This is a genomic window from Streptomyces sp. TAA486, assembly GCF_000426165.1.
The window spans coordinates 114,250-170,846 of the sequence record NZ_AUEV01000002.1 but is presented as its reverse complement, the minus strand read 5'-3'; the positions used below and the strand labels follow the sequence as shown (position 1 = coordinate 170,846).

Sequence of the window (56,597 nt, the reverse complement as noted above, 5' to 3'; positions counted from 1 at the left end):
GCAGCCTCACCCCGAGCGTGCTCGCCGTCCTCGTCCGCCGCGGAGCCGACTTCGCGGCGGCCGAGGACGCCGTGCAGGACGCGCTGGTCGAGGCGGTCCGCGTCTGGCCGGCCGGCCATTCCCCGGGCTCTTCGAGCGGGGGAGGCCCCGTGCGGGATCCGAAGGGCTGGCTGGTCACCGTGGCCTGGCGCCGCTTCCTCGACGCGACCCGGGCGGACACCGCCCGCCGCCGGCGCGAGGACCGCGTCGACGAGGAACCGGCGCCCGGCCCCGCGCCCTCGGCGGACGACACCCTCCAGCTCTACTTCCTGTGCGCCCACCCGTCGTTGACGGCCTCGTCCGCGGTGGCGCTCACGCTGCGCGCCGTCGGCGGGCTGACCACACGCCAGATCGCCCATGCCTACCTGGTGCCCGAGACGACCATGGCGCAGCGCATCAGCCGGGCCAAGCGCACAGTGTCCGGCGTCCGGTTCGACCAGCCCGGCGACGTCGCCACCGTGCTGCGCGTCCTCTACCTGGTCTTCAACGAGGGCTACTCCGGCGACGTCGACCTCTCCGCCGAGGCCATCCGGCTCACCCGGCAGCTCGCGGCCGCCTTCGACCACCCCGAGGTGGCGGGGCTGCTCGCGCTGATGCTGCTCCACCACGCGCGGCGCGCCGCCCGAACCGCGACCGACGGCAGCCTGGTGCCGCTCGCCGAGCAGGACCGCGGCCGGTGGGACACGAAAATGATCGCCGAGGGCGTGGAGATCCTTCAGGCGGCCCTCGCCCGCGACCGGCTGGGCGAGTTCCAGGCACAGGCCGCCATCGCGGCACTCCACGCCGACGCACCCACCGCCGAGGAGACCGACTGGGTGCAGATCGTCGAGTGGTACGACGAGCTCACGCGCCTGACCGACAGCCCGGTCGTCCGGCTCAACCGCGCGGTGGCCGTGGGCGAGGCCGACGGACCGCGGGCCGGCCTGGCGGCGCTCGCGGCGCTGGACGATTCCGCGCCGAGCGGCTCTTCGGGCAGGGGAGACCCGTTGCCCCGCCATGCCGCGGTCGCCGCGTACCTCCACGAGCGCGACGGGGACCTGGCGAAGGCGGCACGGCTGTACGTCGAGGCGGCCGAGAAGGCACCCAACCTCGCCGAGCGCGAACACCTCACGCGCCAGGCCGCCCGGCTCAACGCCCACCCGCGTCGCTGACCCTTCGTCCCCCGGGCGCCGGGTCCTTGCAGGTCAGCAGGCACGCGACACGACGGCGATGCTGCCCGGCTGGTCGTCGCTCCCGGGACCGAGCCGTCCGCGGCAATCAGGCACCGTACGGACACTCCCTGCCCGGCCGGCCTCGCTTCGCCGTCCTCGCCCAGCGTGGCCCTGGGGATGCGCGCCCAACCGGTGCTGGCCTCCGCGGCACCCTCGATCGTGCCCACATCGATCCGCACGGGCACGCCCTTGAGCCTCCAGTCGACCGCGCGCCGGCCGAACGCCGTGTCGGTGCCGTCGTCGACGTGGACGCGCGCACCGGCCGCCTTCAGCTGGGCGCCGATCTCCAGTGCCGCCTCCTCGCCCTTGATCGCGACGACCACTGCCTGGACCGGCGTGACGTACCTGGTGTCCACGACGAGCGATGCCGCACCTGATGTGCGGCTCCGTGGCGCTTGCCCGTTCGGGTCGCGAGTGTTTGCAGGTTCTGGTGTTCCGGGCCCGGGCTCGATGAGCCGCGTGCTTCACATGGACGCTGGTGTCCTTTCCTGGCTGATCGCGTCGAGCAGCAGGTTGGCGGCCACCGCCGCTCCGTCGGTGCGGACCGTGCCGGCCGCGGCGGTTGCCCGTGCGCGGGTCTCGGGAGCCAGGGCCGTCGTGAGCGCAGCCGACAGGGACTCGACGGTCGGAGCCGGGCCCTCGTGTGCGGCGCCGATTCCGAGCTCGGCCACCCGACTCGCCCAATACGGTTGGTCCGTCGCCTGGGGCACCACGACCTGAGGGGCGCCGGCCCGTGCGGCCGTCGTCGTGGTGCCCGCGCCGCCGTGATGCACGACGGCAGCCACCCGGCGAAACAGTGCCTGCTGGTTGACCTCGCCGACGACGAAGCAGTCGTCCCGGTCGTCGACCGGGGCCAGGTCGGCCCAGCCGTGGAGGACGACCGCGCGGCGGCTCTGCGTGCGGACCGCTTCGACGGCCACCCGTGCGACGTCCGTCGAGGTGTGCATGGGCATGCTGCCGAAGCCCACATAGACCGGCGGGGTGCCCGCGTCGAGGAACGCCAACAGCTCGTCCGGGAGGGGGCGTTCGTCCGGCAGGATCCACGCGCCGGTCTGCACGACGCCGAGGTCCGCCGGCTCCAGCCACGGGTCGAGGACCGGATCCGTCGCCAGCCACGGCTGTTCGCCGATGACGTAGTCGCGGACGCCGTCCACCGGCGGCAGGCCGATCGTCGCCCGGTTCGTGTTCAGCGCCTCACCGAACAGCGCGTTGATGCTCTGGGCGTCCAGATCCCATAGCACCCGGTTGTCGGTCACGTCCGGCGGAAACGGCCGGCCCGGGTACGCGAGCGGCGGGTGGTGCGGCGAGGGCAGGGTGAGCTGCTGGAAGGTGACCGACACCGAGCGGATGCCCAGCTTCTCGGCCACCGACAGCGCGCCGGCCGCCGCCGGCATGACGCCCGTCGCCACCAGCGCATCGCAGCCTTCCGCCACCTCGGGGAGCACGCCGAACTGGCTCGCGATCAAATCGGCCGCACGCTGGGGCAGGGATGACGGTGCCGGTGCCGCTTTCGTCAGCGCGCGGGCCGACTGCCCGACGGGCACCAGCGGCACACCGACACCGGCCAGGCGCTCCGCGAAGTCCTCGTCCGGTGGCGCGCACACCCGCACCTCCGCGCCGAGTTCTCTCAAGCGCACCGCGAGCCCCACCAGCGGCTCGACGTCCCCGCGCGACCCGTACGTCGACAACACCACACGCATGTCGCACCCCCATTTCCGCCCGTTTTTCTGGCTTCAGCGGGTGATTGTGCGGCACACCCCGGGTCTTGCCGCAAGGCCCCCTGTGCGCTATACGTTGAGAGTGGCAAGGAGCGCATGACCTCCTTGCCTTTCGCTTTGTCGCACCACAGCGGACGGACAACCTCTCCGCGAAGCGGCGGCACGTCGCGCACGGCGGGAGACGCCCGGCATGCACAGAGAAAGCCGAAAGCCCGCCGGCTTGGAGATTCGCTCTCAGCCGGCGGGCTTTGACGTGATTTCGGGACGGTGGATTCCGAGAGAGTTCCGGTACGAGCGAGCGGGCGAACCGCCTACTTTTCTTGCTGTCGGCGCACGATCTCGGTGATCCAGATGGGCGCGAACGGAGACGTGCAACCCCGCGGTGTCGGGTAGTCCTTGAGCACTTCCAGGCGCTCACCGATGTCCATCGCACGAGTGCGGTGCTCGACGTGGTCGATCCCGATCTGGGCCAGGCAGTGATTCATGGCCCACTGCAGGCGGTCCGGGGCGTCTTTCATGTCCGTCTCGATGACGTGGAGCAGTCCCGTGAGGTCGAGGACGTCGGGCTTCTTCGCCACACGTTCGGTGGTCAGTGCCCAGCCGGCACTCGCCACCACCGGATCCGGATCGGCGTACCAGATCAGACGCAGCTCTTCGGAGTGCGGGTTCTTCTTCACCACGTAGTTGACGAGCCAGTCGTGCACCTTGGGTCTGCGCGCCTCGCGCAGCATGACGTCCAGCTCGTCCCGCTCGAACGCCTTCGGGCGGCAGATCAGGATCGCCACCAGTCTCGCCGCGGTGTCACCCGTCTCCCAGAGCCGGCACGCGAGTTCCTGCTGCGTCTTCAGCCGCTTCGCGAGCGCGCGGAGCTTGCTGAGGTTCACACCGTGATCGTCACCGTGTTTCTCGTTCACCTCGCGTGTCTTCGGGTCCTCGAGTTCGGCCAGCTCGGCCATCACCTCGGCCACCGTCGTCTCGGTCAGCGTTTTCTCGGCCACCTCAGCCTCCCGTCCGTCACGCGCGAGTTTCAGCCTACGGCGGAGATCGGCTGATTCGTACAGGCCGGTGACGTGTGCGTGGAGAGGGGAGGGGTCCAGGGGCAGCGCCGCATACCTGCTGGACGCGCCGCTCGACCGCGCGCTGCTGCCGCTGAGTGACGAAGCGGAGCTTCCGGTCCCATTGCGACATTCCGTCCAACTCGCGCCCCATGAACTGCAGTTGAGATGCGTCCAGCAATTTGCTCCGAAGGGGAAGAGTTCAACCTTCCGTCGTGCGCGGAGTACTGACGAGTAGACCGCGCTGCGCTGAAATACCCCGCATGACGACACACGACCACGAGCACCACCACGACCATGAGCACCCCCACGACCATGAGCACCCCCACACGCACAGCAGACGGGCAATGCTCGCCGGTGCGAGCGGCCTCCTCATCCTCGCCTCGGCACCGGGTACCGCGAGTGCGGCCAGCACCCGGACCGCCAGATCGTCCGACATCCCGGTCAAACGCACCGGAGCCGCGAGGGCATCCCGCCTCACCCAGGGCACCACGCTCGTCCACGCCGACATGCACAACCACACCGCCATGTCCGACGGCGACGGGAACCCCGAACTCGCCTTCGCCTCGCTGCGCGACGCGGGGCTGGACGTCGCCGCCCTCACCGACCACGCCACGCTGTTTTCGATCGAGGGCCTCAGCTCCGAGGAATGGGACCGCACGGGTCAGCTCGCCGAGGCCGCCAACGACCCCGGGGCCTACACCGCCATCCGCGGCTTCGAGTGGTCCCACCCGCTGCAGGGCCACGCCAACGTCTGGTTCACCGACGACTGGGTCGACCTCGGCGGCGCCGGCAGCCCGGACTCGCTCTACAGCTGGCTGCAGAGCCGAGATGCCGTCGCCAGCTTCAACCACCCGGGGCGCGAGGCCCAGATGTTCGACAACTTCAGCTTCTCGGCAGGGGTGTTGGAGAAGATGGTCGGCCTGGAGATGTTCAACCGGGGCGACGACTACCTCTTCGACGGCTGGTCCGACAAGGGCCGCTCACCCCTCGTCGCCTGCCTCAACGCCGGCTGGCGCACGGGCCTGACGGGGGTCACCGACGAGCACGGCACCAACTGGGGCTTCCCCGAGGGCAAGGGCCGCAGCGGGCTGTGGGTCACCGAGAACACCCGCGCGGGCGTCTTCGAGGCGATGCGGGCCCGGCGGTTCTTCGCAACGCGCGTATCCGGCCTGCGACTTGACGCGGTGGCCAACGGCGTCCAGATGGGCGGCACCCTCGGGCTGGCCTCGGGCGACGTCCAGTTCACCGTCGACCTCGACCGCGGCCCCGAGTGGGAGGGCAAGCCCCTCAACGTCCAGGTCCTGCGCCCGGGTTCGGACGCGCCGGTCGTCGCGGACGTCATCGAGACCCAGTCCAACCAGCTGACGAAGTTCACCGTCCCCCTCGATGCGGCCGACGGGAACTGGATCGTCCTGCGCATCTCCGACCCGAGCCAACCCAACCCCTCGCCGGGCCCCGCCGACCACCCCTGCAACGACTGGGGCGTGGCGTACTCCAGCCCGTGGTGGCTTCAGGCGTAGCCCGCACGACGGGTGGTTGGCCTCTGACCGGGCCAACCACCCTGGGGAGGCGGGGAGGCTTTCACGACTTCCCCCCTGCGATAGCTTGCGGGGATGGAGATCCGAGTGGGCCAGGTGGTGGTCCATTACGTGGAGTACGGGACCGGTCGACCCGTGCTGGTACTCCACGGCGCCGGCGTCGACCACCGGGAGGCCGAGGCCTGCTTCGAGTCGGTTTTCGACGGCGTCGCGGGGCTGCGGCGGATCTATCCCGACCTACCCGGAATGGGCCGGACCAGCGCCCCCGAGACGATGCGCAGCGCAGACGACGTCCTCGAAACGCTGCTCGCTTTCGCCGACGAGGTCACGGGCGGAACGGCTCATCTCCTCGCCGGGCACTCGGCAGGGGCGTACTTCGCGCAGGCGATGGCCGAGAGGCGTCCGGCGCAGGTCGCTGGTCTGGCGCTCGTCTGTCCGTTGCTTCCAGAACTGCGCGACGTCCCGGACCACCGAGTCGTCGCCGGAGCGGGTGACATCGGTGACGACGTCTTCCGGAGCTACTTCGTCATCCAGACCCCGGAGATGCTCGAACGGTACGAACGTCACGTCGCTCCAGCCGCCGCGCTCGTCGATGAGGCGGCGCTCGAGCGGATCGGCGAACAGTGGGCGCTCACTCATGACCACGCGCCGGCCTACGCGGGTCCGACAGCGCTCGTGGCGGGGCGGTTGGACTCGACGGTCGGGTATGCCGCCGCTGCCGACCTCGTCGACCACTACCCGCACGCCTCGCTCGCCGTGGTCGACGACGCGGGACACGCGCTGCCTCACGAGCAACCGGAACTCCTGCGCGCCCTCCTCACTGAGTGGCTCGCGCGCGTCGGGCGCACGAGCTGACCCCGCACCGGCGACAGTGCGGTCCTGCACGAAGGCATGGACCGCGAATGGGCAGCGTCCACGTCGCCCTCGCGCCGCCGGACAGTTGGGCCCGGGCCGGATCCGGTCAGGATGCCCCGGGCGCCCCGGGTGCGCCGGTCACCGGCCCTCTGGGAACAGCTCTTCCTGCACCATGCCGTCGTCGCTCCTGTCGCCGTCCTCGAACGGCGGCAGGAGCGGCTGCTCTCCGCCCGGTGGCGCGTCGCGGAGGCTGCCCGTGCACGAGACGAGAAATGCGCGGACGCCACCGCGGTCCGGGGGGTCGTGCCGGGCGAACTTCCCGGCCGGCGTCGAGATGAGGCGGCGGCAGACCGGACACGGCCGTCTCGGATGCGTGTAGGTCATGACCTCAGCATGCCCAGAGGCACCGACAGGACCTCTTGCGGCACCGTGTGCTGCTGTCCCGGGACCCGCCGCCCTCGACATCAGCGCCGGCGGCGGCCCGTACGCACCGGGGGAGTCGCGGTGCAGGATGCCCCTCCCGCCGAAGGCCGATGGTCGGCGCATCCGCACACTGCCGGGCCTCCGTTGTGTCCTGGCCGAGGGTGACGGCACGCGGCCTTCAGGGCACGTTTGCAGGGCGGGCGAACCGCTCCCCGCCTCCCGGTGAGGGAGTGCAGACGTCCGTACCGGCAAGCCGTCGCGACGCGTACCGAGGCTGTTGCTCCCTCGTCGGCGTTCCGGGCCGTGATGCGGAACCAGGCGAAGAGGAGGAGAGGGTAGATGACGTAACCGCTTCTGGTCGCCGGTGCGAGCATCATGGCCAGCGTCAGGCCCAGCGCGATCCGGTCGGCGGCAGCCGGTGCGCTGCGAGGCGGGCGCAGAACGAGCGATGCGGCCATCAGGGCGGCACAGATGGCCAGAGCCGTCAGCGTGACGGCGTTGCCGTGCGGGACGTGAGTCGCCAGCAGGTGCCCCGGGAGCGGACTCGCGGCCGACGACGGTACATCCGCGAGTCCCAGCGGATAGAGCACGACGTGCTGGACGCACACCCGCGCACCGGTCACCAGCACCGGTACACAGACCAGAGCGAGAACGCCGACCGCGGACACCGCGCACCGCAGTACGGCCTTGCCGCGGCCCCGGGTCATCAGCAGGGCGAGGACCACGGGCAGAGCCGGCCATGCCGTCCACTTCAACGCGGCCGCAAGCCCCAGGGCCACGCCGGCGCGACCCCCGTCCCCCCGGCCCGCGTAGGCCAGCCCCAGACACATCAGCCCCACGACCGGCGGGTCCACGCCACCGATCGCCAGTGGCAGAGCGACAGCCGGGAAGGCGGCCACCAGCGCCACCGCCGGACGGGTCCGCCGGCCGGCTCCCGTCACACGGGCGGCCGCAACCATCGTCGCGAGGAAGCAGGCGGCGAGCCACCAGCGCGGGCCGGCGACGAGTCCGGCGCCCGGCACATCGCCGAACAGCGCGCTCGGCAGCCCGAACAGCGCCATGCCGGGCAGATAGGGGTTGAAGTCGCTGACCCGGCTGGGGTCCTCGACATACGGATTGCCCGTGGACAGGAGCAGGTCGCCCGCCCTCTCGATGACGCCGACTTCCATCTGCACCTTCCCCAGCACGACCAGGACGACGAACGGCAACGCGACGGCCCCGGCGGTGGCGATGACGGCGGTGGAGGGTGCCCAGCGTGCGCGTGCTCTCACCGCTGCCAGCGCGGCGGCCGTGTAGGCGAACGCGGCGCAGAAGCCCCATATCTGCTGCGGAACCAACGGGGGAGAGGAGAGGGCAAGAGCAAGGGCCATCGCCCCGCACAGAGCCAGGCCCAGCGGCTCCCACACGCGGGCGTCCCGCCTCCAACGGGCTTTTCCGGCCGCAGGCACGGCGCGGTCCGTCAGCTTCGTCGCTGTCATGGTCCCCTCGTTCGGTCGTGGTGTGTTCGGGCCCGCGTGGGCGGGCGGGCGCGGTGAGGCCGGTGGTCGGTCGCGGCGCTCGACGGGAGCGCGGGCCTCACCGCGCCCGGGCATGCCGGACTCAGCCGCCGTCCCGGAAACTCGGGCGGCGGCGAGGTGGCGCCGGGATCAGGGCGTGCGGCGGCGCAGCAGCCAGAAGGCAGCTGCCGCGGCGAGGGCGGCGAGCAGTAGAACGAAACCGGTCTCGGCGAGCTGGACCGGCCAGTACAGGGAGGCCGGCTTCGCGCCCATGCAGGCGTCGACCGAGTACTTGTGGTCGGCCTGGTCGTACTGGCAGGCCCGCGCCGCGAAGCCGAAGGGACCCCCGCCCTTCTCGGTGTGGGTGACGCTCGGCCAGATCTGGGTGCGCCACGGGCTGATCAACCAGGAGACGGTCCAGGTGACGAGGCCGCCGATGGCCAGGGCGGGAAGTACCGCCCGGGTCAGGAAGCCCATGAGGACGCCGATGGCGAGTCCGAGCAGGACGTAGGCGACGAGGGACGGGCCGAACCCGAAGTAGTAGTCCTGGATCTGGTAACCCGCTCTGTGCAGATTGTGGGCGTCGGCCCAATTCAGGAGCGTGCGGAAGTGGATGACGAGCAGGGAGGTGCCGACCGTGAGGAACACGGCGGGAACCGCCAGCTTCTCCATGAGCCAGCGGGTGGGGGTGATGGACTGCGTCCACGCCAACTCCGCCGTCCCGTTCTCCAGTTCGCGTGCGACGAGTGCCGCGCCCGCCCAGCCCGCGACGACCGGGGCGACGTATTCGCGAAGCAGCGAGGCGATGTTGTCGAGCCAGGACCAGACGCTGAAGATGTCGTACGCCTTGAACGGGATCGAGTAACAGTCCCGATGACCGGGTGTGCCGCAGCCCGCCTGGATCTCCGCCGCGCCCGTCCCGTAGGGGCCGTACCGCAGCCAGAGCATGGCCACCGTCGTGATCACCACGAACGCGATCCAGATCCACACCGCCGACCGGTGGAGCCGCAGCACCGCCCAGAGTCTGTGGTGACCAGTGGCTATGGGGCCGGGGGTGTCCTTTGCCGGCCGGGTGGTCGTGCTGCTCATGCGGCGTTCTCCTGCGATCGGGCGCTCTGTGCGCGCTGGACGGATTCGGGTGTGGCGTCGCCGGTGAGCAGCGGCGGAGCCTCGGTGTTGCTGAGGTGGGCGAGGAGGACTTCCTCGACCGTGGGGCGCTCGGCCAGCCACTCGCCGACGGGTTCGCCGTGCGACCTCACCAGCGCGGTGCGGCCACGGCCCGCGGGACGCTGCTCGATCACGGTCTGCCGGGAGGTGTCGAGAGCGGCGGTGCCGGTGAGCAGCGTGTGCGCCGACATCACTTCCTCGATCTCACCGCCGAGCCGCAGACGCCCGCCCGCGACCAGGAAGAGGAAGTCGCAGGTGCCCTCCAGTTCGGCGATGACGTGCGAGGACATCACGATGGTGGTGCCCTGGTCGGTCGCGGCGGACATCAGCGCGCCGGTCAACTGTTTGCGTGCCAGCGGGTCCAGGTCCGCCATGGGCTCGTCGAGGAGCATCAACTCGGCCCGCTTGCCGAAGGCCAGCGCGAGTGCCACCCGCGTTCGCTGCCCTCCGGAGAGGGTCCGGATCTTCGCGCCGGGGTCGAGGCCCTCGTCCCCGTACGCGATCCGTTCGGCGGCAGGCTGGTCCCAGCGGCCGGTCGAGCGGTTGAGCACGGCCGCGTAGCGGAGTGTGTCGGCGACGGACAGGTGCGGGTGCAGCGGTTTCGACTGGGCGACGTAGGCCACGCTTTCGCGGGCCTGTGCAGGAGTCCGCCCGAGCACGTTCAGAGTGCCGCGCGTCGGCCGGAGCAGACCGGCGGCGAGACGGAGGAGGGTCGATTTGCCGGCGCCGTTCGGGCCGACGAGCGCACATATGTGTCCTTGAGGGAGCCGGAAGGAGCAGTCCTCGAGGACGGCTGACTTCCGGCGCGAGTAGGACATGCCCAGTCCGGTCGCTTCCAGCGCGGCCGCGGCGTAACTCATGAAGTCTCCTGCGGGAAATGTTCGTTGAGGACGGAGTCGAAGAGGGCGGTCAAGTCCTCCCTGGCCAGGCCGTCCTCGTGGGCCCTGGCCATCCATTCCGCCAAGCCGTCGCGGTGGGGTGAGTCGAGACCCGCGGTGGCGCCGAGCGATGCCCGGACGAACGTGCCCACACCCCGGCGGGCCTCGACGAGCCCCTCGCGTTCGAGTTCGCGGTAGGCCTTGAGAACGGTGTTCGGGTTGATGGCGGTGGCCTCGACGACCTCACGCGCGGTCGGCAACTTGTCGCCCGGCTGCAGCAGTCCGAGCCGCAGCGCCTGCTTGGTCTGCTGGACGATCTGCCAGTAGGTGGCCACGCCGCTGCGGCGGTCGATTCGGAACTGGATGGCTCCTGCTGCGGTCACGCACAGAACCCTTTCACTAATTGATTAGTGAAAGGGTGGACGGGGTGGGGTCAGGATGTCAAGCGGCATCACGAGGCTTCGTGCACCCGGCTTCGCTCGCCGCGACGGCGGCGCGGATACTGTCCGCGTGATCACCAGCTCTCATGACCGCCGGCCCCTCCCCGCCGAGCTGCGTGCCTACCTGGACCAACTCGTCGAGCACACACGCTCGGTGTGCGGCACTCACCTGGCGAGTGTCATCGCGGTCGGTTCTCTCGCGCTGGACGACTACCGGCACGGGCGCAGCGACGTCGACGTGACGGTCGTGGCGGACGATTCACTGCCGGCGTCCGCGGTGCACGACCTGGCCGAGGTCCTCGCTCACCCTCGTCTGCCCTGTCCTGCACCCGGGCTGGAACTGGTCGTCTACGGGCGGGAGTTCGCGGGCCGTCCCTCCGGCGAAGGGGGTTATCTGCTGGATCTCAACACCGGCCCGCTGCTGCCGGAGAAGACCAGTTTCGACGCGGCGGGGTCGCCGGCGTTCTGGTACGTCATTGATCGCTCCGTCGCCCATCAGGCCGGGCTCACGCTGTTCGGGCATCCCGCACGAGAGGTGATCGCCGAACCGGAACGCCCAGAGCTGTATGCGGCGTTGCGTGCTTCGGTCCGCGAACACAGCGAAGGCGAGGGCCACCTCGCGGACAACCGCGTGCTCAACGGCTGCCGCTCGGTGGCGTTCTGCCGAACGGGGCGCTGGATGGCCAAGCGCCGGGCAGCGCAGGAAGTCGCCTCGTACGAGGAGGACTTCAGGCCGCTCGTCGAGGCCGCGGTCCGCAGCTTCGAGCGCCCCCGCTCGTCCTCTGCCACGCTGCCCACCGACGAGGTGCGGGCGTTCCTGGCCCGTGTGCGCGACCGGGTCGAGGAGAGTGCCGGGCAGGGGACCGATCCGGATCGTCCCGTCGGTTGACGGGGAACATCAGCGAGCACCAGCGCTGATGGGGCGCGGCAGTTGAGGCGAGACACACGCCGGCGGCCTCACCGCTTGTTCGGCGGCTTGAGCACTCCACGCCGCCCGGCCGTCGAACCGTCAGGGGCGGGAGCGCCGTAGCGGACGTCCACGCCCGACTCGGCCGCACCCTCCACGATGTGGCGACTGGCCCGTTCGGCGAGTGCGGCGATGGTCAGCGACGGATTGACGCACAGCGACGTGGGGACCGCTGCTCCGTCGGTCACGAACAGCCCCGGGTGGCCCCGTAGTTCGTTGCGGTCATCGAGCGCCGAGGTGGCCGGATCGTCGCCCATGCGGCAGGAGGAGAGGGGATGGGCGCTGAGCGAACCGACCACCTCGCTCCACGGGCGCACCCGGGCCAGGCCGTCCCGCTCGAGCACGGCGCGTGCCTCCTCGTCCGCCGCCTTCCAGCCGCGCAGCGTGTTGGCGGTCGGATGGTAGCGCAGCGTGGACAGGCCGACCGACGAGGCGACCCGTGTGAAGCTGCCCGTCGCCGGTGGCAGGCCGAACCTGCCCTCGTTGTCGTCCTCGGTCATCGCCAGGACCGAAAGCCACGACCTCCAGCGCGAGCGCAGTTCCTTCTTCGCCACACCGAACCAGCTGGACTCCGGTCTGTCGGTGGCCTGGGCGAGGATGTTGGTGATGCCGGGGAAGTAGATCTGCTGGAGGGAGAAGCGGGTGAACTCCTCGGCATCCGCATCGAGCCGGTCGTAGGACATCGATCCGATCGGTTTGCCCACGGGGAAGCCCTCGTACGGCGTGCCAGGAGAGCTTTCGAGCCCCAGCAGCTCGCCGACCTTCGATTCGTCTACGTCGGCGATCGAGACCCTGTCCCCGTTGCCGGAGAAGTAGCGGCCGACGGCGCGCGGTATCCCGCCGAGCAGCGCGGCCGACCGCTGGAGCAGTACCGGAGTACCCATCGCGCCACCGGCGAGGACCACCACCTTGGCCTCGATGGCCCCCGCGCCCTGGGAGAGCCGGTAGTCGTCCGGGTCGAGAACGGTGTACGCGACCCGGTAGCGGTAGCCGGGAGTGGTGGCGGGCGCGATGGTCTGCACCTCGTGCAGTGCCCGTACCTCGGCACCGGCCGCGGTGGCGGCGGGCAGATAGTTCAGCAGCATCGAGCGCTTGGCGTCGAAGTGGCAGCCGTTCAGCATCCAGTTGCAGTTGGTGCAGCGTTCCAGGTCGACGGTGACCGGCACGGGGTTGCACGTACGGCCGGCGCGTTCGCATGCCGCAGCGAACAGGCCACCCGGATACGGCACTTGGTCCCATCGCTGCTGGGCCACCGGCAGGGTCTCCTCGACCCTGTCGTACCAGGGGTCCAGCGCCGAACGGGTCAGCGCCTTGGGCCACAGGCGGTGACCCAGGCTCCCTTCGCGCTCGAAGACGAAGCTGGGCGCCCGCAGGGAGGCCGCGAAGTAGACCACGCTGGAGCCGCCGACGCAGTTTCCCGCGACGACGGTGATGCCGTCACCCTGCACCAGGTCGACGATCCGGGTGTAGCTGCCGATGCGCTGATCGTGCGCGAAGTCGCGCGCCCGCAGGTCGGGGCCGCGTTCGAGGACGACGACACGGGCGCCGCCCGCCGCCAGATGATAGGCGGGTATGGAGCCGCCGAACCCACTGCCGACGACCAGGACGTCGGTGCGTTCCGTGACGCTCATGAGGGGTGGCCTCCGGCGGTGGTGTGCGGATGCTCATGCGCGAGCCGTTTGCCGTACGAGTACGCCGGATAGCGCCAGAAGCCGTCCGCGTCGGGCTCGGGGAAGCCCAGCCACGTCAACCCGGGGTGCCTCTTGTCCAACGCGTCGGTGGTGTGCAGATGGGCGGCTGTGTCGAACGCCGCCGCGCTGAACAGTGCCAGCAGTACGTAGACCTTCTGGTGCAGCCCGGCGCTGCTCAGCAGCTCGCCCGCGAGGAGGGTCCGGTCCTCGAAGTCCAGCGCGACGAACGGGGGTTGGGTAGGCAGCAGCACATGGCCTCGGGCCAGTGCCCAAGCGGTGGCCTCCGTGTTCAGCAGTGCGGCGAGCTCCGGAAGGAGCACTCCGACGCCGAGTTCCGGGAGTTGCAGGAGCGTGACTGCTCCGGCCTGGACGGCGCCGGGGCCCGGCGCAGCCCCCGCGACGGCCCGGTCGTGCCCGTGCCGTTTCTCGCCCGGGACCATGGTGTCGGCGAAGGCCTCCAGCGTGGCGACGGTGTCGAGAGGGCCCAGCGCCGGGCCGCCCGGGGCTCCGGTGGGCGCGGCGGCCGCCGAAGAGGCGGTGATCGCCCCGCTGCCGACCGCGACCAACGCGCCCGTCAGCGCCGCGACGAGTTGCCGCCGCGACGGCCGCGGGCTCATGTGCCGATCCCCAAGCAGGGGAGAGAAGCGGGAAGTTGGGCCGAGATGCCGCTGGCAGCCTCCTCGAGTGCGTCGGCCAGCCGCGCATCGTACGGGCGCAGCGCGGAAGCGGCCTCCTCGGAGGTCGCGGGCTGCCCCGCAACGGTGAGGTTGCGAACCGACGCTCCCGCGGTGCCGGCCGACTTGTCGAACCAGTAACTGCCGTCCCAGCCCACCAGGGTGGGATCGCCGGGCTGCACCTGCACGCTCCAGTGGTCCAACTGCCAGTAGCGGCAGGCCGGAACGGCGATCGCGAAGCGGGTGGGCTCGGCCAGCAGGAACCCCACGGCACCACCGTTGGAAACGGTGATGTCCCGCTTGGCGTACTCGACGCACAGCGGTTCCGACCCGATCATGCTCAGTGGAGGCGTCTCGCCCTCGCCGAAGTGGTGGAAGGTGCAATCCGCGGCGAAGTCCGGGTCGGTGTAGCCGCCGACGCCGGGAGTGTCGGCCTCGGCCGGTGCCGCACCGAGCGCGGAGAGGAACAGAACGGCCAGGCCCGTGACAGCGGCGCGGCGAATCGACGGCATGGCAGGACCTTCTTCCGGTTCCAGCCCCGGGCGGGGCTCGGTTACTGGTGGGTCACTAGCGAGGGGAATCCTGATTCCCTGCCACACCGCAGCGCAAGACCCCTGCACACGCTGCTTCGAATCGTCTGGCCGGAGTGTCCCGTCTCGGAACTTCGGGCAGTCGCAGCTACTCCGCTTGCTCGGGTCCCGCGTTCAGCCGGGGGCTTCCGGCGCCCGCCGAGGGGAAGTGGTGACGCGCAACGTCGGGAGCCTCGTCGAGCCGCTGCCGGGCGGCCGCCGGGGAGGCTGTGGGGGAGAGGTGGCAGACGAGCGAGTACGTCTCACCAACCGGAAGGTGCGGGGCGGGAAGGCCCCGCTGGAGTCGGCGGACCCTGCGAGCGCGTCGGAGATCGCCGGCTGGAGAAGTGTGACGCTTTCCTCGTTCGCACCCACTCCCCACAGGCGGGCACCCGAAATAATGTCGACTTAACGCCAAAGCTGTTCAGTCGGCTCACGATGAGCCGGCGAAGCCCCAGGTGTCGAATCCGGTTCCTGGCCGCCGGCGGCGTACCCCGCCGCCACATGTCCCGAGCAGGCAGGTTCACTTCGGTTTGATCTTGACGGCACGAAGGGGTGCCCTATGGCGAGGAACACGCAGCAGCTTCATTCCTGCAGATCCGGTGGACCGCGCGAGTCTGCTGACGAGCGGTGGCAACGCATGTGGAGCCACCGTGAGCAGCTCCTCAAGGTGGCCCGAAGGCGATCCATGAGCGCCGAGGATGCCGAGGACGCCGTGCACGAGGCGATGCTCCGAGCCGTGGAGAACCCGGACATAGACGACGAGCGGCTGCCCGCGTGGTTGACGACGGTGACGATGCGGCTGTGCGTCGACCGGTACCGGCAGCTCAACAGGGAAGCCGAGGTGAGCAGCCGCTCCGCGATGGCCGCCCCCGCGCCCGTGCCGGTCGAGGAAGTGGTGTGCGACCGTGCGGAGGCGCAGTGGCTGGCACAGCGGAGCGAGTCGCTGCCCGCCCGGCAGGCCGAGGCGCTCCAGCTCAAATCGCAGGACCTGGACGTCGCTGACGTCGCCGCGCAGATGGGGCTGAGCTACGAGGCCGCTGAGTCACTGCTCGCGCGGGCCCGGCGGGCGATGCGCAACTCGCTGGCCGGCACGCTGGCCGTTGCCGCTTGGCTGTGGCGCGGCCGGCCGGAGACCCTGGGCCCGCCGGTGGCCGTGGCGGCGGTCGCGTCCACGGCGGTGACGCTGGCCGTGCTGGGGATCCCCGTGCCCGATTCCCACGACGGTGGCAGGCCGCGCGCCCCTGAGGTCTCCAGAGTGGAGAAGACCGACGAGCCGGGTCGCGAGCATGCCGAGGAAAAGCAGGCACCGAAGCCCCGTTCGACCGTCCGGCCGGACTCCGGCCCCACCTCGCTGACGGGGGGCCTCGGGAATGCGGTCACGGATGTGACTTCCCTGTTGCCGAAGCTGCCAACTTCCCTGGAAATCCCCGCCGTTCCCAAGGTGCCGTCCTTGCCGCCCGAGGTAGGACTTCCGAGCGTCCCGGCCGTTCCGAGCGCCGTGCCGACACCCTCCGACACTTCCGCGCCGACGAACTTGGAACTTCCCCGTACCGGCCTTCCTGGCAGCGATGTTCTGCCCTCTGAAATCGGGCAGTCACTGGACTGATCCCGTCCCTTTCCCGCCCGGTGGACACGGCTGGGAAACGCGCGCGAAAAAAATCTTCCTTTCTGAGCGACGGACCGGCCGCCCGCCCCCGTAGAGCAGACAAGAACCTGCTCCACGGTCGAGAGCACCGCAGGGTGAGATGGGAAGGAGAGACGCCACCCGGTATCTCGATTTCGGGCGCTGACCGGACTATTCCTGCTGCCGCTGACGCGGCGGTCCGGGAGCGCTGCCCACATTTCATCGGCCAGTGACCGCGCCGCGTCCAGCTGCGCATGCCCAGAACCCGGTGAACTGCAGCCGGGTGAGCCGGTATTCCTCCTTCTCCCGCTCGCCCGGCTCCGGCCCTTGTTCACGTCGCCTCTTATCAGTGTCCGTACGGCTCGAATCCTCGTTGTTGGTGTTGATGGCTGAAAGGTATCTACATGGGTGTCGAGATCTGCGTGGAAGGACTGACGAAGTCCTTCGGTCACCAGATCATCTGGCAGGACGTGTCGTTGACGCTGCCCGCCAGACAGATATCAGTCATGCTCGGGCCTTCGGGCACGGGCAAGTCGGTATTCCTCAAGACGCTCGTCGGACTGCTGAAGCCCGAGCAGGGCTCGATCCTGATCGACGGACGGGACATCACGCGTCTGCGTGAAAGCGACCTGTACGAAGTGCGGAAGCTGTTCGGTGTCCTCTTCCAGGACGGTGCGCTGTTCGGCTCGATGAATCTCTACGACAACATCGCCTTCCCGCTGCGTGAGCACACCCGTAAGCGTGAGAGCGAGATCAAGCAGATCGTGCTCGAGAAGATGGACATGGTCGGCCTGGTCGGCGCCGAGGAGAAGCTGCCCGGAGAGATATCCGGGGGTATGCGCAAAAGAGCCGGACTCGCACGGGCGCTGGTTCTCGATCCGGAGATCATTCTCTTCGACGAGCCGGACTCGGGCCTCGATCCCGTGCGAGTGGCCTACCTCAACCAGTTGATCGTCGACCTGAACGCGCAGATCGACGCGACCTTCCTGATCGTCACCCACGACATCGCCTCGGCCAGGCTGGTGCCGGACAACATCGGCCTGCTCTTCCGCCGTGAGCTGGTGATGTTCGGGCCGCGTGAAGACCTGCTCGCCAGCGACGAGCCGGTCGTGCGGCAGTTCCTCAACGGCCGGATGCAGGGCCCGATCGGGATGGCGGAGGAGAAGGATGCCGCCCAGGTCGAGCAGGAACTGGCCGAGCTCGACGCCGGCGACCACCGCGGCCCGGCGGGGGGCAAAGGCGCTACCGGTCCCGGCGTCACACCGCGACTGCTGCCCAGCCCCGGTATCGACCGCCCACTGCGCTGGAAGCTGATCGCCGCCCGCGAGGAAGCATCGTCCGGGCAGGCGGTGACGGGCACATGAGCCTCTCACCCAGCGGTGCGCTCAGACACTCCGGCAGCCTGTTCGCGATGGCCCTCGACGTGCTGCGCGCCCTGCCCCGACGGCCGTTCCAGGCAAGGGAGTTCATCCAGCAGGCATGGTTCATCGCCAGTGTCACGATCCTGCCGACCGCGCTCGTCTCCATTCCGTTCGGTGCCGTCATCGCGCTGCAGATCGGCAGCCTCACCCGGCAACTGGGCGCCCAGTCGTTCTCCGGAGCCGCCTCCGTCCTGGCGGTTCTGAGGGAGGCCTCGCCGATCGTGACCGCGTTGCTGATCGCCGGGGCCGGCGGCACGGCGATCTGCGCGGACCTCGGCGCGCGCAAGATCCGCGAGGAGATCGATGCCATGGAAGTGCTCGGCATCGACCCGATCCACCGCCTGGTCGTCCCCCGGGTACTGGCCTCGATGCTCGTCGCGGTGCTGCTCAACGGCCTCGTCTCGGTCGTCGGTGTGGCCGGCGGCTACTTCTTCACCGTGATCCTGCAGAACGGAACCCCCGGCGCGTATCTGGCCTCCTTCACCACGCTCGCCCAGTTGCCCGACCTCTACGCGGGGGAGCTGAAGGCGCTGGTCTTCGGCGCGATCGCGGGGGTCGTCGCCTCGTACAAGGGACTGAACGCGAAGGGCGGCCCGAAAGGTGTCGGTGACGCGGTCAACCAGTCCGTGGTCATCACGTTCATGCTGCTCTTCGTCGTGAACTTCGTGATGACGGCGATCTACTTCCAAGTCGTTCCGCAGAGGGGGTAGTCGATGACTCTGCCGGATCGTCTCATCAAGCGCCCGCTGGGCTCCCTCGAGGAGCTCGGCACCCAACTGTCGTTCTATGGACGCTCGCTCGCCTGGACCGGCCGCACGCTGCGCCGCTACAAGAAAGAGGTGCTGCGCCTGCTGGCCGAGGTGAGCTTCGGCCGCGGAGCGCTCGCGGTCGTCGGCGGCACCGTCGGCGTCATCGCCTTCCTCACCTTCTTCACGGGCACCGAGGTGGGCCTTCAGGGGTACGCGGCGCTCAACCAGCTGGGCACCTCCAACTTCGTGGCGTTCCTGTCGGCCTACTTCAACACCCGTGAGATCGCCCCGCTCGTCTCCGGCCTCGCCCTGTCCGCGACGGTCGGCGCCGGCTTCACCGCTCAACTCGGCGCGATGCGGATCAGCGAGGAGATCGACGCCCTCCAGGTGATGGGGATACCTTCGCTGCCCTTCCTGGTCACCACGCGGATGATCGCCGGGTTCGTCGCGGTGATCCCCCTCTACGTGGTCGGGCTGCTCTCCTCCTACCTCGCCGCCCGGACCATCACCACCGGCTACTACGGGCAGTCGGCGGGCACTTACGACCACTACTTCCAGCAGTACCTGCCGCCGGTCGACGTCCTGTGGTCGTTCGGCAAGGTCATCTGCTTCGCCGTCGTGATCATCCTGGTCCACTGCTACTACGGCTACTACGCGAAGGGCGGCCCCGCGGGCGTCGGCGTCGCGGTCGGCCGTGCGGTACGCACGTCGATCGTCGCCATCAACATCCTCGACTTCTTCCTCAGCCTCGCCGTCTGGGGCGCCACCACGACCGTGAGGATCGCGGGGTAGCCCATGTCTGTCTCCATGAACCCGAGGACCGGGCGGCTCGCTCCCAGCACCAGACTGCGGCTGACCGGCGTCGTCTTCCTCGTCGTCCTCGGACTGATGCTCGCGCTGACCGTCGCCGTCTACCGGCAGGTGTTCACCCCCGTCGTGCGGATCACGCTGGAGGCGGACACCGTCGGAAACCAGCTGGATCCCTCCGCCGACGTCAAGCTGCGCGGGCTCATCGTCGGCCAGGTACGCGAGGTACGGGCCGACGGTGAGAAGGCGACGCTCGACATCGCACTCCAGCCGGAACGCACCGCGCTCATCCCCGCCGACGTCACCGCCAGGCTGCTGCCCAAGACGCTGTTCGGCGAGAAGTTCGTGGACCTCGTCGTCGCCGACGGGTCGTCGGCGCGCCCCATACGGGCCGGAGATGTGATCACCCAGGACCGCACCAGGGCCGGCATCGAGCTGCAGAAGCTGATGAACGACCTGCTGCCGCTGCTGCGCACGGTCCAGCCGGCGAAGCTGAACGCCACGCTCTCCGCCTTCTCCGTGGCGCTCGAGGGCCGAGGCGAGGCGATCGGCGCCAACCTCACGCGGCTGGAGCGCTATCTGCGCCGGCTCAACCCCCACATGCCCGCACTGCACAAGGACATCTCCCGGCTTGCCGATGTCGCGGAGACCTACGGTGACGCCGCTCCCGACCTGCTTCGGGTCCTGCGCAACTCCGTGACCACGAGCCGGACGGTGGTGCACAAGAAGGAAGCGCTGAAGTCGGTACTGACCGGAACCACGACCTTCGCGGACACCGGTGAGCGGTTCCTCGATGACAATGCCGACCGGCTCATCACACTGAACAAGGTCTCCCGGCCGACCCTCGCCCTCCTCGCGCGCTACTCGCCCGAATACCCCTGCCTGCTCGAAGGCCTGGCGAAGTCGGAACCGCTCGCCGAGCAGATGTTCGCGGGCGGCAAGATGCACATCACCCTCGAGCTCACCCTTCCCCGCCCCGCGTACCGCCCGGGCGAGGAACCGCGCTATGCCGACCGCTCCGGCCCTCACTGCTTCGGCCTGCCCGACCCGCCCAAGCCCGCGCCGCCGCTCAAGCTGAACGACGGTACGTCGAGCTCCGGTTCCGGCGGTACGCCCCTGACCTCCGGAAACGCGGTGTCGGGTACGCCCGCCGAGCAGCATCTCGTCAACTCGCTGGTGGCTCCCGTGATGGGCGTCCCGGCTGACGAGGTGCCCGGGGTGGCGACCCTGCTCTTCGGGCCCATGGCCCGCGGAACGGCGGTGAGCGTCGCATGAGAGCGAGGGAGACGACCGCGCCGCTGGTCAAGTTCAGCATCTTCGCCGTGGTGACGGTGCTCGCGACCACGCTGCTCGCCGCCACCATTGTCAAGATCCGGTTCACCCCCACGGACACGTACACGGCCATATTCAGCGACGTCACGAGTCTGGAGGTGGGTGACGACATCCGGGTGGCCGGCGTACGGGTGGGCGAGGTCGAGGAGATCCGGATCAAGGACCGGACGCTGGCCGAGGTCACCTTCACCGCATCCCGGGACCGGCCGCTCCTGACCGGCACCGGCGCGGTCATCCGCTACCGCAGCCTGGTCGGGCAGCGCTACATCGCCCTCACCGAGGGCGCGGGCGACGGATCACGACTGCCGGCGGGCGGGCAGATCCCGCTCTCCCGTACGCAGCCCGCACTCGACCTGAACGCTCTGCTCAACGGGTTCAAGCCGCTGTTCGCCGCGTTGTCCCCGAAGGACGTGAACCAGCTCGCAACGGAGATCATCAGGACGTTCCAGGGCGAGGGCGGCACGGTCAACAGCCTGCTCGCCCACACAGCTTCACTGACCACGACCCTTGCCGACCGCGACAAGCTGATCGGCTCCGTCATCGGCAATCTCAACACCGTGCTCGGGTCCCTGGACAAGCGCAGCGCCCGCTTCTCCGGGCTCCTGACGCAGCTGCAGCGGGTGATCTCCGGTCTGTCCGCGGACCGCAAGTCGATCGGCGACTCGCTCGCCGGCATGAACGACCTGACGGGCGCCACAGCGGGACTGCTGAAGGACAGCCGCCCGGCACTGAAGTCCGACATCGCCGGGCTGTCGGAGCTCTCCGGAACGCTCAACGACAACGAGAAGACTGTTGAGGGTGTCCTGAAGCGGCTGCCGCGCAAGCTCAACAAGCTGACCGGGACGGCCTCCTACGGCTCCTGGTTCAACTTCTACCTCTGTGACTTCGACGGGCGGGTCGTACTGCCGAAGACCGGCAAGATCCTCACCCCGGAGATGCACGTCGCCAAGGCGAGGTGCGGCCGGTGATCTCCTTCCGTGAGCGCAACCCCGTGGTGATCGGCGCGGCCGGACTCACCACCATCGCCCTGTTGATGGCCGCGGCGTTCAACGCGCAGGACCTTCCGCTGATCGGCGGCGGCGACGAGTACTCCGCGGCGTTCTCCGAGGCGGGCGGCCTCAAGTCCGGTGACGAGGTCCGGATCGCCGGGGTGAAGGTCGGCAAGGTCGACGAGGTCGGGCTGGCCGGCGACCACGTCAAGGTGACCTTCCGGGTCAAGGGCGATCCGCGATTCGGCACCCGGTCGGGGGCCTCGATCCGGGTCAAGACGATCCTCGGTGCCAAGTACCTCTCCCTGGAGCCGGAAGGGCCGGGGCAGTTGGAGGCCGGCAGTGAGATCCCGCTGAAGCGCACGGTCGCCGCCTACGACGTGGTGCAGGCGTTCAGTGACCTCACCACGACCTCGGAAAAGATCGACACGAAGCGGCTGGCCAGAGCGATGGACACCGTTTCGAGGACGTTCAAGGACTCCCCGGCCGAGGTCAAGGCGTCGATCAGCGGCCTGTCCCGGCTCTCGAGGACCGTGGCGAAGCGCGATCAGGAACTGCGGCAGTTGCTCAGCCATGCCAACGGCGTGACCGGTGTGCTCTCCGACCGGTCGAGCACTCTGATCAAGCTGATCAAGGACGGCGACAAGCTGTTCAAGGAGATCAACAACCGGCGGGTCATCATCCGGTCTCTGCTGAAGAACGCGGCCGCGCTCGGCGTTCAGCTCTCCGGCCTGGTCGATGACAACCGCAAGCAGATCGGACCGGCGCTCAAGCGACTCAACAAGGTGGTCGACCTCCTGGAGCGCAACGAGGGGAGCCTCAACCGCAGCGTCGAACTCCTCGCCCCGTTCTCCCGGGTCTTCACCAACACCCTCGGCAACGGCCGGTGGTTCGACAGCTACATCCAGAACCTGGTCGCCCCCGTGCCCGCGGTCCCCCGAGTCTCGGGATCCGCGAAGACACCTTCGGAGGTGGCCCGATGATCAGGCGACACGCCCGTTGGGCCGCGCTCGTTGTCGCGCTGGTGCTCGTCGCCGGACTCACCGTCCTGCTCTGGCCACGGTCACGGCCTGTTCAGGTCACCGCGTACTTCCCCCGCAGCGTCGGCGTCTACCCCGGATCGGACGTACGTGTGCTGGGCGTGAGGATCGGCGAGGTCAAGAAGGTCGTCCCGCAGGGCCGGCGGGTCCGTGTGGAGCTGGAGTACGAGGCGGACCGCAAGGTCCCAGCCGATGCCAGGGCCGCGATCGTCAACTCCTCGGTGGTCAGCGACCGTTACCTCCAGCTGCTGCCCGTCTATCGCGAGGGCCCGGCGATGCAGAACGGCGCCGTCATCCCGCAGAGCCGGACGGCGGCCCCCGTCGAGCTGGACCGGATCTTCGACAGTCTCCACACCACGTCAGAGGCGCTCGGCCCTCGCGGGGCGAACAAGGACGGCTCGCTGTCCAGGCTGCTCGGCGTCAGCGCGGACAACCTGGACGGCCAGGGCAGGAGACTGCACACCACCGTCAAGGACCTGTCCACGGCGGTCACGACCCTCTCCGACGGCAGGCGGGACCTGTTCGGGACGGTACGGAACCTGCAGGTGTTCACGGCCGCGCTCGCCGCGGACGACGACAACGTGAGGTCGTTCAACGACAGCCTCGCCAAGGTCGCCGAGCAACTCGCGGGAGAACGAAGGGACCTCGCGGCGGCGACGAAGCACCTGTCCATCGCGCTCACGGACGTGTCCGGCTTCGTGCACCAGAACAAGAACTCCCTCACCTCCAATGTGAAGGGCCTCAGCAGGACGACCCGCGTGCTGGTCAAACAGCGTGCCGCACTGGAGGAGTTGCTCGACGTGGCACCGGCCGGACTGGGAAACCTGCAGAACGCCTACAACCCGGAATCCGGCACGCTGGACACCCGCAACAACGCCGAACAGCTGCAGGACCCCGGGTCCGTGCTGTGCTCCGTGCTCAGGACGGCCGACGAGAAGACCGACTGCGACAAGCTGCGGAAAGCCTTCAAGTCGCTGCCCGAACTGCCGGAGGCCGACGCGCTCACCGGGGCCGTGGGACCGGCCGGCGGCGCCCCGTCCATGGACCGGACCCTCGGCGGAATTCTGGGGGCGCGGGCATGAACTCCTCCGGCACCATCTCTTCCCGACGCGGCAGAACCGGGGCGCTCCGCGGTCGGCTGATCCTGTGGGCAGCCGTCTCATCAGTGCTGCTGTCCGGCTGTGAATTCGGCGGGCTGCAGGACGTCCAACTGCCGGGCGGCGCCGCCTCGGACGGCAAGGCATACCACGTCACCGTCGAGTTCGACGATGTCCTCGACCTGGTGCCGCAGTCGGCCGTCAAGGTCAACAACGTCACCGTGGGGGCCGTCGAGAAGGTGGAACTGCAGGGCTGGCGCGCCCGGGTGCGGCTGCGTGTCGCCGACTCGGCGAAGCTGCCGGCCAACGCCGTGGCCGACCTTCGCCAGACGAGCATCCTCGGCGAGAAGTACGTCTCGCTCGCCAAGCCGACGGATGTCCGCCCGGCGGGGACACTCGTGGACGGCGACAGGATTCCGCTGTCCCGCAGCAACCGCAACGCGGAGATCGAAGAGGTGCTCTCCGCGTTGTCGGCCCTGCTCAACGGCGGCGGAGTGGCTCAGCTCCACACGATCACCGAGGAGCTCAACCACACGCTCAAGGGCCGCGAGTCCCGGGTGAAGGCGCTGCTGTCGCGGCTGGACACCTTCATCGGGGGTCTCGACAAGCAGCGCTCCGAGATCGTCCGGGCGATGAAGGGGATCGACCGGCTCAGCGCGAGACTCGCCAAGCAGCGCAAACACGTCGAGGACGCGGTCGACACCATGCCGCCCGCCCTGAAGGTCCTCGCCGACCAGCGCCGCAATCTCGCAGCGATGCTGAAGTCGCTGTCGAAGCTCGGCAAGGTCGGCAGCAGGGTCATCAAGGCATCGCGGGACGACGTCGTCGCCAACCTGAAGCACCTCACGCCGATTCTCAGCCGGCTGAACGAGGCCGGTGACGACCTGCCCAACGCGCTGGAATTGATGACCACTTACCCCTTCCCGCGCAATGTCGTCGATGCCATCAAGGGCGACTACGTCAATCTGAAGGTCACCGCGGACCTGGACCCGGGCAGCCTCTACCGCAACGTCGCCCCCGGAGGACCCAAGAGTCCCGGGAAGCCCGGCCCCAGCCTCCCCGATGTCCCCGACATCCCCGGGGTGCCGGACCTCGATGTGCCGGGCGCACCCGACCTCCCGGACACGGGGGAGCCGTGCGTACCGGGCCTCAACTGCGCTGATGAACCGGAAGAAGGCGGCTCGTCCGGAGAATCGGGAGGGTCCGGAGGATCCGGTGGCGGTGGCGCACTCTGCCCGCCCCTGTGCACCAGCAGCTACGCGTCGTACGGCGGCGGAAGCAGTGGCAGCGGCGGCTCGACCCAGCGCCACGGCGTCGACGTCGCTCTCGCCGAGCTCATGACGAGGGGGGTGGGGCCGTGATCGCCCGGTCGGTCAAGGTTCAGCTGATGGCCTTCGGCGTCGTCACCGCGTTCGGTGTGTCCTACGTCGCTGTCCAGTACACCGGTCTGGCGGATCGCATCCTGGACCGTGGATATACCGTGCAGGCCCAATTCACCGACTCCGGCGGCATCTTCTCCGGTGCCGAGGTGACGTACCGCGGGGTGCCGGTGGGCCGAGTCGGCGACCTGCGACTCACCAGCGGTGGCGTTTCGGCGGCGCTGGACATCAAGGACGGTGGACGCATCCCGTCCGACACGCTGGCCGTTGTGGCGACACGCTCAGCGGTGGGAGAGCAGTACGTGGACCTTCAGCCCCGTACAGGCAGCGGCCCCTACCTGCGGGACGGCAGCACGATCGCGCGCCGCGACACCCGCACGCCGCTGCCGACGACGAAGCTCATATCCAGCCTCGACCGGCTGGTCGGTTCCGTCGGCAAGAAGGATCTGAAGACGACCGTCGACGAACTGGGCGACGCGTTCGCCGGCACCGGCCCGCAGCTGACCAGGCTGGTCGACTCGGGTAACGCCCTGGTGAACTCGGCGAGCGACTCACTTCCGCAGACCATCTCCTTGATCGACGACTCCCAGAAGGTCCTCAAGACGCAGGCGGACAAGGGTTCGGCGATCAAGTCGTTCTCCCGCGACCTGTCGGCACTCACCGGGCAACTCAAGAAGAGCGACGGCGACATCCGCCGGCTCATCGACGGCGGGGCTTCCGCCGCCCCCGAGTTGGACGGACTGCTGAAGGCCAATCGCTCCGCTGTGCCTCTCCTGTTGGGGAATCTGATCAGCGGGGGCCAGATCACCGAGGCCCGTCTTCCAGGTGTGGAACAGGCGCTGGTCACCTTCCCCGCCGCCGTCGCCGGCAGTTTCACCGTGCTGCCGGGAGATGGCACCGCCCACTTCGGCCTGGTGGTCAACGCCGATGATCCGCCGCCGTGCCGCCAGGGCTACGACACCCAGCGGCGTGCACCCGAGGACACCCGCGATCGGGAGGCGAACACCGACGCCCGCTGCACGGCTCCGCGGGGCAGCAAGACCTCGGTCCGGGGTGCGCAGAACGCTCCCCGGGGGGAGCGGACCGCGGCACCGGGCGTTGCCGGCGGAGCCGCGTACCTCTCTCCCTACGACCCGGCCACCGGCATCGCCGACGGCCCTGGCGGGACGCCCGTCGAGATCGGCTCGACGGGCGGCGAACAGACCGTGTTCGGAAAGGAGTCGTGGCGATGGCTGCTGGTTGGACCCATGGCATGACCGTTCTCTCCCGGGTCCTCGCCCGGGTTGCCGGTGCGTCGCGTCGCCTCTGGCGAGCGGTGAGCTCACCGACCCATGGCAAGGCGCTGACCGGGGGACTCGCAGTCGCGGTCGTCCTGCTGTTGGCCTCTTCCGGCTACCTCGCCGTGCAGACCTACCAGCGGGGTCAGGAAGAACAGCGCCGCCAGGACATCCTGGCCTCGGCCCGGCAGACGGCGCTCAACTTCACGTCTCTCGACTACCGGCACTACGACCGGGACAGCGAGAACGTACTGAAGGGCGCCACCGGCGAATTCAAGCGTCAATTCAGAGCACAGACGAAGGAATTGACGAAACTGGTCGCCGCCAACCAGTCGGTCTCCCAGGGACGAGTGATCGAGGCGGGGATCGCCAGGGCCGACAGGCGGTCCGCCCGGGTGCTGATCGTGGCCGACAGCAAGGTGACCAACACCGCTGTCAAACAGGGCCAGGCCCGCAACTACCGGCTGCAGCTCGACCTCGTGCTCGAGGACGGGCGATGGAAGACCTCCGATGTCGAATTCGTCGGCTGATCTCCGCACATCCGAGTGCGCTCGGCACGCAACCCGCAACGCAAGTCAGGGAGACTCATGGTGGTGAATCCGACGGTTCGAACACGTGGGGGCGCAGGCACCGCGTCCCGGCCGCGCTCCGTGGCGGTGGCCGCACGCGCCGCAGCCAAGCGGGCTGAGAAGGCGCAGGGGCCGGATTCGGCCGGACCCGAGAAGGCCGGGGGATCCGGGTTCGACGGGGAGAAGAGGCCGACGGCGCCAGAGGGGAAGGGCACCGGCAAGGAGCCGGTGGGAACCGCCGTCAGGCGGCGGCCGAAGCGGTCCCAAGTCGTCGGTGCCGTGCTCTCGTTCCTCGTCCTGGTGGGCTTGGTCGCCACCTCCCTGCTGGTGCCCGAGTACTACGGTGCGGAACGGACCCGGCAGGCGCGAACCGATGCCTTGGCCACGGCTCAGAAGTCGGCACCGGTGATCCTCTCGTACGACTACCGGCGCCTGGACCGGGACTTCGCGGCAGCGAGCGCCCGTCTCACGGGTTCGTTCCGCGAGAAGTACCGGAAGACGACCTCGACGGTGGTCATGCCAACGGCCAAGAAATACCGGGCAGTTGTCAAAGCCGCGGTGGCGAAGCCCCCGTCCGGAAAGGCTCCGGCGGCATCAGTGGTGTCCGCGTCACCGGACCGCGTCGTCGTGCTCCTGTTCATGAACCAGGTTTCCAACAGCACCCGGGTCTCGGGCCCGCGGCTCGATCTCAACCGGGTGCGGATGACGCTCGTCCGGGTGTCGGACGGCTGGAAGGTGAGTGCCGTCGACGCGCTGTAGCGGGTTGCCCCGCTGAGACGTCGCCTCTCCGGCGCTGAGACGTGAGGACCGCGGATCTCCTGATCTCAGTACCGGATCGCAATCCGACGCCTGTGACGGTCGAGTTGTGGCGGGTCGGGCGAAGCGACCGCCCGTCCCTGGGCGATGCGATGCGCGCTCCACGCCGCGGCCGCCGCATCCAGGACGTCGTCGGGTGATGCTTGACCGGCCTCGCCCAGGTCGTCGGGGAGGACGGCACCGCCCGTCCGGAGCAGGGCGCGCCGGGTCATCTGGCCGGCCCAGCTTGTCTTCCTGTGGGGAAGCGGCGTCTTCCCGTTCAGCGCCCTGGACCTCCCATGTCCCCAATTCGGTGGACTTGCCAAGCTGTTGACGCCCCGGCCGCCCCGGCCGCCCCGGCCGACCCGGTCTCTATGTGCGCACGGGCGCGTCCGCCTCTTCCGGCCGCTGCGTGCCGGAGAGGGTGCGGTAAGAGCGGCGGATCTCGGCGGTCGCGTCGCGGTCCGTCTTGTCGGAGAGGACGAAGTAATCCATCTGGACGCGCTCGGCGTCGACGTCGAGGACTCCGTATCCGTGGGAGTCCGTGTCGAGCCAGCGCACATGGGGGTTGCTCCGTCGGATCGCGGTCGTCGCCTTCAAGGAGACCTCGACGGAAGGGGCAAGCGAGATGTCGTCGAGGTTCGGGGAGGTGACAGACGCGACGACGAACTCCGTCGCCACCGGCGCCGCCCGCGAGGACAAGGCAGCCTGCACCTGCACGTTGTTGACGAAGGCCATGTGGATGTCGCCGGAGAGAAACACCGTGTTGGCGATCCGGTTGTCGCGGAGGTGGGTCAGCAGTTCCCGGCGGTCGTCCGTGTAGCCGTCCCACTGGTCAAGAGTGAGTGCCAAGCCCAGCAGCCTTGCCAGGGACCTGCGCGTATCGGCGGGCACGGCGTCGAAGACGAACGGCGCGATCATGACCGAGGTGCCGACCATCCGCCACCGGGCCGTGGACCTGGACAGTCCGGCCTTCAGCCAGTCCAGTTGCGCGCGTCCCGTGATGGTGCGGTCGGGGTCCTCGCTGACGTGGCGGCCAAAGGTGCGAGGCGGCTGATGGTCGCGGAAGGAACGCAGGTCGAGCAGGTGCAGGTCGGCGAGTTGGCCGAACCGGAAACTGCGGTACGTGGTGCCTTCGGTGGAGGGACGCACCGGCATCCACTCGAAGTACGCCTGTTTCGCGGCCCGTACGCGTCCCGCCCAGTCTCCTTCTTCCCCTGGGCCTGCCGACCCGGGAGGTGCCCCCACCGCGGACGTGTGGTTCTCGGCGCCTCCGGACCAGGCGTTGTTGGCGAACTCGTGGTCGTCCCACATGGCGACCACGGGGTGGGCGGCGTGTATGGCCTGAAGATCGGGATCGAGCTTGTAGTGGGCGTGCCGGACGCGGTAGTCGGCGAGGCTGACGGCCTCGTGCTCGGGCTGGACCTTGCGGACGATCCTTCCCGCCGCGGGGTACTCGCCTGATGCGGACTCGTAGATGTAGTCGCCGAGATGAAGCACCGCGTGCAAGTCCGTACGGTCGGCCAGGTGCCGGTAAGCGGCGAAGTAGCCGGCCTCGTAGTGCGAGCACGAGACCACGCCGAAACGGAGGTGGCCGACCACGGCGTTCTTGGCGCTGGTCGTACGCGTGCGGCCGGCGGGGGAGCGCACCGGGCCGGCGCTGAAGCGGAACCAGTAGGCCGTGTCGGGGCGCAGTCCGCGTACGTCGGCCTTGACGGTGTGGTCGGCGGCGGCATGGGTCTTTGCCGTACCCCGGGCGACGACGGTGGTGAACTCCTCGTCCTCCGCGACTTCCCAGGTCACCTCGACCGGTGCCCCCTTGCCGGAACCGGGTACCGCCTCGCGGGAGGGAGTGACTCGGGTCCACAGCAGGACGCCTTCGGGAAGGGGGTCACCGGAGGCGACGCCGTGCAGGAAGGCGGGACCTTCGCTGGATTGTGCGCTGAGCAGACCGCCGCTGAGCGGCAGCAGAACCGCGGATGCAGCGGTACCCACAGCGACGGTGCGGCGCCCGAGGTGGCGAGCGGGTCTGCTTTCGGGAGCGGGGTCCTGGGGTGTGGCCCGGCCATTGGTCACGGCACTGGACATTACCCTCGTGAAGCCGTGAATCCGGCACCATCCGACGCCGATTTGCCCGCACGGGAATCCGAGGTTGCCTCGAATTCCAGAACGGCCGATCGGACGTATCCTCGCGACCGACCTGCGCGTCGTTCAGTTGCCCCAGGCAGGTCAGGGTCCGGCTGAACTACCCCGCCGAGTGTCGTGCCGAATCGCGACGGAAAGTCATTCGGAAATGTGAAACCCAGCATCACTGGCCGCAGCGGCACAGGCGGCGCGGGTCACGGGGTACCGGGGCGCATCCATGAATTCCGCGCGGCCGGGGCCCCGGTGCGTTATTCAAGACAAGGGGCCCAGCGGTCGGGGCGCTTATTCGCCTCGTTCCGCCTGCTGCTTCGCCCTGTTCCTCTCCTTGATGCGCGCCCCTTCCTTCCGGACCTCGGCCTGGGTGGCGCGTTCCTGCGTCAGCCACTCGGGGAGTTCCTTCTTCAGCGCGTCGATCTGCTCGGTGGTGAGGGGTTCGGTGACTCCACCACGCGCGAGACCTGAGATGGAGACGCCCAGCTTCGCCGCTACGACCGGGCGGGGGTGCGGCCCGTTGCGGCGAAGTTCCACCAGCCACTCCGGCGGATCGGCTAGCAGCGCGTTCAGCTCGCTGCGCGAGACGACGCCCTCCTGGAACTCGGGGGGCGTGGCCTCGAGGTACACACCCAGTTTCTTCGCCGCGGTCGCTGGCTTCATGGTCTGGGTGTTCTGGCGGGACGTCATGATGTCCAGGGTATCGAGTGCGTGTCGGGCCTCGGACCACGGCCGGTACGCTGGCCGCGTGACCAGCTCCGACGCATCCCCTTCGTTCCGGGTCGCTTACGTACCGGGCGTGACGCCGACCAAGTGGGTGCGCATCTGGAACGAGCGGCTGCCCGACATTCCGCTGACCCTCGTAGCGGTGAGCGCCGCCGAAGCATCGGACGTGCTGCGGGACGGCAGCGCTGACGCGGGCTTCGTGCGGCTGCCGGTCGACCGTACGTACTTCAGCGCAATCCCCCTCTACACCGAGACGACGGTGGTCGTTGTCCCGAAGGACCACGACGTGACGGTGGCCGATGAGCTGACGATCGAGGATCTGGCCGACGACATCGTGCTGCATCCCCTTGACGACACCCTCGAGTGGGAGCGTCTGCCGGGTCGGCCGGCGCTCGAGCGGCCCGCCACGACAGCGGATGCGGTCGAACTGGTGGCGGCCGGAGTGGGCCTGCTCGTCGTCCCGCAGTCGCTCGCCCGATTGCATCACCGCAGGGACCTCACCTACCGGCCGCTCACGGACGCCCCGCAGTCACGCGTCGCCCTGTCGTGGCCGGAGGAAATGACCACCGACATGGTGGAGGACTTCATCGGGATCGTCCGGGGGCGGACCGTCAACAGCACCCGGGGGCGCGCAGCCACCCCGGCGCAGCCCAAGCGCGCCTCCACAGGAGGAGCACGGGGCACGTCCGCGGGAAGGAACCCACGCCGCCAGGGAAGCGGAAGCCCTCGGGGCGGCAAGCGCCGCGGGCCTCGCCGCCGGTCATAGCCTCGGCGCTGTGCGCCTGGATCTCGTAGCCGGGCGCGTGGTCAGCCGCTGCGGCACCACCGGTCGAACAGCTGGCGGTAGACCTCCACGGAGGCCTCGACCTTGGACGCCGAGCACCACTCGTCGACAACGTGGCACTGGTCGGGCTCGCCCGGCCCGAGCACGACGGTCGGAACCGGGGAGCCGTCCTCCGACGGTGACAGCAGCCGCGCCAGCACCGACGCGTCCGTGAAGTACCGGGCGGGGGACTGGGGTTCGTCCTCTTCGCCGGCGGCAGCCAAAGCCTCACGCACGAGTCCGACGAACGGATCGTTCACACCGGTGTCGACGACGGGCAGCACCACGTGGTCCTCGACGCCTACGCCGTCACCGCCCAGCGCCGCGACGACGGAGCGCACGTCGTCGCCCTCCACACCCGGGACGGTGCGGACGTCGAGGAGCATCTCCGCGAAGTCGGGCACGACGTTGGGCTGGACGCCGCCGCGCAGCAGGCCCACATTCGCGGTTACCGGGCCGAACGTCGCATGGGACGGCCAGGCATCGTGGTCGTGCAGCGCGCTGGCCGCACGGGCCAGCCGCACGACGGCGTTGTCGCCGAGATGGGGCGCGGACCCGTGCGCCGCGCGCCCCTTGGCGGTCAGACGCATCCAGTGCGCGCCCTTGTGACCGAGGGTGAGGCGGTTGGCCGTCGGCTCGGCCACGAGCAACGGACCCCCGGGCGCGACCGACGACCGCCGGAGACTGAGGGCCCCGGTGCAGCCGGTCTCCTCTCCCGCGGTCAGAACCAGTTGCAGGCCGTGGCACTGATGCGGCTGCGCGGCGTGGTCGACGGCCGCGACGACGGCGGCGGCCACCCCCGCTTTCATGTCGCTGGTGCCGCGCCCGACGACGCGGTCCCCGTCCCGTTCCGCGGCCCACGGGTCGACGGTCCACTGCGCCGGGTCCGCCGGCACCGTGTCGAGGTGCCCGGTCACCGTCAGCGGGGCGGAGCCCGATCCGGTGCGGGCGACGAGTTGCTCGCGCCCCTCCTCCCAACCCGGCGTGGACACCTCGAAGCCGTTATCGCGCAACGAGTCGGCGCACAGCGCTGCCAGTACGCCTTCGCCGGACGCCACCGTCCGCCCCCGCACCAGCTCCGTGAGGAGGTCCAGGACAGGGGTCACTTGAGCTCCTCGTGCGCGGTCTCGCGCAGTGTGAAGATCGTCAGGAACGCGATGACCGCGCCGACCGTGACGTAGACGAAGAACAGGTCGGGGTGGCCTGCGTTGGCCATGGAGGTGATCACCAGGGGTGCCGTTCCGCCGAATATCGCGACCGTGATGTTGTACCAGGCTCCGATGCCCACGCCGCGCAGTTCGGTCGGGAACAGCTCGCTCATGATGGCCGGAGCGATGGAGGACATCAGTGCGTACAGGCCGAGGCCCGTGCAGAAGACCACCAGCAGCTGCGGCAGCCCGGCCTCGGGGGTGATGAGCTTGGACAGCGGGATCATGAGGGCGGCGAGCGCCGCGGACCAGAACAGCAGCTGCGGCCTGCGTCCGAACCGGTCCGACAGCTTGCCGCACGGATACTGCAGCGCGATGAAGAGCGCCGTTCCGACCGAGAGTGCGATGAACACGTCGTTGTCGTCGACCTTTTGGGACTCCACGGCGTACGGAGTGAGCGCGCTGAAGAACACGTAGTAGTTGAGCGTGTTCAGCAGCGTGATGCCGACGAGCTGTCCCACCGCCTTGGGATGCCGCGTGATCGTGGTGAGCAGGGGCCGCTTCGTGCGCACGGCCTTGCCCTTGTTCTGCTCGAACTGCTCTGTCTCCGAGATGGTGCGCCGCAGGTACAGGCCGACGACGGCGAGAAGGCCGCCCACGATGAACGGGATGCGCCATCCGTAGTCGCGTAGCTGGTCGTCGGTGAGCGCGGACGAGAGGAAGGCTCCCAGCAGCGAGGCGAGAAGCAGCGCCGAGCCGGTCGAGATGTAGAAGAAGGACGAGTACCGGCCTCGGCGGCCCCGGGGGGCGATCTCGGCCAGGTACGCGGAGGCGTTGGAGACCTCACCGCCGAGCGACATGCCCTGGGATATGCGGGCCAGCAGGAGCAGGATCGGAGCCAGCCAGCCGACCTGCTCGTAGGTGGGCAGCAGTCCGATCGCGAGCGAGCCGCCGGCCATCATGACGATGGTCAAGATCATGGCTGCCTTGCGGCCGCGCACGTCGGCCAAGCGTCCCAGCAGCCACCCGCCGACGGGGCGGAAGAAGAAGGCGACGGCGTACGTCGCCGTCGTGTTCACCAGAGCGAGCTCGGGGTTGTCGGAGGGGAAGAACTGCGTCGCGAAGTAGATGAGGAATGTCGCATAAATGGTCCAGTCGTACCACTCGATGGCATTGCCGATACTGGCCGCGACGAGAGTCCTGACCGGCAGCTTGTGAGGGGCCGAGGTGTCGGCGGTGGTCGCCGCCGCGTCCTGCCTGTTGTCGCTCATTGGCGCTCCGTATGTGTGAGAGCCCCCGATAGATTGGACGAATGGCTGAGCCAAAGTAGCAGCGTCTGCACGTCCCGACCAGGGTGGAATCCCACTGTGGTGCTGTTCCAGGACCACATCTCTCAGGAGGGAGCCCTCAAGGGGCGTGGACGGGCCCGGCCTGCGGCTTCCAGGTAGGAAGCCAGGACTGCTGGAGCGTCCGGAACCGTCCGACGACAGCGAGCGGGACAACGAGGGCGCGGCAACAACGAGCCCCGCTCGCGTCCGTTGCCCTACCGTCATTCGTCGTCGTACACGTTCAGCTTGTCCTGCTTGGCGAAGAGGCCGGGAAGGTCCGTCGGACGGCCGCGAAGCTCGGCGTCGAGGAAGCCGATCGTCAACTCGCTGATGATCCGGTTGCCTTCGATACGCCCGAGGGTGCCGACCAGCGACGGCACCGGCGGCATCCACAGGGGCGCGTCGGTGAAGGCGACAACTCGCCTCCCTGCGCAAGCTGGTGTTCCACGTCGCCGGCCGGCGGCGTGTATGCATCGACCCAGGAGGCGGCACTGACCTGCTGCTTGACCCTCGTGACGTCACCTACCTGTGGGAAACCGCTGACGCGGCCCCGCGGGATTCGCGGAGACCGGGACCCGCTCACTCGCCGGGGGCGCGGAAGGGGACCTGCAATTGGGCCACGCGATGCGGACTGTGCCGGCCCACCCCTGGCGTCCGGGCTCACCTCGTGCTCCCGGACGTCGTCGGGAGCGTCGTCGTCGTCGCTGTCCCGCCGGGCGAGGGGCGCCCGGCGGGACAGCGACACGGGGGTCAGGCGGACCGGTCGACGTCGACCGATCGTGCCGGTGCCCATCAGCGGCGACAGGGGTCGCGCCGATCAACCTGACGGATCCTGCGACCCGTTCATCGGTACGTCGGCTGCGTCTGCACGTTGAGCTCGTCCACGCGCACGCGCTTGGCTCCGTTCGTCCGGGGGTCGTCGATGCGCAGCACGTCGAAGCCCTTCTCGATGTCGTTCGAGAAGATGTGGCCGTTGTAGTAGTACGCCGACCACGACCCGGCGACCTGGAGTGCGTCCGTGGAGAGCGGGCCGCGCTCGAAGTAGCCGATCTCCTTGGGTTTCCGGGAGTTGGTGAAGTCCCAGATGGAGACGCCACCCTGGTACCACGCCTGGACCATGATGTCGCGGCCCGGGGCGGGGATGAGCGAACCGTTGTGTGCGACGCAGTTCTCCGTGTCGGCCTGGTGCCGCGGAATCTTGAAGTAACTGCGGAACGCGAGCTGCCTCTTGTCGCCCTTGCCGACGATCTCGTAGATGCCGTCCGCGCCGCGGTTCGGGCCGATCGCCTCGTTGCAGGTCGGCGCACCGCCGCCGCCCAACTCGTCGGTGAAGACGACCTTGTTGCCGCGCTTGTTGAACGTCGCGGAGTGCCAGAAGGCAAAGTTGACGTTGTCCTGCACCTGGTCGATGACCCTTGGTTTCACCGGATCCGAGATGTCCATCAGGATGCCGTCACCCATGCAGGCACCCGCGGCCAGCTTCAGCTTCGGGTATGCGGTGATGTCGTGGCAGCCCGAGGTCGTGGACACGCCGGGGTTGGTCGGCCCGCCCGGATTCCCACCGTCCGGGAAGAGCGCCGGGAAGTTCACCACCGCAGCAGTCTCAGGCGCCGAGCGCGGCACCTTGATGACCGAGATCCCGTCGTGTGGCGGCCGGCAGTCCGGGAAGGCCTCACTCGGCGAGTAGGACGACACGTAGAGGTAGACGTTGCGCTTCTCCGGCACGAGGGTGTGCGTGTGAGAGCCGCAGGCGGTCTCGACGGCAGAGACATACTTCGGGTTCTTCTTGTCGCTGATGTCGAAGATCTTCATGCCCTCCCACGACGACTTCTCACTCGCGGGCTGGGTGGTGCTGTTGCAGGAGTTGTCGCTGCGCGAGGAGTCGGTGGACAGGAAGAGCAGGTCGCCGGAGACGGAGATGTCGTTCTGCGAGCCGGGGCAGAGCACCTGACTCACCGTTTTCGGGTCCGCCGGGTCGCTGATGTCGAAGATCCGGAAGCCGTCGTAGTTGCCGGCGAAGGCGTACCTGCCTTGGAAGGCGAGGTCCGAGTTGAGGCCCTTGAGCGCGTCCTTGGGAACGTTGGCCAGCTTCCTCACGTTCGCGCTGTGGGCTTCTTCGTCCACGCCCGGTATGGCGCCGTCCTTGATGGCTGCCTTGGCCTCGGCCTCCTCGCTCTTGCTCACCCGCGATTCGGCAGGTGAGCCCCCGGGGTCGGGTATCGCAGCCGCAGGCCCGGCCGCGAGGAACGAAGCGATCAGCCCGGATACGGCCGCTGCAACGATGAGACGTCTGCGTCGCTTGCGGACTTTGTGGAATGACGTCACGACCTACTCCTCTGTTCAGTTTCGGGGTGAACGGTTGGATCGCGCTCAGTATGACCACACTATGGGCGCAGTAGAAGATGAAACGACTTTGTAACGGGGAGTCACGCTGACAGGGCTGGCTGGTGTCGGCGCGTGACAGGTTCTTGTCGGTTCCAGGGCCCAGGAGGTCTCGTGCTCGACTGCAGTGCCACACCGCGTACACCCGCCTTCATGACCGCGACCAGGACCGTGATCGCAGCCGCGGCGGTCCTCGCTCTCGCGGGGTGCAGCTCCGACCCGGCGGCTGAGTCGGCCTCCGACAGAGCCTCGGTGGTGGCTCCGGGCAAGCCAGGGGAGGCGGCCAAGAGGCTGTCGGCTGAGGAGGCCCGGAAGTCCGTCGGGGACGACAGCCCCAACTCGGCGGACTTCGGCTACGTCCAGGGCATGATCAAGCATCACGGGCAGGCTCTGGTGATGACCTCACTCGCGCCGAAGCAGGGGGGCTCCGTCAAGGTGAAGCGGATCGCCGGCCGCATCGCTGCGGCGCAAGGGCCCGAAATCAAGACCATGCGCGCCTGGTTGAAGAAGCAGGGCGGCGATCAGAAGTCCGGCTCTCATGGCGGGCACGAGCACGGCAGCGCGCATGACCACGGGACGATGCCCGGCATGGCGACCGAACGGCAGCTCGATGAGCTGCGTGACGCCCGGGGCGAGGACTTCGACCGGCTCTTCCTGAAGTTGATGATCACCCATCACCAAGGAGCGGTCACCATGGCCACGGACGTCTCCATGGAGGGCCGCAACACTCTCGTCGGGGAGATGGCGAACGACGTGATCGCGCAGCAGACGAGCGAGATACATCGCATGCGGGGAATGCTGTAGCGATGGGGCAGTGGGTCACCCGCAGTGGCGCCCACCGCCGCCACCCGACCCCCCCCACGCCGTCGCCCAGCGCAAGGGGCTGGGCGATCGGACGGGCACGTCGCGGCCACCACACCCAGCTGCGTACTGGGAGAACTTTCTCTGCGTGTACGCAGAAGTGCGAGAGTCCGGTTCCGCTTTACCTTCCCGGTATCTGCTGCGCTGCAGGCGGCAGTGCGGGCAACTGAACCAGACTCATCCATGGAGCAATGGCCACAGGAAGGCCTCCGCGTCAGGATGCCCTTGTGCACCCGGCTGGTTGCTCCGCATCGACCCTCAAGGACACCGTGATGGCCGGCACTCTTCACGTACGCGCAGTCGACCGGTTCCCGCTCCAGCTCGGCACCCACCTGCCCGGCAGAGCCCACGGTGCGATGCTCTTCGGCAAGGACAACCGCGTTCCTGGTCGCGCTCTCGCCCGCGATGCGATGGGCGCCGATATCTGCAACTCCAGGCCCGAGACGGCACTCAGGACTGATGGGACGCGCCAGCTGTTGGATCCGTCCCGGTCCGTCGCTTCCCTGCTCACTCCCGTGCTGCAGCGCATCCATGATGACGACGATGCGCATGGCTGATCCCGGGATTCGCGCCGTGGCTTCTTTCCCTGATGCTCAACGACCGGCACAGCGCCGTGAGGCAGCCGCTGTGACCTTTCAGGCGGCGTTCCAGCTGCCGGCCCTCCACATTTTCGTCTCCGAGGCACGGCGGTGTGTCGTGGCGCGGTTGCGCGAGTGGGGTGCTCATGAAGACGTGTGCAGGGACGCGGAGTTAGTGATCTCCGAGCTCTTCACCAATGCCGTGCTCCACACCGACAGCGTGGAGATCGACTACGGACTGCGCGTGACGGGGATGCACCTGCGTGTCCAGGTCGCAGACGAAGGTTGCCGGTCGAAGGAACAGCGCCTGCGGTCTGCCGAGTCCGAAGAGGAGAACGGGCGCGGGCTGCTACTGGTCAAGGCCCTCTCGGAAACATGGGGAGTCCGAGCCTGTGAGGAGGGTCAAGGTAGCGTGACCTGGGCCGACCTCCCATACCGACCTGTGCCCGGACGGATCCCACAGCCCCAGACGGACCGTCACGCCAGATGAGGAAGCCGATCCCCCTGGCAAAGGAGCCACGTTCGGGTTGCTGAACTTCACCGCGCGGTGTCGCCGACAACGATGAAGCCTGCTTCGAGCTGGGGCAATCGTCGGCTGCGGTACGACGCCCCGACACACAAGGATCCTCAACAGCTGCCCGGTTGGTCATAGTTGCCTCTGTACGCAGCGTCCCCGCCAGGCCGGCTCCTTGCCTGGGCGAGACCTCGCGGCTCTCTCTGAAGGGAAGCCGGGCAGTGCGCAACTTGCTGTTCGAGCCCATGCACGGCCTTTCGGAGCCACTTCCGTGGGATTCGGCGGACACAAACGGAACGCAGCACTACGCTGCGGCTGTGTTTCGTGTCACGGCCCGCCAACCGGGCGCTGTGGCGAACACCCCTTCCATCACGAGGTCAACGGCAGTGAGGGAGCGATGAAGGGTGTTTGAGGGGACCCGAGGGACCTATGTGGTCAATTCGTCGTCGATCAGGGATGTGGCGCCCCGTGAGCGCGCCGACTTCTGGACCGATCACGTCTCGTCCGTCCACTGTCGGATGGACCTGAGATTCCCGCACGGCGACTCCTTCCGTGCCGGGACGATCCGCCAGCAAACGGATACCTATCAGCTCGCGAAGTGTTGGTCGGACAAGCTCGGATACCTCCGGACCCCGCAGCAGGTGCGTCAGCACCCGGACGAGGACTACCGGTTCGTGGTCATGCTCTCCGGAAGGGCTGTGCACCGTCAGGACGGCGAGGAAGCAGAGATGGTGCCCGGGACCGCGGGCCTGATCCCGGTGAACGGGTCGTACCAGACCATCTACGATCACTACGAGGGACTCAGCATGACCATCCCTGCTCACGAGGTGGACAGTCGGCTGAACCGGAAATCTCCGGTGACCGCGGGGCTGGACCTGGCATCGGGCCTGGGCCGCGTGGTGGGGGACATGGTGACCAGCCTGCACGAGGTACGGGACACTCTCACCACCAGCCAGTTCGATGCGGTGTCCGACCGGATCGTCGAGCTGTTGTGCATGCTGGTCGCGGGCGATGACCGCCCGGATGCGCCGGAACATCTGGCCGAGGTGGAGGCGATGGTGCGCCGCCATGTGCGTGAGCACGCCGGCGACCCGGGGCTCAACGGCGAGGTGATGGCACGCGCGTTGGGATGGTCACTGCGGCAGATCCAGCTGGCACTGCAGCGTGCCGGGACCACGCCCCGCGAGCTGATACGCGAAGAGCGCCTGAGGCTGATACGGGAACGCCTGCAGAACCCCGCCTATCAGCACGTGACCATCACGGACCTGGCGTACGCGTCGGGCTTCTCCTCTCCGAGCGCACTCAGCACCGCGTTCCGGAAGCGCTTCGGGATAAGCCCACGCGAAATGCGGCATGACGGGGACGCTGACACCGCAGACGCTCAAGGGCCGGGAGGATCGGGCTAGACGTGGGTCCTTCCTGGTGCGAAGTGGGCCGCGATTCACGGTGATCACGGAGTTTCGAGGCTGCTCTGTGATCACCGGGGGCAACGGCTCGATCAGTGACCACAGTTCGTCCGAGACGGTCCACGGACGAGTGTCGCGCGCTTCCCGCAGCCGGACCAACGAGCATCGAACAGGTCAGGCAGACAGCCAGTCCCGCCAGCGCGGTGCGATCAGAGCGGTGATCTCGTCGTAGCCGCCGGCACCGGGATGGGCGCCGTCGCCGATGTGTACTTCTCTCGTCCATACAGCACTCTCGCGCAGGCGCTGATGGACGGATACGTAGGGGACGGAGGCTTCGCGGCAGACAATTGCGAACCGTTCGTCGAGCAGCGCAGTGCGTGCGTTGTGCTCATCGTCATCGACAGGCGGCGGGGAGACCACGAGGGCGAGCCATCCTTGGGCGGCGGACTGGCCCAGTATCTGAGCCAGATTGGCTGACGATTCCTCGGGCGTCAGGCGCGGGCGGCCTCCTTCCATCGTGGTGTCGTTGACACCGAAGGACAGGACGACCCGCTGATCGGTGCCGCCTCGTAGTCGCTGCACGCACTCGTACTGCCAGCGAGCGAGGATGTCGGAGGAAGTCTGCCGCCGCACGCCAAGGTTGTAGCTGGTCAGCGGTTGTCCATCGGCGTAGCTGCGTGCAGCTAGCCGCCCCGCCCAGCCGAGGCACAGCTGGTCGCCAACGCCGGCGACAAAGGAGTCACCGACGAAACAGATACGCAGGTCACGGCTCACGCGAGGATCATCGCACTGCTCCCAGGAGAGACAACCTCCGCCCACTGAGGCGTGATCGGCAGTAGCGCCGTAGGTCGCCGGGCAACGCATCCAAGCGGGCAAGGCCTTTCGCCCGCCGGATCGTCACCGCCCACCTGGACGAGGACGTCATCCGCGTTGGCGCCCTTGCCTTGTTCGCGTTGAAACGCCGACGCCTGGAAGGCCGAGCGGCCGCGCCGGGAACAGCCGCTCCGGTCGGCACGGTTACATCGACCGACGGGCCGGCGCCGCACGGGCGGGGAACACGGAGACCACAAGGTCCTCCGCCCCGTCAGGACCCGGTTCCCAGAATCGCGGTGCGCCCACCGCTCAATTCGGACAAGACGCATTTCTGCAGGAGGACGTTTCATGACTGGCCGGCCCTTGACGCTCATGGCAGTACACGCCCACCCGGACGATGAGGCCACCGGAACCGGAGGGGTACTCGCGCGGTACGCGGCCGAGGGCATCCGCACGGTTCTCGTGACGTGTACCGACGGCGGTTGCGGTGACGGACCGGGGGGTGTGAAGCCGGGCGACCCCGCGCACGATCCGGCGGCCGTCGCCGCGATGCGCCGTCAAGAGCTCAAGGCGAGCTGTGACGTCCTGAAGGTCAGCGATCTGGAGATGCTGGACTATGCCGACTCCGGGATGACGGGCTGGCCGAGCAACGACGCCCCCGGATCCTTCTGGCAGACCCCCGTGGAGGAAGGGGCCGCCCGACTTGCGGAACTCATGCGGCACTACCGACCCGATGTGGTCGTCACCTACGACGAGAACGGCTTCTACGGCCACCCCGACCACATCCAGGCCCACCGCATCACGATGGCGGCGCTGGAGATGACCTCGCTGACGCCGAAGACGTACTGGACGACGATGCCCCGCTCGATGATGCAGCGGTTCGGGGAGACCCTCCGCGAGTTCGGTGAGGACATGCCGGAGCCGGATCCTGCCGAGGCCGCCGCGATGGCCGAGATCGGCCTTCCCGACGATGAGGTCACCACGTGGGTGGACACCCTCGCATTCAGCAGTCAGAAGTTCGATGCGCTGGCCGCGCACGCCAGCCAGGGCGAGAACATCTTCTTCCTCAAGATGGGCAAGGAGAGGTTCGGCGAGTTGATGGGCATGGAGACCTTCGTACGCGTCAAGGACGCCACCGGCGCGGCCGTACCGGAGAACGATCTCTTCGCCGGACTGCGCTGATCCGCCCGTCCGACCGGGACCCGGGAATCAATTCAGCGGTGCGGGCCTCCCTCGCCGGCATCCCCGCTGCATGTGCTCAGAAAGATCGCCGGACATGGCTCCCGCAGCACGAAACAGCGCTACCTCCACCCCGAGATGCGCGCCGTCGACCTCGCGTATGCAGCGCTGAGCGATCACCTCGCAAAGGGGCGAAGGGACGGCGGTGGTCCCCATCTGGTCCCAGCAGTTGCCGCTGAAAGCCGCAGTCGTCCAGCTTCGTCGACCTTCTGCGAGCCACTTCTTGGAGCGCACCCGGGCGTTGGACCGTCCCCGGTGAACGGACGAGGGGCCGGGCACGTGCTTCACCTGCCCGACCCCCTGTCCGCGTCCCTGGCGACTCACTCGTCCTTGCAGTACTTGCCTTCCTTGCCGATGGACCGGTACATGCAGTCGGCGTTCTCGATCAACTGCAGCACCGCGTCCCGGTTGCGGCTCGTCTCGCGCTCGATGACCTCGTCGGGCGGGTAGAAGCCGCCGCCGCCGACGTCCGTCGGATACATCTCGAAGGTGTAGGCGAAGACCTTCTGGTCACCCCACAGCCAGTCGTCGATCGACCCGTCCGTGACGTAGAGGTCGCTGGACTGCTCGGCGGTGTATTTGTTGCTCTTGCCCATCTTCTTGCCCACGGCCTCGAACGCGTCGTGGTCGTCCTGGGTAAGGCCCTCGGCGGTGTCGTCGGTGGTCCATCCGTAGGGCCAGAGCACCAGTTCGCTGTAGGTGTGGAAGTCGATGGCCGCCTTGAGTTGCTGCTTGCCTCCGACCACACGGGAGCGTGCGAAGTCGGCGACCACCTTCACCTCCGGTGCGGACTCGCCGGACTTGCCTCGATAGGTCTCGTCGCCGGGATCGTCAGAGGAGCCGCCGCAGCAGCCGAACTTGAAGTCCCAGTTGCGATTCAGGTCCGTGCCCACTTGATCGGAGCCGGAGTTGGGCTGCCGGTTCTTGCGCCAGCTCTCATAGGAACCGGACTTGATGTCGTACTCGCCGCCGTCCGGATTGAGGTCGGGGACGATCCAGATCTCGCGGCCGTCCACGGCCTTCTTTATTCGGTCGTCCGAGTCGTAGTCCCCGCCGAACTCACCCATCAGGTAGAGCGCCATCTCGACGGTGAGGTGCTCGCGGGCGTGCTGGTGGTGGGTGAAGAGGACTTCGGGCTCGTCCTCGTCCTTCTTGACGTTGTCACTGATCTTGACGGCGATGATGTCCCGGTCCTCGTGGGACTTGCCGATGACCTTTTTGCTCATGATCTTGGGGTTCTGCTCGATGCGCTTGTCGATCGCTTTCATCGCTTCGGCGTAGGTGTGATAGCCGGAGTCGTCGGGCGGGAAGTCGCCGGGCTTGCGGGCCTGTCCGCCTGTACGGGCAGGGGGCCCGCTCAGCTTCTTCATCTTGTGCCCGAGCTTGCGCAACTTGGCGGCCTGGGCCGAGTCGGCGCTGACGACCACGGAGTGATCGTGGACTTCGTCCAGCGAGACACCGGTGGCGGCGAGCGCCGTGCGGTCGGCGACGCTGGAGGGCCCATGGATCTCGTACTGCCTGATGTCCTCTTCCGCGGCCGTGTTGGACGGCCGGTCCGGGGGAGAGGCGGTGGCGTTCGCGGTGGCTATGAGCGCCCCCGTGAGAATCATCGCCAGCAGGGCGATGAGGGCGTTGGTCGGTTTTCGGAATAGGCGAAGTCGCATTGCAACTCCCGTATCGGGTGTGGGGGGTGCCGCGAAGCGCGCGGATGGCGTCCGCGTGCTTCGGGTCTGGCGATGCGTGTCGTGCGTAGATCCTGACTCAGAACAAGCTGTCGAGCAGCTTGTTCGGGGAACCGGTTGACGGTGCCTTCCACCGGGCCGGGGTTCCAGTGGGTGGTCAGCCTGGCGGTGACAGTGAGCTGTTTCCAACCTGCTTGAGCACGATGGCAGTTGACGGTGGGGGTGGTGTCCAGACGCACGGAAGCTCCTGGTAGACGGGCCGTCGGCCAAGACCACCTGTCCGCCCAGGAGCTTCCGCGTGCTTGTCCACCCATCCGGCGTCGACCTGTCCAGCTCCCCCCCCCGCTTCCTCACCGCCCGGCTGCGTGAGTGGCGGCGCGAACGCCGCACTCGGTAACGTCGGCTGACCTGCGGACGCCAGGACTTGCTGGTGCTGGCCCAACTGCGCTGCGGGGACACCTAGGCTCAGCTCGCGGCTGGTTTCGGTGTCGACCGGGCCGTAAACGTCTCCCACGCCGGCCACAGCGCGCTCTCGCCCTCCGCTGGCACGGCGACAGCCGCCACGACCACGCGGACCGGGGAATCGTTGACATGCCGTGACTGAATAATATGAGGCGAGGCTGCAAGTACATGCCTTCACTCGGGAACCGGAGCACTCCGCCATGAAGTACACCGTCTCCATCGAGATCGCCCTGCCGCGGGAGAGGGTGGTACAGCTGCTCGCCGACCCGGCACACATGTCGAAGTGGCTGCGGGGTCTGGTACTGCACGAGCCGCTGAGTGGGGTGCACGGGCAGGTCGGCACGACATCGCGGGTCGTGATGCAGATGGGGAAGCAGAAGATCGAGTGCACTGAAACCATCACGCGCCGGGAACCGGCAGACCTGCGCGGGATCCCGAAAGGGGACGTCGTTCACTTCGACCGCGAGATCGTCGGCGAGGGCATGTGGAGCGCCGTGCGCGAGCGGCTGACCGAAGCCGGCCCGGAGACGACGCTCTGGGTGAGCGAGAGCGAATACCGGTTCAGCGGTTCGCTGATGCGGCTGGTGGGGCTCCTGATGCCCGGCGCCTTCCGCAAGCAGTCGCAACAGCACATGCGGGACTTCAAGGCCTTCGCCGAGCAGGGAAAGGACGTCCGCGAAGCGAAGGACTGATCTACCATCAGCGTTCGTCTCCCGAAGAGTGGTGAGCAGCCGACGTGGCGGCGGGCCGACCACCAGTGTCGAAGTCACCGTCGAGGTGGGCGGCGAAAGTGCTGATGCCGGGCAGGCGGTTGCCGTCGAGTGTGGTCAGCATCCCGGCGAACGAGCTGGTCAGCGCCGCGGAGGGAATCACTGCCCGCTCCGACACCTCCGCGCCATCGGTGCTCTCGCGGGCATCTGGGTGGAGGACCCCGATCCGGACGACCCTGTCGGCATCAAGGACATCGGTGAGATCGGCGCAGTGAGCGCCGCGGCTGCGGGCGCCAACGCGGTGGGCCGCGGACGGGTGTGCGGCATCGAAACCTGCCGATCCGGCGTGATCGTGTCCTGCTGGCCGAAGAGGGAGCGGGATCGCAGCGCGTCGCTTGAGCTTGCCGAGTGGCCCGACCGCTCTCCCCGGTGCACGGGGAGCTGCTCGGGTGCGACCGCCTGCCGAAGCCCCTGCGCCACGCCCCTCGCCCGACCGGCACGAGGACAGACCGAGAGGCAGACCTACGAAGTTCTACCGGTGTGAACCAGCGGAAATATTCTGTCCTGAGCGACACGTTATGATGTCTGTGCAGACACTAAAGTTCGCGAGTTGACCGACGTAGGGACGTGACATGAGGACTTGGTTCATCACTGGCGGGACGCCTGGCGGGTTCGGGCTTACATTTGCGGACGCCGTGCTAGCGCGCGGAGACCGGGTGGCGATCACATCACGGCGTCCCGCGGAGCTGTCCGACTGGGCGGCGCCGCACGGCGAGAGCGTTCTCGTACTGAAGCTCGACGTCACCGATACTGATCAGATCCGCGCGGCCGTAGCGGCGGCCGAGAAGTGCTTCGGCGGTATCGATGTCCTGGTCAACAACGCCGGCCGTGGCTGGTACGGGTCGATTGAGGGGATGCCGCTGGAGGACGTTCGCCGCCAGCTGGACCTGAACTTCTACGCCGTGCTCGAAGTGACTCGCGCAGTGCTGCCTGGCCTCCGCGCCCGGGGTGACGGCTGGATCGTGAACATGTCCTCGGTTGCCGGTCTGGTGGGCGTCCCCGGGTTTGGCTTCTATTCGGCGTCGAAGTTCGCGGTCGAGGGGATCACGGAGGTGCTGCGTCACGAGGTCGCCGAGTTCGGCATCAAGGTGCTGGCCGTCGAGCCTGGCGCTTTCCGGACCAGCGCCTACGCGAGCTTTGCGCACGAACCTGTGAAGGAAACTGTCGAGGCTTACCTTCCGCAGTTGGAAGCCGTGCGGGAGTCGATGATCGAGCAGGACGCCAAACAGCCCGGTGACCCGGCACGTGGAGTGCAGGCTGTGCTTCAGGGGATGGAGCAGGAGGTACCGCCCCATCGCCTCGTGCTCGGTGGTCAGGGCTTCGATGCGGCAACCGGCGCCCTGCAGGCGGCCCTAGCCGATCTTCGCGCCAGCGAATCCCTCTCTCGCAGTGCGGACTTCCCCGAGTGACTGCCCGGGTTTCCCGCTCATCGAGCTGCGTTGACAGAAAGCGCTCTCCGCGCGCTCAGTCCTTGAGCGGGAGCGGGGTAGGGGGTGCGCGCTCACTCCGGTCGGCGCTTGAGGCCGTGCCGGCGCATGTCCTCGGCGGCACTGATCGCATCTGCAGTGAAGCGTTTCGTAAGCTCGGTGTAGCGGGCGATGTCACGCGAGGACCACTTGGCCAATACCTGGGCGATCATGTCGTCGCCGAGGTTGTAGATGTGCCGCGCGGCTTCCGTCCCCTCCGGGGTCAGTGTGATCAACGTCGACCGGGTGTCGTCTGGAGCGGGATCGCGTGAGACGAGCCCTTCGCCCTCAAGTCGCTTGAGTATCTTGCTGACGTTTGACGCCCCGGTGCCCATGGCCTGGGCGAGGTCGCTGGGACGCATCGGTTGGCCTGCGGCCAGATGACGCAGCGCCTGATGGGCGGGCTGATCGATCGGCTCGCCACTTGAGGTGAGAATTTCGCTCTGCAGTCCCGGCGACTCCCACAGCAGGATCAGTGCGCTCAGGCTGGCCAGCAACTCAGATCGATACGGGAAGTCACGGGCCTCGCGCAGCCTCCGGGGTGGGGTCTCGACGGGTTCGACCATGCGGACAGCCTATCGAAGCGAGCTGCAGTAGTTGGGAATGTATTGTCCTTCAAGACACGTTATGCTGTCTGCACGGACAGTAAATTGGTTACTGTGTGGCTCTCGAGCCCTGCAGAGCCAGTGCCGTCTCCGCGGGCGGCATCCGCGAGCAGGTGGCCGGGCATCGCCACTCTCGTTCCTCGTCCCGCCCACCCCGTCGCTAGCTCCATCCCTTGCTCAGTAGAGAGGCAACACTATGACCACGGTTGTGAACGACCCCACCGTCGCCTCGTTCATCGAGGGCACGAACGGTTGCGACGCCGACGCTCTCGCCGGCCTCTTCAGCCCTGATGCAGTCGTGATCGACGACGCCACCGAGTACCGCGGCACCGAACAGATCCAGTGCTGGATACGGGAGCACATGATCGCCCCGAAGATCACACTCTCCGTCATCGACTTCAACGGCACGGCCTCCGTATTGACTGCGAACGCAGAAGGCGACTTCCCGGGCGGGCCGTTGCCGTTCCAGTTCCGCTTCTCGCTGGGGAACAACAGCATCGAACGGCTTGAGGTGACCCCCGCCAGCTGAGGCCGTGACCGCGGCCCGGGGGAGTGCGCATCCTGGGTCGCTCCGGGCAACCCCGGATCGAAGTAGCGAGGGGGGCATGGAAGTTCGCGTCAGCCATCGGCCCGGTCGGGGGCTGCGCCGTACGCCGGGGTTGTGCTCCCAGGCCGATCGGGGGGGCGAAAGGCGCTCTCCTCCCGCGATCCCCCGGCCGCATGTCATCCCCATTACCTTCTTTGTGGCCCCGCAATGGGGCTCCCGGCCTCTGGAGCTGGCATGACTGAGTCCCCCTGTCGAGTGCATGGCCTGGGGGGTGGTGTCACCAGCTCCGGAGGCACTGACAGACCGCTGCTTAGGGACATGACCACCGGCTTCTTCGCAGGTCGGGAGGCTCTTCGTAATGTGGATGTGGCGATCGGTGCCGTGGGACGGCCGGGCGGGTACGACCGGAGAGTGCACGTGATCGACACCAGTGACATCGGCGTCTTCCTCGGCCTGGATGTCGGCAAAGGCGAACATCACGCCACCGCCGTCACCCCCGCCGGGAAGAAGGCCTTCGACAAGCGGCTTCCCAACAGTGAGCCCAAACTCCGCGAGGTCTTCGCCAAGTTGAAGACCAAGCACAACACCGTCCTGGTCGTGGTCGATCAGCCCGCCTCGATCGGCGCCCTGTCACTGGCCGTGGCCCGGGACATGGGCTGCGAGGTCGCCTATCTGCCCGGCCTGACGATGCGGCGGATCGCCGACCTCTACCCCGGCGAGGCGAAGACCGACGCCCGCGACGCGTTCGTGATCGCGGACGCGGCCCGCTCGATGCCGCATACCCTGCGGTCGATCGAGCTCGAGACGAGACCATCGCCGAGCTGGAGATGAACGTCGGGTTCGACGACGACCTCGCCGGCGAGGCCACCCGCATCAGCAACCGGCTGCGGGGACTGCTGACACAGATCCACCCGTCCCTGGAACGGGTGTTGGGCCCGCGAGTGCAGCACCCGGCCGTCCTGAGACTGCTGAACCAGTTCGGTTCCCCGGCCCAGATCCGCAAGGCCGGACGCCGACAACTGATCAGCCTGATACGGCCGAAGGCACCGCGGATGGCCGGGCGCCTGGTCGAGGACATCTTCACCGCGCTCGACGAGCAGACCGTCATCGTTCCCGGCACCGACGCTGCCGCGCTGATCGTCCCCAGCCTGGCCAGCTCGCTGCAATCCGTGCTCGACCAGCGCAAACTCCTCGCGGCCAGGATCGAGGAACTGCTGGAGGCCCACCCTCTTTCCCAGGTCCTGACGTCCAGGCCCGGCATCGGCGTCAGGACCGGAGCCCGCATTCTCATCGACGTCGGCGACGGATCGAATTTCCCGTCCGCCGCCCACCTCGCGGCCTACGCAGGCCTCGCACCCGCAACACGCACCTCGGGCTCCTCGATCCGCGGCGAACACCCTCCCGACGCGGAAACAAGCAGCTCAAGCGAGCGTTCTTCCTCTCCGCGTTCGCAGCCCTGGCCGAACCGGCCTCCAGGGCCTACTACGACAAGAAGATCGCCCAGGGAAAACACCACACCCAAGCCCTCCTCTGCCTCGCAAGACGACGAGCCGACGTGCTCTTTGCGATGCTCCGCGACGGCACCTTCTACAACCCCCAACCCACCCCCACAGGTTGACGAAACCCATAGGGACACCCCCCGTCGGACTTTTCGCCCCAACTCGCCTGTACCGCTGAGTGACTTTGGGCGCACCCGCTTCATTCACAGCCACCGAACGAACGAAGAGCCCAGGAGGGCCGATGTTCTCCGTATTCGCCCGGCGTTCCGATTACGACGACCCGGTATCCGCTGTCGCCATCGGTGATCAGCCTGAACCGGAGGTCCCCGACGGTTGGACCACAGTCTCGATCAGGGCCGCAGGGCTCAACTGGCATGACCTGTGGACCCTGCGGGGTATCGGCACGTGGCCCGTCACGCCGCCGGCCGTCCTCGGCGTCGAAGGCGCGGGGTGCCTCGAGGACGGCACAGACGTCGTGCTGTAGCCGTTGCTGAATGACTCCGCCTGGCGCGGCGATGAGACGCTGGATCCCGATCGCCACACGCTGAGCGAGAAGTTGGGGAATGTCCCCCGGGGACACCATGCTCGTCCAGGGGTCGTCAGGCGGAGTTGCCACCGCATTGATTCAGATGGGTAGCGCTGCCGGCATGCAGGTCTGGGCGACTGGCCGCAGCAATGAGAAGCGAGAGTTGGCCGAACGCATTGGCGCACACCGAGGCGTCCCTGGGATGCGTGACGGGCCATGCCGCCACGGTCTCCCGTAGTTGTTCTCGACCGGCTGCCCCGGGCCGGTTAGCAACCACTTCGGGAGACGGCTTTCCGAGATCTTCTCCCGGGTTTCTCCCAACGGGGATCAGAAAGCCGCCAGGGCCGGTTTCCCAAACTTGGGAAACCGGCCCTGACGTGCGTTTTTGTGTGTCGGGACGGCGGGATTTGAACCCACGACCCCTTGACCCCCAGTCAAGTGCGCTACCAAACTGCGCCACGTCCCGGTGCCCGACCCGGCCCGGGATCTGCGCCCCGCGCCGCTCGCGCACGAAGAACAATACATGACGTGCCGAGGTGCTCGCGCACCCATATGGGGCCGGGAGAGGGCGGTGGCCTGGGTTTGGGCCGGGGGGCCGAGGGAACTGCGGGCAGGGTCCGCGAAGGTACCCGAGGTCTGGAGCACCCACCAGTGGGCCGGTCCCGCATAGTCATCGTCGGAGCTGGATTCGCCGGATACCAGGCAGCGAGGCGGCTCTCACGTAAGTTCCGCGGGGCTGCGGAGATCGTTCTCGTCAACCCGAACGACTACTTCCTCTACCTGCCCATGCTTCCGGAGGTCTCCGCCGGCGTGCTGGAGCCCCGTCGGGTGTCGGTGTCGCTGGCGGGCACGCTGCGCGGGGTGCGGCTGGTGCTCGGTGAGGTGGACGGGGTCGACCTGACCTCCAGGAAGATCACGTACGTGGATCCCGAGGGCAACGGGGGAGAGCTGCGCTACGACCGGCTCGTACTGACCGTGGGCAGTGTGAACAAGCTGCTGCCCATTCCCGGGGTCGCCGAGTACGCCCATGGCTTTCGGGGCATGCCGGAGGCGCTGTATCTGCGTGATCACATCACGCGGCAGATCGCGATGGCCACTTCGGCCGAGGACCCCGCCGAGAGCGACGCGCGCTGCACCTTCGTGGTCGTCGGCGCCGGCTACACCGGTACGGAAGTCGCCGCCCACGGCAAGCTGTTCACCGATTCGCTCGCCAAGCAGCACCGCAAGGCGGGCAACGGGCTGCGCGGTGACCGCCTACCTCGCTGGATGCTGCTCGACATCGCTCCGCGTGTGCTGCCGGAGCTGGACGGTCGTCTGTCGAAGACGGCGCACCGTGTGCTGACCAAGCGGGGCGTGGAGGTCCGGACAGGTACGTCGGTGAAGGAGGCGACCAAGGAGGGAATCCTCCTGGACGACGGCGAGTTCGTCCGCACGCGTTCACTGATCTGGTGCGTCGGCGTGCGGCCCGACCCGTTGGTGGAAGAGATGGGGCTGCCCACGGAGAAGGGCCGGTTGTGCGTCGATGAGTATCTGCAGGTGCCGGGTCATCCGGAGGTCTTCTCGTGCGGTGACGCTGCCGCGGTTCCGGATCTGACGCGGCCGGGCGAGTACACGCCGATGACCGGGCAGCACGCCGTGCGGCAGGGGAAGACGGTCGCGGACAACGTCGCCGCTTCCTACGGCTACGGTCAGCGCCGCCCGTACAAGCACAACGACTTGGGGTTCACCGTGGACCTGGGCGGGGTGCAGGCGGCGGCAAATCCGCTGGGGGTGCCGCTGTCGGGACCGCTCGCCAACGCCGTGACGCGCGCTTATCACTTGGCTGCGCTACCCGGGAACCGGGTGCGTGTGGCAGCCGACTGGCTGCTGGACGCGCTGCTGCCGCGGCAGGCTGCCCAGCTGGGCCTGGTGAGGTCCTGGTCGGTGCCGCTGGAGTCGTCCTCTCCGGAGTTGGCGCACTCTCCGAAGCGCGCCGCGGGCTCCGCGGCTCGTCGGACAGACAACCGTGACGCTGGTGGCAGTTCCACTCAGGGGTGAGCGCGGTATCCACATCCCGCGCGTTGCCCACAGAAAGTAGTGACCCAAAACTGTAAGTGACCGTTGCGGGCTAGCTTGTCTTCCGTGCCCGGCGAGAGGCGCCGGGTCATGCGAGAAGAGGAGGGGCCCATGCACGGGGGGCTGCCGTTCATCGGTGTCAGCGTGCTGGTGTACGGGGTGGTCGGAGCGGTCGTGATAGCGGGCAAGTCCCTGCGGCGCTGCCGACGGGCACGTCCTGCAGCAACCGCGGCGGCGCAGGGGGTGAGCGCGTGGTCCGCAGCGTCACGGTGATCATCCCGGCGCACGACGAAGAAAAGGGCCTGCCCGCCACCTTGGAGTCGGTGCTCAGCCAGTCGGTGCCACCGGAGCAAGTCATCGTCGTCGACGATGCCTCGCGAGACCGGACCGGAGACGTGGCGCGCAGCTACGGGGTGTCTGTGCTGCGCCCGCCGCAGAATCTGGGCAGCAAGGCACGGGCGCAGAACTACGCACTGCCGCACTGTTCAGGGGAGTTGGTGCTGGCGGTCGACGCCGACACGGTATTGGCGGGGGACTACATCGAGCGGATCCTTCCCGCGTTCGACGACCCTGAGGTTGTCGTCGCTGCGGGCAATGTGCAGACGCGATTCGCGCGGACGGTGTGGGAGCGCGGCCGCTCGGTGGAATACCTCTTCGGCTTCCACTGGCACCGGCCCATCCAGCAGTGCGCCAACAGCCCCATGGTCTGCTCCGGTTGCTGCTCGGTCTTCCGCAGAGACGTGCTGGTGGACTTCGGCGGCTTCCCCGAGCGGACGATCGTCGAGGACATGGACTTCACCTGGTCACAGCAGATCGCGGGACGCCGTGCGCGCTACGTCGGTGATGCGGTCGCCTGGGCCGCTGACCCGGAGACGCTGCTCTACATGCGCAAGCAGGTGTGGCGGTGGATGGCCGGCTTCTGCCAGAACGTGCGCCTGCACACAGGGCAGTTGCTGCGTAGGAAGCCGATACTCGCAGTGTGGGTGCTGCTGGCGATACTGGAGATCCTCACCGCGCCTCTCTGGTGGAGCGCACCGTTCGTCCTCACACTCGGCATAGGGCGTCCTGCTCTGCCCACGGTGCTGTGGTGGCTGGGCGCGGAGCTGGCCTTCACGCTGCCGCCTCTGGTGTACGCCGCACGAAAACGCCGACTCCCGCTGGGGCGTGTGCTGTTGAACATCCCCTGCGTCTATCCGGCCAAGATCGTGAATCTGCTCTATGCGTGGAAGGCCGTCGCGGTGGAGCTGGTGCTCGTTCCGTTGCGCCTCTCACGCGGCTTGACTGTCTACGAGAAGGGGCGGGGATCGGCGGTGGCGTGAACCGGTGCCATCGGCGGCACGGCCGCCCGAATCAAAGAAGGGCCTATTCGACTAGGGCAAGTCCCGCGTAGTTCTCGGCGAGTTCGGTGGCGGCGGCGCGTGAGGAGGCGATGCGGTCGAGCTGAGAGAGCTGGAGACGGGTGTCGAAGGGGGACTGATCGGGGGAGGTGTGCAGCGTGGTGGTCATGAAGTAGGAGAAGTGCTCGGCTCGCCAGACCCGTCGAAGACGGTCGTCGGAATAGCTGTCGAGTGCGGCGGTGTCACCGGAGGTGTAATAGCGGGCGAAGGCTCGGGCCAGCACAGCGACGTCGGCGACAGCGAGATTGAGTCCTTTGGCGCCGGTGGGCGGCACGATGTGGGCGGCGTCGCCCGCGAGGAACAGCCGTCCGTGACGCATGGGTTCGGTGACGCTGCTGCGCATGGGCAGCACCGCTTTGGAGGTGATGGGCCCCCGGTTGAGCCGCCATCCGCGGTCGTCCCTGAGGGCGAAGCGTGCGTCGAGTTCGTCCCAGATCGGCTCGTCGGGCCACTCGTCGGGATCGGTTCCGTTCGGCACCTGCAGATAGAGGCGGCTGACGGACGGGGAACGCATGCTGTGCAGAGCGAAACCGCGCGGCGAGTGTGCGTAGATCAACTCGTCACAGGAGGGAGGGGCTTCGGCGAGGATGCCGAGCCAGGAATACGGATACTCGCGCTCGTAGGTACGGGCGACCGAGGCGGGGAGTGCGCTGCGCGCGATGCCGTGCGAGCCGTCGCAGCCCACGACGAAGTCGCATCGCAGGGTCTGCGGGCGGCCCTCGTGGCTGAAGTGCAGGACGGGCTTCTCGGAGTCCGAGCCGGTCTCCTTCGCCCCCTGTTCCATCTCCTGAGTGAGGCCCGAGACGGAGTGGACCTTGGCGTCGAAGAGCAGGGGTGCGCCGTCGGAGAGTTCGGAGAGCTGAAGGGAGATGAGATCCTTGACGATTTCCGTCTGGGCGTAGATCGTCACGCGGCGGCCGTCCGCCAGAGTGGGGAAGTCGATGTGCTGGGAGCGTCCGTCAAAGCGAAGCTCGATGCCGTCGTGCACCAGGCCTTCGCGGTCCATCCGGGCTCCGGCGCCGCAGTCGTGCAGCACGTCCACCGTCGTCTGCTCCAGCATCCCGGCCCGCTGCCGTTGCTCCGCGTAGGAGCGGTCACGGCTCTCGAGGACGACGCTCGAGATGCCGGAGCGGTGAAGGAGCCGGGAGAGCAGAAGCCCCGCCGGGCCTCCGCCGATGATGCCGACGGTGGTCTCCTCCGGGATACGGGGGATGAGCCCGCCGGTCGAGCCCTGCGTCATCGTCGGGCTCCGTGACTGCGGACGGGCGCGAGGCAATGGGGCGCGGCTTCGATGCACGAGATGCACATGCGGTGATCGTCTCAACAGCGTGAGCGACTGGCCAGACCTTACGGAAGGCTGACATACGTCCCGGTTCGGCCGGTCAGGGATCCAGCGGCCGTAACGTGGCGACATGCGCGTACTGGTGACAGGCGGTTCGGGGTTCATCGGGTCTCACATCGTGACCGTGCTCGAGGCCACGGGGCACGAACCTGTGGTGTTCGACAGGGCAGCGGTGGACGGGACCCGCGGAGACGTACGGGACCCGGTGGCTGTGAGGGAGGCTCTCAGAGGAGCCGACGCGGTGTGTCACCAGTCCGCGATGGTGGGGCTGGGCAAAGGCTTCGCGGATGCGTCCGAGTACGTGAGCAGCAACGACCTCGGTACGGCCGTGCTGCTGGAGCAGATGGCCGATGCCGGAGTGCACAGGCTGGCCTTGGCCGGGTCGATGGTGGTGTACGGCGAGGGGCGGTACAGCTGTCCTGTTCACGGGGTGGTGCGGCCCGGCCCCCGGTCCGTATCGGACCTGGACAGCGGCCGTTTCGAGCCTCCCTGCCCACTGTGCGGTGCCGCGCTTGATCCCGAACTCGTCGACGAGGACGCCCCGGCCGACCCGCGCAACGTCTACGCCACGACGAAGCTGGCACAGGAGCATCTATCGGCCGCTTGGGCGCGCGCCACCGGAGGCCGGGCCGTCAGCCTTCGCTATCACAACGTCTACGGAGACGGGATGCCGCGGGACACTCCCTACGCGGGTGTGGCCTCGTTCTTCCGCTCATCCCTGGAACGGGGGGAGGCCCCCCGGGTGTTCGAAGACGGTGCGCAGCGGCGTGACTTCGTCCACGTCGACGATGTGGCGGCCGCGAACGTCGTCGCCCTGGAGGCCCTCGACGACCTGCCGGTCGGGGGACTGCGCGCGTACAACACCGGGAGCGGACAGCCCCACACCGTGGGGGAGATGGCCCACGCGCTGGCGGATGCCTACGGCGGGCCGAAGCCGGTGGTGACGGGGGAGTACCGGCTGGGCGACGTGCGGCACATCACCGCGTCCTCAGAACGCTTCCGCCGTGAACTGGGCTGGAGCGCGCGCGTGCCGTTCGCCGAGGGGATGGCACGGTTCGCGAAGGACCAACTGGCCGCCCCCGCCCGACCCTGAGCAGCCTGGCAGGCTTGCGCAGCGTCCGCGCCCCGTGGGGCGGCAGCGGCCGCGAACGTCCGGTCGCGTGGCGACGGCCCACCCCGCCGTGGACCCGGCTATCCGCCTGCGGCTCCGAGCCCTTGGCGGTCAACTGCGCGACAGAGCGGTCTGATGAGGGGGTGTCCCGTCGCCCGTACGTCAGCGGGCAGCCGGGAGCACGACGTCGAAGCGGCAGCCGCCAGGCACATTGCGTACAGCGGCGCGCCCCTTGTGGGCCTCGACGATGCCGCGCACGATCGCCAGTCCGAGCCCCGCACCTCCGGGGGGCGTGCGTGCGTCGGTGCCGCGCCAGCCGGTGTCGAAGACCCGTGGAAGGTCTTCCGCCGGGATGCCTCCGCAGCCGTCGACGACCGACAGCACCACCGAGTCCTCAACCTGTCTCGCGGACACGGCGACCGTGCCGTCCGCGGGCGTGCGGCGAATGGCGTTGACGAGGAGGTTGGCCAGCACGCGGGACATCTCCTTGCCGTCCACCTCCATCGGGATCTGCTCGACGCCGGCGGCGGCGAGACGAACCCCTAGCTCGCTGGCGAGGGCGTCGGCTCCGGCGAGAGCGTCGCTGACGAGGTCGTACGCGGAGATGCGCGTCCGCGACAGGGTGAGCGAACCGGCCTGGATGCGCGAGAGTTCGAAGAGGTCGCCGACCATGCCGGAGAGCCGTTCGACCTCGCCGCGTATCTGGCGGTGGTAGCGGGCCGGGTCTTCGGCGATGCCGTCCTCGAGCGCCTCGGCCATCGCACGCAGCCCGGCCAGCGGTGACCGCAGGTCGTGCGAGATCCACGCAACGAGCTCGCGGCGTGAGGCCTCCAGGGCGCGCTCGCGTTCGCGCGAGAAGGCGAGCCTTGCGCTGCTGTCCGCCAACTGTCGGGACAGCGAGGTCAGTTCGGCCGGCATGGGCGTGGTCGGCTGCACGAAACCGCCGACGGCCTGACCTGTCCCATCCGCCCCCGGGGAGAGGATGCCCCACGCCGCAGACTGACCGCCGTCTCCGCTACGGGGCGAGGCGCCCACCGAGGCAGTACGGTCTGTTTTGCCCCGGCCCGCCGTACCGCCGGTGCCTTCGGCTTCTCCGGCGCTGCCGGTCTCGCCCAGCGCCCGAGCCGCCTGCTCCAGCGCTCGGTGCCCGCCGATCACCCACCGGCCGAGCCACAGGGCGGTGGCCGTCGCGGTCACGCCCGCCATCACGCACACCGTCGTGACCACGCCCAGGTCGTGCTTGTTGAGAAGCATCGCCCACGCCACCGACAGGGTTCCGGCCAGCACCGAACCGACGGCCACAGCGGTCAGGACGGCGAGCGACACGGCCACCGACCGGCGTCGCAGAGCGCGCAGCACGACCAGCCCCGCCAGG

General features: G+C 68.4%; 52 protein-coding genes, 1 tRNA gene and 4 pseudogenes (2 of these 57 only partly in view). 32 read left to right on the top strand and 25 right to left on the bottom strand.

Features of this window, described 5'->3' with window-relative positions:
* A protein-coding gene (locus I004_RS0104725; protein ID WP_028434527.1) for a DUF6596 domain-containing protein crosses the window boundary here: on the top strand, positions 1–1,190 show its 3' portion. 19 nt of this gene lie to the left of the window's left edge; only the last 1,190 of its 1,209 coding nucleotides appear in the window; the start codon falls outside the window, past its left edge; its stop codon occupies positions 1,188–1,190.
* A gap of 33 nt (positions 1,191–1,223) precedes the next feature.
* Here the strand turns inward: I004_RS0104725 and I004_RS37995 are convergent.
* The 3 genes and pseudogenes from I004_RS37995 to I004_RS0104715 all read right to left on the bottom strand — a co-directional run.
* Positions 1,224–1,582 (bottom strand): annotated as a pseudogene (locus I004_RS37995) (His/Gly/Thr/Pro-type tRNA ligase C-terminal domain-containing protein); the annotation flags it as partial.
* A gap of 132 nt (positions 1,583–1,714) precedes the next feature.
* Positions 1,715–2,950, bottom strand: a complete 1,236-nt coding sequence (locus I004_RS0104720) for a glycosyltransferase (protein WP_028434526.1) — start codon at positions 2,948–2,950, stop codon at positions 1,715–1,717.
* A gap of 329 nt (positions 2,951–3,279) precedes the next feature.
* A complete protein-coding gene (locus tag I004_RS0104715; RefSeq protein WP_199779342.1) occupies positions 3,280–3,924 on the bottom strand; it encodes a DNA alkylation repair protein in 645 nt (214 codons plus the stop codon).
* A 362-nt stretch (positions 3,925–4,286) separates the two neighbouring features.
* On the opposite strand from I004_RS0104715, the gene I004_RS0104710 reads away from it, so the two are divergent.
* Together I004_RS0104710 and I004_RS0104705 are read left to right on the top strand one after the other, a co-directional pair.
* Positions 4,287–5,546 (top strand): CehA/McbA family metallohydrolase, encoded by a 1,260-nt coding sequence (locus I004_RS0104710; RefSeq protein WP_037975014.1) that lies wholly within the window; start codon positions 4,287–4,289, stop codon positions 5,544–5,546.
* Between the two features lie 93 nt (positions 5,547–5,639).
* Positions 5,640–6,419, top strand: a complete 780-nt coding sequence (locus I004_RS0104705; RefSeq protein WP_028434523.1) for an alpha/beta fold hydrolase — start codon at positions 5,640–5,642, stop codon at positions 6,417–6,419.
* 138 nt (positions 6,420–6,557) lie between these two features.
* Here I004_RS0104705 and I004_RS32250 read toward each other — a convergent pair whose 3' ends face one another.
* The 5 genes from I004_RS32250 to I004_RS0104680 all read right to left on the bottom strand — a co-directional run bounded on the left by I004_RS32250 (position 6,558) and on the right by I004_RS0104680 (position 10,766).
* Positions 6,558–6,803 carry a hypothetical protein gene (locus I004_RS32250; protein ID WP_037975012.1) on the bottom strand — a complete coding sequence of 82 codons (246 nt, stop codon included), beginning with the start codon at positions 6,801–6,803 and terminating at the stop codon, positions 6,558–6,560.
* Positions 6,804–6,883: 80 nt separating this feature from the next.
* Positions 6,884–8,320, bottom strand: coding sequence for a glycosyltransferase family 87 protein (locus I004_RS32245; RefSeq protein ID WP_078510826.1), 1,437 nt, complete (start codon positions 8,318–8,320; stop codon positions 6,884–6,886).
* Positions 8,321–8,488: 168 nt separating this feature from the next.
* Complete coding sequence (locus I004_RS0104690) at positions 8,489–9,427, bottom strand: hypothetical protein (RefSeq protein WP_028434522.1); 939 nt, start codon at positions 9,425–9,427, stop codon at positions 8,489–8,491.
* Entirely contained in the window at positions 9,424–10,365 is a 942-nt protein-coding gene (locus tag I004_RS32240) for an ABC transporter ATP-binding protein (RefSeq protein ID WP_051344708.1), read from the bottom strand. The genes I004_RS0104690 and I004_RS32240 overlap by 4 nt, the downstream gene beginning before the upstream one ends.
* The gene (locus I004_RS0104680; protein ID WP_199779325.1) at positions 10,362–10,766 is read right to left on the bottom strand and encodes a GntR family transcriptional regulator; all 405 of its coding nucleotides are present in this window, start codon (positions 10,764–10,766) and stop codon (positions 10,362–10,364) included. Before I004_RS0104680 ends, I004_RS32240 begins: the two co-directional genes overlap by 4 nt.
* Positions 10,767–10,893: 127 nt before the next feature.
* Here I004_RS0104680 and I004_RS0104675 point away from each other — a divergent pair, with 127 nt between their 5' ends.
* The gene (locus I004_RS0104675) at positions 10,894–11,712 is read left to right on the top strand and encodes an aminoglycoside adenylyltransferase domain-containing protein (protein ID WP_486579739.1); all 819 of its coding nucleotides are present in this window, start codon (positions 10,894–10,896) and stop codon (positions 11,710–11,712) included.
* Positions 11,713–11,780: 68 nt separating this feature from the next.
* On the opposite strand, the gene I004_RS0104670 is transcribed toward I004_RS0104675, so the two are convergent.
* Genes I004_RS0104670 through I004_RS0104660 form a run of 3 tightly spaced genes read right to left on the bottom strand, consistent with a single transcriptional unit; the run spans position 11,781 to position 14,667 of the window.
* Positions 11,781–13,421: a GMC family oxidoreductase gene (locus tag I004_RS0104670; protein WP_028434519.1), complete on the bottom strand. Its 1,641-nt coding sequence runs from the start codon at positions 13,419–13,421 to the stop codon at positions 11,781–11,783.
* A complete protein-coding gene (locus I004_RS0104665) occupies positions 13,418–14,098 on the bottom strand; it encodes a DUF5987 family protein (RefSeq protein WP_486579738.1) in 681 nt (226 codons plus the stop codon). Before I004_RS0104665 ends, I004_RS0104670 begins: the two co-directional genes overlap by 4 nt.
* Positions 14,095–14,667, bottom strand: a complete 573-nt coding sequence (locus I004_RS0104660) for a hypothetical protein (RefSeq protein WP_028434517.1) — start codon at positions 14,665–14,667, stop codon at positions 14,095–14,097. Before I004_RS0104660 ends, I004_RS0104665 begins: the two co-directional genes overlap by 4 nt.
* 619 nt (positions 14,668–15,286) lie before the next feature.
* Here I004_RS0104660 and I004_RS32235 point away from each other — a divergent pair.
* The 12 genes from I004_RS32235 to I004_RS0104600 all read left to right on the top strand — a co-directional run bounded on the left by I004_RS32235 (position 15,287) and on the right by I004_RS0104600 (position 27,770).
* Positions 15,287–16,333, top strand: coding sequence for a sigma-70 family RNA polymerase sigma factor (locus I004_RS32235; RefSeq protein WP_051344707.1), 1,047 nt, complete (start codon positions 15,287–15,289; stop codon positions 16,331–16,333).
* A 422-nt stretch (positions 16,334–16,755) separates the two neighbouring features.
* A complete protein-coding gene (locus I004_RS0104650) occupies positions 16,756–17,715 on the top strand; it encodes an ABC transporter ATP-binding protein (RefSeq protein WP_028434516.1) in 960 nt (319 codons plus the stop codon).
* The gene (locus I004_RS0104645) at positions 17,712–18,482 is read left to right on the top strand and encodes an MlaE family ABC transporter permease (protein ID WP_028434515.1); all 771 of its coding nucleotides are present in this window, start codon (positions 17,712–17,714) and stop codon (positions 18,480–18,482) included. Before I004_RS0104650 ends, I004_RS0104645 begins: the two co-directional genes overlap by 4 nt.
* Positions 18,483–18,485: 3 nt before the next feature.
* Positions 18,486–19,313, top strand: a complete 828-nt coding sequence (locus tag I004_RS0104640; RefSeq protein WP_028434514.1) for an ABC transporter permease — start codon at positions 18,486–18,488, stop codon at positions 19,311–19,313.
* A gap of 3 nt (positions 19,314–19,316) precedes the next feature.
* Positions 19,317–20,603, top strand: coding sequence for an MCE family protein (locus I004_RS0104635; RefSeq protein WP_486579737.1), 1,287 nt, complete (start codon positions 19,317–19,319; stop codon positions 20,601–20,603).
* Positions 20,600–21,628: an MlaD family protein gene (locus I004_RS0104630; protein ID WP_028434512.1), complete on the top strand. Its 1,029-nt coding sequence runs from the start codon at positions 20,600–20,602 to the stop codon at positions 21,626–21,628. Before I004_RS0104635 ends, I004_RS0104630 begins: the two co-directional genes overlap by 4 nt.
* On the top strand, positions 21,625–22,632 hold the full coding sequence (locus tag I004_RS0104625) for an MCE family protein (protein ID WP_028434511.1): 1,008 nt from the start codon (positions 21,625–21,627) through the stop codon (positions 22,630–22,632). The genes I004_RS0104630 and I004_RS0104625 overlap by 4 nt, the downstream gene beginning before the upstream one ends.
* The gene (locus I004_RS0104620; RefSeq protein ID WP_028434510.1) at positions 22,629–23,771 is read left to right on the top strand and encodes an MCE family protein; all 1,143 of its coding nucleotides are present in this window, start codon (positions 22,629–22,631) and stop codon (positions 23,769–23,771) included. The genes I004_RS0104625 and I004_RS0104620 overlap by 4 nt, the downstream gene beginning before the upstream one ends.
* Complete coding sequence (locus I004_RS0104615; protein ID WP_078510824.1) at positions 23,768–25,147, top strand: MCE family protein; 1,380 nt, start codon at positions 23,768–23,770, stop codon at positions 25,145–25,147. Before I004_RS0104620 ends, I004_RS0104615 begins: the two co-directional genes overlap by 4 nt.
* Entirely contained in the window at positions 25,144–26,421 is a 1,278-nt protein-coding gene (locus tag I004_RS0104610; protein ID WP_028434508.1) for an MlaD family protein, read from the top strand. Before I004_RS0104615 ends, I004_RS0104610 begins: the two co-directional genes overlap by 4 nt.
* Entirely contained in the window at positions 26,394–26,972 is a 579-nt protein-coding gene (locus I004_RS0104605) for a hypothetical protein (protein ID WP_486579736.1), read from the top strand. Before I004_RS0104610 ends, I004_RS0104605 begins: the two co-directional genes overlap by 28 nt.
* 57 nt (positions 26,973–27,029) lie before the next feature.
* Complete coding sequence (locus I004_RS0104600; protein ID WP_051344706.1) at positions 27,030–27,770, top strand: hypothetical protein; 741 nt, start codon at positions 27,030–27,032, stop codon at positions 27,768–27,770.
* Positions 27,771–27,835: 65 nt separating this feature from the next.
* Here I004_RS0104600 and I004_RS40155 read toward each other — a convergent pair whose 3' ends face one another.
* The 3 genes from I004_RS40155 to I004_RS0104585 form a co-directional block, all read right to left on the bottom strand.
* Positions 27,836–28,132, bottom strand: a complete 297-nt coding sequence (locus I004_RS40155; RefSeq protein WP_078510823.1) for a DUF429 domain-containing protein — start codon at positions 28,130–28,132, stop codon at positions 27,836–27,838.
* Between the two features lie 46 nt (positions 28,133–28,178).
* Positions 28,179–29,894, bottom strand: a complete 1,716-nt coding sequence (locus I004_RS32225; protein WP_078510822.1) for an alkaline phosphatase D family protein — start codon at positions 29,892–29,894, stop codon at positions 28,179–28,181.
* 339 nt (positions 29,895–30,233) lie between these two features.
* Positions 30,234–30,632, bottom strand: a complete 399-nt coding sequence (locus I004_RS0104585) for a DUF5997 family protein (RefSeq protein WP_028434504.1) — start codon at positions 30,630–30,632, stop codon at positions 30,234–30,236.
* 58 nt (positions 30,633–30,690) lie between these two features.
* On the opposite strand from I004_RS0104585, the gene I004_RS0104580 reads away from it, so the two are divergent.
* Positions 30,691–31,434, top strand: coding sequence for a LysR family transcriptional regulator substrate-binding protein (locus I004_RS0104580; protein ID WP_028434503.1), 744 nt, complete (start codon positions 30,691–30,693; stop codon positions 31,432–31,434).
* Between the two features lie 41 nt (positions 31,435–31,475).
* Here the strand turns inward: I004_RS0104580 and I004_RS0104575 are convergent, their stop codons facing one another.
* The 4 genes from I004_RS0104575 to I004_RS0104560 form a co-directional block, all read right to left on the bottom strand.
* Positions 31,476–32,597, bottom strand: coding sequence for a M20/M25/M40 family metallo-hydrolase (locus tag I004_RS0104575; protein ID WP_028434502.1), 1,122 nt, complete (start codon positions 32,595–32,597; stop codon positions 31,476–31,478).
* Positions 32,594–33,910, bottom strand: coding sequence for an MFS transporter (locus I004_RS0104570; RefSeq protein ID WP_028434501.1), 1,317 nt, complete (start codon positions 33,908–33,910; stop codon positions 32,594–32,596). The genes I004_RS0104575 and I004_RS0104570 overlap by 4 nt, the downstream gene beginning before the upstream one ends.
* Before the next feature lie 278 nt (positions 33,911–34,188).
* The gene (locus I004_RS39380; protein ID WP_158677001.1) at positions 34,189–34,347 is read right to left on the bottom strand and encodes a hypothetical protein; all 159 of its coding nucleotides are present in this window, start codon (positions 34,345–34,347) and stop codon (positions 34,189–34,191) included.
* Positions 34,348–34,810: 463 nt separating this feature from the next.
* Positions 34,811–36,292 carry a hypothetical protein gene (locus tag I004_RS0104560; protein WP_028434500.1) on the bottom strand — a complete coding sequence of 494 codons (1,482 nt, stop codon included), beginning with the start codon at positions 36,290–36,292 and terminating at the stop codon, positions 34,811–34,813.
* Between the two features lie 210 nt (positions 36,293–36,502).
* Here I004_RS0104560 and I004_RS0104555 point away from each other — a divergent pair, with 210 nt between their 5' ends.
* From I004_RS0104555 to I004_RS32215, 4 genes are all read left to right on the top strand, one after another.
* Positions 36,503–37,153 carry a DUF305 domain-containing protein gene (locus I004_RS0104555; RefSeq protein ID WP_028434499.1) on the top strand — a complete coding sequence of 217 codons (651 nt, stop codon included), beginning with the start codon at positions 36,503–36,505 and terminating at the stop codon, positions 37,151–37,153.
* Between the two features lie 329 nt (positions 37,154–37,482).
* Entirely contained in the window at positions 37,483–37,767 is a 285-nt protein-coding gene (locus I004_RS0104550; RefSeq protein ID WP_028434498.1) for a hypothetical protein, read from the top strand.
* The gene (locus tag I004_RS32220; protein ID WP_486579735.1) at positions 37,670–38,278 is read left to right on the top strand and encodes an ATP-binding protein; all 609 of its coding nucleotides are present in this window, start codon (positions 37,670–37,672) and stop codon (positions 38,276–38,278) included. Before I004_RS0104550 ends, I004_RS32220 begins: the two co-directional genes overlap by 98 nt.
* Before the next feature lie 428 nt (positions 38,279–38,706).
* Positions 38,707–39,708 (top strand): AraC family transcriptional regulator, encoded by a 1,002-nt coding sequence (locus I004_RS32215; protein ID WP_051344705.1) that lies wholly within the window; start codon positions 38,707–38,709, stop codon positions 39,706–39,708.
* A 174-nt stretch (positions 39,709–39,882) separates the two neighbouring features.
* On the opposite strand, the gene I004_RS0104535 is transcribed toward I004_RS32215, so the two are convergent.
* Positions 39,883–40,482: a GDSL-type esterase/lipase family protein gene (locus I004_RS0104535; protein WP_028434497.1), complete on the bottom strand. Its 600-nt coding sequence runs from the start codon at positions 40,480–40,482 to the stop codon at positions 39,883–39,885.
* Positions 40,483–40,869: 387 nt separating this feature from the next.
* Here I004_RS0104535 and I004_RS0104530 point away from each other — a divergent pair, with 387 nt between their 5' ends.
* Complete coding sequence (locus tag I004_RS0104530) at positions 40,870–41,703, top strand: PIG-L family deacetylase (RefSeq protein WP_028434496.1); 834 nt, start codon at positions 40,870–40,872, stop codon at positions 41,701–41,703.
* A 377-nt stretch (positions 41,704–42,080) separates the two neighbouring features.
* Here I004_RS0104530 and I004_RS0104525 read toward each other — a convergent pair whose 3' ends face one another.
* Positions 42,081–43,424, bottom strand: a complete 1,344-nt coding sequence (locus I004_RS0104525; protein ID WP_051344704.1) for a M14 family metallopeptidase — start codon at positions 43,422–43,424, stop codon at positions 42,081–42,083.
* A 316-nt stretch (positions 43,425–43,740) separates the two neighbouring features.
* Between I004_RS0104525 and I004_RS40150 the strand changes: the two are divergent.
* A pseudogene (locus I004_RS40150) lies at positions 43,741–43,902 on the top strand (IS5/IS1182 family transposase); the annotation flags it as partial.
* Between the two features lie 202 nt (positions 43,903–44,104).
* Positions 44,105–44,596: an SRPBCC family protein gene (locus tag I004_RS0104520; RefSeq protein ID WP_028434494.1), complete on the top strand. Its 492-nt coding sequence runs from the start codon at positions 44,105–44,107 to the stop codon at positions 44,594–44,596.
* Positions 44,597–44,603: 7 nt separating this feature from the next.
* Here I004_RS0104520 and I004_RS39790 read toward each other — a convergent pair whose 3' ends face one another.
* A complete protein-coding gene (locus I004_RS39790; protein WP_199779324.1) occupies positions 44,604–44,777 on the bottom strand; it encodes a hypothetical protein in 174 nt (57 codons plus the stop codon).
* A 45-nt stretch (positions 44,778–44,822) separates the two neighbouring features.
* On the opposite strand from I004_RS39790, the pseudogene I004_RS40145 reads away from it, so the two are divergent.
* Both I004_RS40145 and I004_RS0104510 read left to right on the top strand, forming a co-directional pair.
* Positions 44,823–45,013, top strand: a pseudogene (locus I004_RS40145) (hypothetical protein); the annotation flags it as partial.
* Between the two features lie 233 nt (positions 45,014–45,246).
* Positions 45,247–46,083 (top strand): SDR family NAD(P)-dependent oxidoreductase, encoded by an 837-nt coding sequence (locus tag I004_RS0104510; RefSeq protein ID WP_028434493.1) that lies wholly within the window; start codon positions 45,247–45,249, stop codon positions 46,081–46,083.
* A gap of 92 nt (positions 46,084–46,175) precedes the next feature.
* On the opposite strand, the gene I004_RS37405 is transcribed toward I004_RS0104510, so the two are convergent.
* Entirely contained in the window at positions 46,176–46,706 is a 531-nt protein-coding gene (locus I004_RS37405) for a MarR family transcriptional regulator (RefSeq protein ID WP_051344703.1), read from the bottom strand.
* 235 nt (positions 46,707–46,941) lie between these two features.
* Here I004_RS37405 and I004_RS32205 point away from each other — a divergent pair, with 235 nt between their 5' ends.
* The 3 genes and pseudogenes from I004_RS32205 to I004_RS37400 all read left to right on the top strand — a co-directional run bounded on the left by I004_RS32205 (position 46,942) and on the right by I004_RS37400 (position 49,275).
* A complete protein-coding gene (locus I004_RS32205) occupies positions 46,942–47,274 on the top strand; it encodes a nuclear transport factor 2 family protein (RefSeq protein WP_037975006.1) in 333 nt (110 codons plus the stop codon).
* 438 nt (positions 47,275–47,712) lie between these two features.
* Positions 47,713–48,910, top strand: a pseudogene (locus I004_RS32200) (IS110 family RNA-guided transposase).
* Positions 48,911–49,032: 122 nt separating this feature from the next.
* On the top strand, positions 49,033–49,275 hold the full coding sequence (locus I004_RS37400; protein ID WP_028434491.1) for an alcohol dehydrogenase catalytic domain-containing protein: 243 nt from the start codon (positions 49,033–49,035) through the stop codon (positions 49,273–49,275).
* 434 nt (positions 49,276–49,709) lie between these two features.
* On the opposite strand, the gene I004_RS0104485 is transcribed toward I004_RS37400, so the two are convergent.
* Positions 49,710–49,783, bottom strand: a tRNA-Pro gene (locus tag I004_RS0104485).
* 185 nt (positions 49,784–49,968) lie between these two features.
* Here I004_RS0104485 and I004_RS32190 point away from each other — a divergent pair.
* A complete protein-coding gene (locus I004_RS32190; RefSeq protein ID WP_051344702.1) occupies positions 49,969–51,354 on the top strand; it encodes an NAD(P)/FAD-dependent oxidoreductase in 1,386 nt (461 codons plus the stop codon).
* 269 nt (positions 51,355–51,623) lie between these two features.
* Positions 51,624–52,691 (top strand): glycosyltransferase family 2 protein, encoded by a 1,068-nt coding sequence (locus I004_RS0104475; protein ID WP_028434490.1) that lies wholly within the window; start codon positions 51,624–51,626, stop codon positions 52,689–52,691.
* A 43-nt stretch (positions 52,692–52,734) separates the two neighbouring features.
* On the opposite strand, the gene I004_RS0104470 is transcribed toward I004_RS0104475, so the two are convergent.
* Positions 52,735–54,009 carry a 4-hydroxybenzoate 3-monooxygenase gene (locus I004_RS0104470; RefSeq protein ID WP_051344701.1) on the bottom strand — a complete coding sequence of 425 codons (1,275 nt, stop codon included), beginning with the start codon at positions 54,007–54,009 and terminating at the stop codon, positions 52,735–52,737.
* A gap of 172 nt (positions 54,010–54,181) precedes the next feature.
* On the opposite strand from I004_RS0104470, the gene I004_RS0104465 reads away from it, so the two are divergent.
* Complete coding sequence (locus tag I004_RS0104465; protein WP_028434488.1) at positions 54,182–55,204, top strand: NAD-dependent epimerase/dehydratase family protein; 1,023 nt, start codon at positions 54,182–54,184, stop codon at positions 55,202–55,204.
* A gap of 180 nt (positions 55,205–55,384) precedes the next feature.
* Here the strand turns inward: I004_RS0104465 and I004_RS40140 are convergent, their stop codons facing one another.
* A protein-coding gene (locus I004_RS40140) for a sensor histidine kinase (protein ID WP_028434487.1) crosses the window boundary here: on the bottom strand, positions 55,385–56,597 show its 3' portion. Its footprint extends 56 nt past the window's final position; only the last 1,213 of its 1,269 coding nucleotides appear in the window; the start codon falls outside the window, past its right edge; its stop codon occupies positions 55,385–55,387.

Bases quoted from the DNA above. Each gene is read 5' to 3' on its own strand.
- I004_RS37405 (WP_051344703.1), bottom strand. From the start codon at position 46,706: ATGGTCGAACCCGTCGAGACCCCACCCCGGAGGCTGCGCGAGGCCCGT.
- I004_RS32225 (WP_078510822.1), bottom strand. From the start codon at position 29,894: ATGTCCAGTGCCGTGACCAATGGCCGGGCCACACCCCAGGACCCCGCT.
- I004_RS0104585 (WP_028434504.1), bottom strand. From the start codon at position 30,632: ATGACGTCCCGCCAGAACACCCAGACCATGAAGCCAGCGACCGCGGCG.
- I004_RS0104555 (WP_028434499.1), top strand. From the start codon at position 36,503: ATGACCGCGACCAGGACCGTGATCGCAGCCGCGGCGGTCCTCGCTCTC.
- I004_RS0104525 (WP_051344704.1), bottom strand. From the start codon at position 43,424: ATGCGACTTCGCCTATTCCGAAAACCGACCAACGCCCTCATCGCCCTG.
- I004_RS0104670 (WP_028434519.1), bottom strand. From the start codon at position 13,421: ATGAGCGTCACGGAACGCACCGACGTCCTGGTCGTCGGCAGTGGGTTC.
- I004_RS0104710 (WP_037975014.1), top strand. From the start codon at position 4,287: ATGACGACACACGACCACGAGCACCACCACGACCATGAGCACCCCCAC.
- I004_RS0104530 (WP_028434496.1), top strand. From the start codon at position 40,870: ATGACTGGCCGGCCCTTGACGCTCATGGCAGTACACGCCCACCCGGAC.
- I004_RS0104630 (WP_028434512.1), top strand. From the start codon at position 20,600: ATGAGAGCGAGGGAGACGACCGCGCCGCTGGTCAAGTTCAGCATCTTC.
- I004_RS0104720 (WP_028434526.1), bottom strand. From the start codon at position 2,950: ATGCGTGTGGTGTTGTCGACGTACGGGTCGCGCGGGGACGTCGAGCCG.
- I004_RS0104570 (WP_028434501.1), bottom strand. From the start codon at position 33,910: ATGAGCGACAACAGGCAGGACGCGGCGGCGACCACCGCCGACACCTCG.
- I004_RS32250 (WP_037975012.1), bottom strand. From the start codon at position 6,803: ATGACCTACACGCATCCGAGACGGCCGTGTCCGGTCTGCCGCCGCCTC.
- I004_RS0104520 (WP_028434494.1), top strand. From the start codon at position 44,105: ATGAAGTACACCGTCTCCATCGAGATCGCCCTGCCGCGGGAGAGGGTG.
- I004_RS0104715 (WP_199779342.1), bottom strand. From the start codon at position 3,924: ATGGCCGAGCTGGCCGAACTCGAGGACCCGAAGACACGCGAGGTGAAC.
- I004_RS0104660 (WP_028434517.1), bottom strand. From the start codon at position 14,667: ATGCCGTCGATTCGCCGCGCCGCTGTCACGGGCCTGGCCGTTCTGTTC.
- I004_RS32205 (WP_037975006.1), top strand. From the start codon at position 46,942: ATGACCACGGTTGTGAACGACCCCACCGTCGCCTCGTTCATCGAGGGC.
- I004_RS0104465 (WP_028434488.1), top strand. From the start codon at position 54,182: ATGCGCGTACTGGTGACAGGCGGTTCGGGGTTCATCGGGTCTCACATC.
- I004_RS0104615 (WP_078510824.1), top strand. From the start codon at position 23,768: ATGAACTCCTCCGGCACCATCTCTTCCCGACGCGGCAGAACCGGGGCG.
- I004_RS0104550 (WP_028434498.1), top strand. From the start codon at position 37,483: ATGGCCGGCACTCTTCACGTACGCGCAGTCGACCGGTTCCCGCTCCAG.
- I004_RS0104600 (WP_051344706.1), top strand. From the start codon at position 27,030: ATGGTGGTGAATCCGACGGTTCGAACACGTGGGGGCGCAGGCACCGCG.
- I004_RS0104470 (WP_051344701.1), bottom strand. From the start codon at position 54,009: ATGACGCAGGGCTCGACCGGCGGGCTCATCCCCCGTATCCCGGAGGAG.
- I004_RS0104635 (WP_486579737.1), top strand. From the start codon at position 19,317: ATGTCTGTCTCCATGAACCCGAGGACCGGGCGGCTCGCTCCCAGCACC.
- I004_RS32235 (WP_051344707.1), top strand. From the start codon at position 15,287: ATGGCGAGGAACACGCAGCAGCTTCATTCCTGCAGATCCGGTGGACCG.
- I004_RS0104705 (WP_028434523.1), top strand. From the start codon at position 5,640: ATGGAGATCCGAGTGGGCCAGGTGGTGGTCCATTACGTGGAGTACGGG.
- I004_RS0104605 (WP_486579736.1), top strand. From the start codon at position 26,394: ATGGCTGCTGGTTGGACCCATGGCATGACCGTTCTCTCCCGGGTCCTC.
- I004_RS32220 (WP_486579735.1), top strand. From the start codon at position 37,670: ATGGGACGCGCCAGCTGTTGGATCCGTCCCGGTCCGTCGCTTCCCTGC.
- I004_RS0104620 (WP_028434510.1), top strand. From the start codon at position 22,629: ATGATCAGGCGACACGCCCGTTGGGCCGCGCTCGTTGTCGCGCTGGTG.
- I004_RS37400 (WP_028434491.1), top strand. From the start codon at position 49,033: ATGTTCTCCGTATTCGCCCGGCGTTCCGATTACGACGACCCGGTATCC.
- I004_RS0104645 (WP_028434515.1), top strand. From the start codon at position 17,712: ATGAGCCTCTCACCCAGCGGTGCGCTCAGACACTCCGGCAGCCTGTTC.
- I004_RS32245 (WP_078510826.1), bottom strand. From the start codon at position 8,320: ATGACAGCGACGAAGCTGACGGACCGCGCCGTGCCTGCGGCCGGAAAA.
- I004_RS0104650 (WP_028434516.1), top strand. From the start codon at position 16,756: ATGGGTGTCGAGATCTGCGTGGAAGGACTGACGAAGTCCTTCGGTCAC.
- I004_RS0104510 (WP_028434493.1), top strand. From the start codon at position 45,247: ATGAGGACTTGGTTCATCACTGGCGGGACGCCTGGCGGGTTCGGGCTT.
- I004_RS32240 (WP_051344708.1), bottom strand. From the start codon at position 10,365: ATGAGTTACGCCGCGGCCGCGCTGGAAGCGACCGGACTGGGCATGTCC.
- I004_RS0104665 (WP_486579738.1), bottom strand. From the start codon at position 14,098: ATGAGCCCGCGGCCGTCGCGGCGGCAACTCGTCGCGGCGCTGACGGGC.
- I004_RS0104690 (WP_028434522.1), bottom strand. From the start codon at position 9,427: ATGAGCAGCACGACCACCCGGCCGGCAAAGGACACCCCCGGCCCCATA.
- I004_RS0104640 (WP_028434514.1), top strand. From the start codon at position 18,486: ATGACTCTGCCGGATCGTCTCATCAAGCGCCCGCTGGGCTCCCTCGAG.